The sequence below is a fragment of the Pararhizobium qamdonense genome, assembly GCF_029277445.1.
Lineage (GTDB): Bacteria > Pseudomonadota > Alphaproteobacteria > Rhizobiales > Rhizobiaceae > Pararhizobium > Pararhizobium qamdonense.
This window is the reverse complement of the sequence record NZ_CP119566.1, coordinates 2,908,979-2,966,363: the sequence shown is the minus strand read 5'-3', so window position 1 is coordinate 2,966,363 and position 57,385 is coordinate 2,908,979. Positions and strand designations below refer to the sequence as shown.

Genomic DNA, 57,385 nt, shown 5'->3' with positions numbered 1-57,385 from the left:
GAGCGCCAGCATGTCGATCATCTCTGCGATGCGCTCGATGACCTTTTGGGCCGCGGCATCATCCGCATCGTCAAGGATTTCGTCGGCAGCCAGATCGGCTGATTGCCACTGGAAAATCCGGCAGAATGAAAAGAGGGCACGGCGCCGCATGCGCCGTGTCCTTGTTGATTCCACGAGGTCCGTACCGATCTGAGCGGGGAAGCTGCCTCCCGAAGAACCCCGCATGACAAGCGGGCAATCCGCGCGTCCTCTTCGTCACCGTGCTTTTCTTTGCCCGGCTTATTTGCTAGGGCCTTTGCCGGGAAAAGGACTTAGCCTTGAAGGAGACGATATGACGCCCGACGTGAAACCGCTGGTTGCCGGAAACTGGAAGATGAATGGTCTGCGCGCGTCGCTCGATCAGATCAAGGCGATGGCGGAAGGCGTCAAGGGAGACTTGTCCGATAAGGTCGAAACCCTCATATGCCCGCCCGCAACCTTGCTTTATGTGGCAACCGCACTCTGCGACGACAGCCCGCTTCTGATCGGCGCACAGGATTGCCATGAAAAGGTCTCCGGCGCCCATACCGGCGATGTCTCCGCCGAAATGATCGCCGATTGCTTCGGCACCCACGTGATCGTCGGTCATTCCGAGCGCCGCACCGATCACAAGGAAACCGACGCCGTGGTCCGCGCGAAGGCTGAGGCTGCCTATGCCGCCGAGCTCATTGCCATCATCTGTATCGGCGAGACCGGCGACGAGCGCAAGGCCGGCCAGACGCTGGATGTGCTCAAGCGCCAGCTTGCAGGCTCCATCCCGGAGACCGCAACCGCTGAAAATACTGTCATCGCCTATGAACCCGTCTGGGCGATCGGCACAGGCCTGACGCCGACCGCTGCCGATGTCGAGGAAGCCCACGCTTTCCAGCGCTCAGAGCTCGTCGCACGCTTCGGCCCGGCCGGCGCGAAGATGCGCATTCTCTATGGCGGTTCGGTCAAGCCGGGCAATGCGAAGGAATTGATGGGTGTTGCCAATGTCGATGGCGCCCTGATTGGCGGCGCAAGCTTGAAAGCCGACGACTTCCTCGCCATCTACCGGGCGTATGAAGAACTGACGGCCTGATTGCTGGCGGACCGGCACCATGCCGTCCTCTACGCTTCTGTCCGCCGATCCTTGGTATTAAGACGGGCAGGGGCTTTTAATGCGCGGTGGCTTGGTATATGCAGCCGCCAACACTAATCTTTGCCGCTTGGAGCGGACGTCGAAACTTGCCTTGGCAAATTCGCTGCGTCTCCCACGCCGGACGATCACCCGATCGCGTCTCCATCCCTTGGCTGCCATCAGCCGGACGGACCGTGATCTAAGGCAGGACTGGACAAAATGCAGACCGTATTGCTTGTCATCTATCTCATGGTTGTGCTGGCGCTGATCGGCGTCGTGCTCATTCAGCGCTCCGAAGGCGGCGGCCTGGGCATCGGCGGCGGCTCGGGCTTCATGTCCGCACGCGGCACGGCCAATGCGCTGACCCGCACCACTGCGATCCTTGCCGCCCTGTTCTTCGTGCTGGCACTCGGCATGGGCATCCTCGCCCGTTACCAGCCGAACGCCACCGACGTCCTCGATCGCATCCCGGGCACGACCAACAACGGCAATGGCGTGCTTGATTCGCTCGGCGGCGGCACGACGCCGCCGGCTGGCGGGACGCCTGCGCAGAACCAGACGCAGACACCAGCACAGTCTGGCGCGAACACTCAGACGCCTGCGACCACCACGCAGACGCCTGCAACGGCTGACACACCCGCGACCACCCAGACGCCTGCAACGCAGACGCCTGCAGCGACCGAGACAAAGCCGGCCACATCCGGTTCGGACGTCCCAAGCGGCCAGTAAGGCTCAAAACAGATATAATCGCCGGCGGAAGCCAGTCTTCCGCCGGTTTTCTTTTGTGTGAATTTTGCCATCCGAACCTTTTGAACGAAAAAATTCTGGAAGATGAATTTTTCGGTGGCGGAATCATTTTTGAAACGGTATCCGGTGAAGCCCATGGCGCGATATGTATTCATCACTGGCGGCGTGGTTTCTTCCCTTGGCAAAGGGATAGCCGCAGCTGCTCTCGGAGCGTTGCTGCAGGCCCGGGGCTACCGGGTGCGGCTTCGCAAACTTGACCCCTATCTCAATGTCGATCCGGGCACCATGAGCCCGACGCAGCACGGCGAAGTATTCGTGACCGACGATGGTGCGGAAACCGACCTTGATCTCGGCCACTACGAGCGCTTTACCGGCCGCTCGGCGACCAAGACCGACAACATCACCACCGGCCGCATCTACAAGAACATCATCGACAAGGAACGCCGCGGCGATTATCTCGGCGCCACCGTTCAGGTCATTCCGCACGTCACCAACGAGATCAAGAATTTCGTCACCGAAGGCAATGACGATTTCGATTTCGTCATCTGCGAAATCGGCGGCACCGTCGGCGATATCGAGGCAATGCCGTTCATGGAGGCGATCCGCCAGCTGAAGAACGATCTTCCGCGTGGCACCGCGATCTATCTTCACCTGACGCTGATGCCCTATATCGCAGCTGCAGGTGAGCTGAAGACCAAGCCGACCCAGCATTCCGTCAAGGAACTGCAGGCACTCGGCATTCATCCCGATATCCTGCTGGTGCGCGCCGACCGTGAAATCCCGGAGGCCGAACGCCGCAAGCTGTCGCTATTTTGCAATGTGCGCCCGTCTGCCGTTATCCAGGCGCTGGATGTCGCGTCGATCTATGACGTTCCGATCGCCTATCACCGCGAAGGCCTCGACAACGAGGTGCTCGCAGCCTTCGGCATCGAGCCGGCACCGGCACCGCGCATTGAAAACTGGCTTGAAGTCGCCAATCGCATCCGCACCCCGGAAGGCGAGGTCACCATCGCCATCGTCGGCAAGTATACGGGCCTGAAAGATGCCTACAAGTCGCTGATCGAGGCGCTCTACCACGGTGGCATCGCCAACCGCATCAAGGTCAAGCTCGAGTGGATCGAATCGGAGGTCTTCGAGAAGGAAGACCCGTCGCCCTATCTCGAAAAGGTCAACGGCATTCTCGTTCCCGGCGGTTTTGGCGAACGCGGCTCCGAAGGCAAGATCCAGGCGGTGCGCTTTGCCCGTGAACGCAAGGTGCCCTATTTCGGCATCTGCTTCGGCATGCAGATGGCGGTGGTCGAAGCGGCCCGCAATCTCGCCGGCATCGAAAAGGCCTCCTCGACCGAATTCGGCAAGACCGAGGAGCCTGTCGTCGGCCTGATGACGGAATGGGTGAAGGGCAATGCGCTGGAGAAGCGCGCAGCGTCGGGCGATCTCGGCGGCACCATGCGTCTCGGCGCCTATAAGGCGAGCCTGAAGAAGGGCACCAAGATTGCCGATATCTACGGCTCGACCGATATTTCCGAGCGTCACCGCCACCGCTACGAGGTCAATGTCGACTACAAGGACCGGCTGGAAGCCTGCGGCCTTGATTTCTCCGGCATGTCCCCGGACGGCGTGCTGCCTGAAACGGTCGAATACCCCGATCACCCGTGGTTCATTGGCGTCCAGTACCACCCGGAACTGAAAAGCCGCCCGCTCGACCCGCACCCGCTGTTCGCCAGCTTCATCGAAGCGGCCGTCGAACAAAGCCGGCTGGTTTAATCGCGGAGGCCGGTCATCGCACGGGCCGCTGATTGATATTGACGCATTTTAGGACCGCTTGCAGCAGATTGTTGCTGGCGGGTTTTTTGTGGTCTGTTTCCGGTCTCTTGCGTGCTGATTCGATCTTATCCGCACGCGCTGAACTGGAGGATGTGGGACTTGCAGCAGCTCACCTTTCGCAAGGCAGCCGAGGCCGATCTGCCAGCGATCGTCGGCCTGCTTGCCGATGACGTTTTGGGCGCGTCGCGGGAAACGATCCGGCCAGAGGATGCGGACCGGTATCGCGAAGCTTTTTCGCAGGTAGACGCGGATCCCAATCAATTCCTTTGCATCGTGGAGGACGGACGTGAGGCCGTTGGCACGTTTCAGCTGACCTTCATCCCCGGATTGTCTCGCGGCGGAAGCAAGCGGGCTCAAATCGAAGCTGTTCGCGTTTCCCGGTCGAGACGCAGCGAAAAGATCGGTGAGGCGATGTTCAAATGGGCGATCGATTATAGCCGTTCGCACGGATGCGCCCTGATGCAGTTGACGACTGATAAGCTGCGGCCCGATGCACATCGTTTCTATGACCGTCTGGGTTTCGAACCCAGCCATATCGGCTACAAGCTGCGTTTATCATGACAGCTGGCAATGGTGGACGCGACCTGACTTCTGGGCCACCCCCGCCACAAGCGTGGCGAGGATAGAAGGGCGAACGGCTTCCCGCTCTTTTCGCGTAGGAAAGAGTTTCGCCGACGTGAAATTCACGCGCCGGCAGGGATGCGCGCGATAACCTTGATCTCGAAGTCGAAGCCCGAGAGCCAGGTGACGCCGATGGCCGTCCAGTTCGGGTAAGGTTGTTTGCTGAAAACCTCTTGCTTGACGGCCATGATGGTTGGGAACTGGTTTTCGGGGTCCGTGTGGAACGACGTCACATCGACGAGATCGTCGAATGTGCAGCCGGCAGCACTGAGAGTGGCCTCAAGATTTTTAAAGGCCAGCCGGACCTGTTGTTCAAAGTCAGGCTCAGGCGTGCCGTCCGTGCGGCTGCCGACCTGGCCGGACACAAACAGCAGGTCGCCGGATCGAATGGCCGCCGAATAGCCATGCGCCTCATAGAGTGCATGTTTGTCCGGCGGGAAGATTGCTTGGCGTTCAGTCATTTTCATCTCTCATAATGGGTGTGGGGCCGTATTTCATGAGCAGAGTTTTCTGCTTCACAGCTCAGGCTATTTCGTATACGGTGCGTATATGAAGTAGCAGCATGCATGGCGCATGTCAATTTAATATACGAACCGTATACGAATTCGGGGATGAGATGGCCAACCGGCGCCTTGAGATGATGGAAGAAAATCGCGTCAAGCTGATTGCAGCCGCGCGCAAGGCGTTTGCGGACAAGGGGTATTCAGCCGCTTCGATGGACGATTTGACCGCAGACGTCGGCCTGACGCGGGGCGCTCTCTATCATAATTTCGGGGATAAACGCGGGCTTCTGGCGGCGGTTGTCGATCAGATCGATTCGGAAATGGCGTTGCGCGCGCAAGAGATCGGGGCGGGAGCAGGGGACGATTGGCAGTGCTTGATGGCCGAAGGTGTGGCCTATATCGAGATGGCGCTGGACCCTGAGGTGCAACGTATCGTCTTGCGCGACGGACCGGCGGTCCTGGGCGATCCATCGCAATGGCCAAGTCAAAGCAGTTGTCTTCAGGCGACCCTGCGAACGGTCGAGCGTTTGATTTCACAAGAAGTTCTGAAACCGGTCGATGCCGAAGCCGCCGCCCGCCTTCTCAGTGGCGCAGCCCTCAATGCAGCCCTCTGGATCGCCGCCAGTGACGATCCGCAGGATGTTCTGCCCAAGGCTGTCGAAGCATTCCAGTCGCTGGCCACGGGGCTTCTGGTGCGGCCGGCATAGACGGCTCCGCTTCAGATATTCTTCTTTACATCCGGCACTTCGGCACTAGGTCGCAGACATGGCTTTGAGAAAGGCGTGCCCCGGCTCTTCGATCGGAAGGCTGCTGCGCGCTGAAGGAAGGAAAATCGGACATGGCGGATGCAATCACCACGGAAACCCTGAAGGTCCTGCAGGCCGACGTCCCGCTCAGCGCGACGCTGCATGTCTGGCTCAAAGCCGTGACGCCGGACGCGCCGGGCACAATGGCCTTCATGCTCGGTGGCGACAAGATCGGCGAGGTATCCGTCAGCAATGCCGAGGAATATGTCTTCCGTACCTTCGTTGCCAGCAGCGGCGGCGCGCTCTCCTGCGTCTACGACACAAAGACGACAGCCGTCTCCGTTGCCTATTTCTTCAATGCGGCGGAAGTGGTGGAAAAGGGCATTACCGTGATGCACACCAGCGCCGCCAACGCGCCGGCCCCCGTGCCGCACGGCTATCATTTCCGCCCGCCCTTCGGCTGGATGAATGACCCCAATGGCTTTGGCCGTTTTGCCGGCCGTCCGCATCTCTTCTACCAGCATTATTCCCACGGCCTTCGTTGGAACACCATGCATTGGGGACATGCGGTGTCGGAGGATTATATTCACTGGCATCACATGCCGATCTTCCTGTTTCCCTCCGAAGACCTGACGGCCCGTCCGGACCGGCGGGGCGGAGCCTTTTCCGGGTCGGCCATCCCGATGGGTGATGAAGGCGGCATCCGCGTCTTCTTCACCGAACAGGTGATCGACCGGACGCCGGAGACTCAAGTGCAGTTGACCGCCACCTCGCACAATATCATCACCGCCAGCCAGGCCGAGGTCATCCTTGCAAACCGCCCGGTGGGTCTCGGCCTGACGCTCGATTTTCGCGATCCCTACGTGGTCAAGGGGCCGGACGGCCTGTGGAAAATGGTGCTCGGCAGCCTCAGCCAGCAGGGCGGCGTCATCCTTCTCTACGAGACCGACGATCCAACAGCCGCCGCCGGCTGGCGCTTTGCCGGCACGCTGCTATTGGAGGAACGGTTCGGCACCGCCGTCATCGAATGCCCGTGCCTGCTGCCGCTCGATGGCCCCGCCGACGATCCAGATACCCATTGGGCGCTGGTCTACGGCCTGATGAACAGCACCCATGCCGATACCGGGCGCAAGAACCTGACGCTGATTGCGGTCGGGCATTTTGACGGCGTCCGCTTCATGACGGATTTCGAGCAGGAACTCGATTTCGGCACGGACAATTATGCTTTCCAGGCCTTTGTCGATGCAGGCGTGCCCGTCGGCATAGGCTGGCTTGCCAACTGGGCGGATGTGTCCCACACGATCGATTTTCCGACCGCCATGACCCTGCCGCGAAACCTTCGGCTTGAGGACGGCGCCATCCTGACGCCACCGGTCGAAGCCGTCGAGAGCCTGCGCAGCGGCATCATCGACGATACCGGGCTTGCCGCCGGAAAAACCGTGCAGCTCGAAACCGGGGCGGTGGAGATCCTGTTGGATCTCTCCTGGCCCGGCGCCTCCTTCGTCCTGCATTTCGATCATCCGGATGCCGATCTGGCGCTGCAACTCGATGCGGAGGGATTGTCCATTCTCTACGCGTTGCCGGGCCAGCATGCGCAGCCGGACGGGGTGACCGAACCGCGCTATATCGCACGCGGCGCCCGTCCCGTGCATTTGCGGATTTTCCTCGATGCAGGTTCGATCGAGGTCTTTGCCGATCACGGCCGCTGGGCGGGGACCAAGCGGATCGAAGGCTTTGAGCCGGTGCGCTCCGTGCGGCTGGAAGCGGCCGAGGGTTACGTAACGTCAGGCCGCATCTTTGCCCTGAAACTCTAGAGTTAATTGCAGAGTTTTTCGCGCGGCATCGTCCGGAAATGGAGGTGAATGGTTGGTTCCCATTTGCCTAAAAACGTCTCTTTAACGTTTACCGGTTAGTAATCTCTCTGAAAGTGAGAGATCTGAAGCGATGCGTATTGCGTTTATCGTCGCCCTTCTGCTGCTGGCCGGCTGTGCGAGTGCACCCCGGGATACCCGCAATGCCTGCGCGATTTTTGATCAGCGCGATGGCTGGCTGGACAACTGGCAGCGCGCCGCAAACCACGCCGAGCGCCAATATGGCGTGCCCGTGCCGATCCTGATGGCGACGATCTACACTGAATCCGGCTTCCGCCCGAATGCCCGTCCGCCCCGCACAAAGCTGCTGGGTTTCATTCCCTGGAAACGGCAATCCACCGCCTATGGCTTCTCACAGGCCCTAAACGGCACCTGGTCGGAATACAAGAGCTCGACCGGCAATGTGATGGCAAGGCGCACGAAATTCTCCGACGCCATCCATTTCGTCGCCTGGTACCACAACAAGAACAGCAGGAAGAACGGCATCGCCCGCAACGATGCCTACAATCTCTATCTGGCCTATTATCTCGGCGATGCTGGCTATCGAAAAGGCGCCTGGCGCGGCAATGCGCAATTGCAGAAGGCCGCCCAGCGTTCGGCCAATATCGCCAATGCCTATGCCAAGCAGCTGCGCTCCTGCGACTGATCTTAAGTCCTCACTGTGTAAATGCCGGATCCCAATAGGGTGGGCTGCCAAATGCCGCCCGCAGGTGATCGGCCAGCGCCCGCAGCTTGACGGACGGACGGCGTCCGTCCGGATGGGCGATGTGGATATATTCGAGCTCCGGCTGAACGCCGATATCGATCGTCTCAAGCTCACCCGCTGCAACCTGCGCACCGACCGCGAACATCGGAATGAGTGCGATGCCAAGGCCGGCAATGGCCGCGTCGCGCAGCATGTCGCCATTGTTGAGGCCAAGCCCCATCTTGCCGCGCACGATGACCGTGCCGCCGATGCTGGGAAAGCGCCAGTCGGCAACGCCGCGATTGGTATAAAAGATGCCGCGATGCTGTTCGAGGTCCTCGATCGATGCCGGCTTGCCATGGTCTTTGAGATAGGCGGGCGAGGCGACCAGCACGCGCCGGCTCGGCGCCAGCCGCCAGGCCATCAGCCTTGAATCGGCGATCGGGCCGTTGCGCAGCACCGCATCATACCCGTCGGCGGCCGCATCGACGCGCCGGTCGTCGAGATCGAGCGTCAGTTGCAGATCGGGATGGTCAGCCAGAAAAGGATAGAGCGCTGGGCCCAGATGCATCCGGCCGAATGTGACGGGGGCTGAGATGCGCAAGGGGCCGGAAATGGTGCCGCGCCGTTCCGCCATGTCCGACGTCGCCGCTTCGATCTCCTGGACGATGCGGTTGGCGCGTTCGAGAAAGGCGGTTCCGTCCTCTGTCAGCGTCAGCTTGCGGGTGGTCCGGTGCAACAGCCCGGCACCCAAGCTGCGCTCCAGTTCGGCAAGCCGCTCGCTGACCACGGACTTCGACAATCTCAGCCGTCGCGCCGCCTCGCTGATCGAGCCGCTTTCGGCAACGGCGACAAAACTGGCAATCCCGTCGAGCTTCATCATTGTTCGGTTTTTCCGGATACGAGTTCCTTGATTTGCAGACTAATCCGAACGTTAGAATAAAGCCATATTCCCCTCAAGCAAACGGCATGAAGAGACGGCCATCCGGCGTCTCACCCGCTCTGCCACACGAGGAAAAGATCATGGAACGCCTGTCCAACAAAGTCGCAATCATCACCGGTGCCAGCGCCGGCATTGGCCGCGCCACGGCAAAGCTGTTTGCCGCCGAAGGCGCAAAACTCGTCGTCGGCGCCCGCCGCCAGAGCGAGCTTGACGCGCTTGTGGCCGAGATCAAGGCTGCGGGCGGCGATGCTGTCGCCCTTGCCGGTGACGTCCGCTCGGAAGATTATGCCAAGGCGATCGTCGCCCTTGCCGTCGAAACATACGGCCGCCTCGACGTCGCCTTCAACAATGCCGGAACGCTCGGCGAAGCCGGTCCTTCCACCGGCGTGTCCGAGCAGGGCTGGAACGATGCGCTCGCCATCAACCTCACCGGGTCGTTTCTCGGTGCCAAACATCAGATCGCAGAGATGGTCAAGCATGGCGCGGGCTCGGTGATCTTCACCTCGACTTTCGTCGGCTACAGTTTCGCCTTTCCGGGCGTTGCCGCCTATGCTGCCTCGAAGGCCGGCCTGATTGGCCTGACGCAGGCTTTGGCCGCCGAGTTCGGTCCGCAGGGCGTGCGCGTCAATGCGATCCTGCCCGGTGCCGTCGATACCGACATGTATCGCGAGATGAACAACACGCCGGAATCGCAGTCGTTCATCACCAATCTGCATGCGCTGAAGCGCGTTGCCTCGCCGGAAGAATTGGCCCGGTCCGTGCTTTATCTCGCCTCGGACGATTCCGCCTTCGTCACCGGCACGGCCTCGCTTGTCGATGGCGGCGCCTCGATCACCCGCTCCTGAACCCTGTCTCGATAAGGACTTTCACCATGTCACGCTTGCTCAACAAGACAGCCCTGATCACCGGCGGCACCAGCGGTATCGGCCTTGAAACGGCCCGCCAGTTCATCGCCGAGGGCGCCCGCGTCGCGGTCACCGGCACCAATCCGGCGACCATAGAGACGGCCCGTGCCGTGCTCGGCGACACGGCGCTGTTCATACAGGCCAATGCCGGCGATGTTGCCGGGCAAAAAGCCGTCGTCGAGGCCGTCAAATCCGCCTTCGGCCATCTCGACATCCTGTTCGTCAATGCCGGTGCTGCCGATTTCCGGCCGATCGAAGCGTTCGACGAGGAGGCTTTCGACCGCTCTGTCGCGATCAACGTCAAAGGCCCGTTCTTCCTGATCCAGGCGCTGTTGCCGGTTCTTTCCAATCCGGCCTCGATCGTGCTCAACACATCGATCAATGCCCATATCGGCATGCCCAATACCAGCGTCTATGCGCTCACCAAGGCCGCCTTGCTGTCCTTTGCCAAGACGCTGTCGGGGGAATTGATCGGCCGTGGCATCCGCGTCAATGCCGTCAGCCCCGGTCCGGTCGCCACCCCGCTCTACGGCAAGCTCGGCATGTCGGCCGCCGATACCGACGCCATGGCTGCGGCCAAAATCCCGGCCGGCCGATTTGGTACGCCGGGCGAGATTGCCAGGGCCGTGGTTTTCCTCGCCTCCGACGAATCGGCCTATACCGTCGGCAGCGAATTGATCATCGACGGTGGCATGAGCAATCTTTGATATGCGCCACCCATGGCCCGATGATTTGCATCGGGCCATGGGTTTGCGTTCAACACAAGGTTGACGATTCAACATTTCCTTGAAATTGGCGGTCAAAACGGGCAAAGCACCAGCCAACGACCAGTTTCAGGGACATTCATGAGCGCTGCCTCCCGTACACCCCGTCTGCTCGACCATCTGGTCCTGCCGGTCATCGATCTGGCAACGGCGAGGAATCGCTATGAGCAACTGGGCTTTACCGTGGCTGCCGATGCGCTTCATCCCTTCGGCACCGAGAATGCCTGCGTCTTCTTCGCCGACAAGACCTATCTCGAGCCGCTCGGCATCGCCCAGCGCGAAGAATGCGAGGCAGCAGCGCTTGCCGGCAATATCTTCATCGCCCGGGATCAGGCCTACCGGTTTCGCCGTGGCCAGGATGGGTTCTCCGCAATCGTGGTCTCCACCGGCGACGCGATCGCCGACCAGGCCCGTTTCCAGGAAAACGGCATTTCTGCCGGCGGCATGCTGGAATTTTCCCGGCCGATGACGCTTCCGGACGGCTCTGAGGCCGTCGGCAGTTTTCGCCTCGCCTTTGCCGCTGACCTGCGCGCACCGGATTTCTTCTTTTTCAGCTGTCAGCGCGTTCAACCGCTGCCGTCTGACCGTTCCGCTCTGGAAACCCATGGAAATGGTGTAACCGGCATGGCGGAGGTCGTCCTGTCGGAACCAAACCCGACCGATTTCCAGTATATCCTGCAGGAAGTGAGCGATGAGCGCGAAGTCGCGGCGCATTCCTTCGGCATGGATATCGAAACGCGCAACGGCATCAAGATTTCCGTCCTCAACCCGGCGGGCATGACGGGCTTTTTCGACAAGAAGACGACTGGCCATTCGCGCGGCCTGCGCGGCCGCGCCATCGTCTTCAAGGTTGCCGATCTGGCGGTAACCGAGCGGCTTTTCGCAGCCAACGCCGTCACCTTCATCAAAAAAGATAATCGCCTGATCGTCCCGGAAGCGCCGGGGCAGGGTGTCATTTTCGCATTCGGAGAATAATCATGCAGACCAATGCAAATGTCGTTGCCGGTAGCGGCGCCAATCAGGTGGTGTTTTCCAACACGCAAAAACTGTCGCTGATCGCTGGTCCCTGCCAGATGGAGAGCCGCGACCACGCCTTCATGATTGCCGGTACGATGGTTGAACTCTGCAAGTCGCTCGGCCTTGGCTATGTCTACAAATCATCCTTCGACAAGGCCAACCGCACATCGATCTCCGGCAAGCGCGGCATTGGCCTGGAAAAGGCGATGGAAATCTTTGCCGACCTGAAAAAGGAATATGGCTTTCCGGTTATCACCGACATCCATACGGAAGAGCAGTGCGCGCTGGTCGCCCCGACTGTCGATATCCTGCAGATCCCGGCCTTCCTGTCGCGCCAGACCGATCTTCTGGTCGCAGCCGCCAAGACCGGCCGCGTGATCAACGTCAAGAAGGGCCAGTTCCTCGCCCCCTGGGACATGAAGAACGTGCTCGCCAAATTCACCGAAAGCGGCAATCCGAACGTGCTGTTGTGCGAGCGCGGCGCCTCCTTCGGCTACAATACGCTGGTTTCCGATATGCGGTCGTTGCCGATCATGGCGAGCCTTGGTGCGCCGGTGATCTTTGACGCGACCCATTCCGTGCAGCAGCCGGGCGGGCAGGGCGGATCGTCGGGAGGACAGCGCGAATTCGTTGAGACGCTCGCGCGGGCAGCGGTTGCTGTCGGCGTTGCCGGCGTCTTCATCGAGACCCATGAGGATCCCGACAACTCGCCGTCCGACGGTCCGAACATGGTCTATCTGAAGGACATGCCGCGCTTGCTGGAGACGCTGCTGGCCTTCGACGCGGTCACCAAACGCTCAGCGCCAGCTGTGTGAATTTTTCTTGACGGCGGGGTGCCAGGCCGCAATTGCGCTGGCCCCGCCATTGTAATTTCCGGTCCATGAATTATGACAGGGCCATCCTCCACCACCATGTTTGAAGCAGGGAAGAGATCATGACTGCAATCATCGACATCATCGGCCGCGAAATTCTCGACAGCCGGGGCAACCCGACAGTCGAAGTCGACGTCCATCTCGAAGACGGCAGCTTTGGCCGCGCTGCAGTTCCCTCGGGCGCTTCGACCGGCGCGCATGAAGCCGTTGAACTGCGTGATGGCGGCAAGCGCTATCTTGGCAAGGGTGTCGAAAAGGCAGTCGAAGCCGTCAACGGCGAAATTTTTGAAGCGATCGGCGGCATGGATGCCGAAGACCAGCTCCATATCGACGCTACGATGATCGAACTGGACGGCACCGCCAACAAGTCGCGCCTTGGCGCCAACGCCATCCTCGGCGTGTCGCTGGCTGTGGCCAAGGCCGCCGCTGAAGCCTCCAACCTGCCGCTGTTCCGCTATGTCGGCGGCCCGAACGCCCGCCTGCTGCCGGTTCCGATGATGAACATCATCAATGGCGGCGCCCATGCCGACAACCCGATCGACTTCCAGGAATTCATGATCCTGCCGGTTGGCGCCGAAAGCCTGCGCGACGCCGTGCGCATGGGCGCGGAAGTCTTCCACGTTCTCAAGAAGGAACTGTCGGCCAAGGGCCACAACACCAATGTCGGCGACGAAGGCGGCTTTGCACCGGGCCTGAACAGCGCCTCCGAAGCGCTCGACTTCATCATGAAGTCGATCGAAAAGGCTGGCTACAAGCCGGGCGAAGACATGTTCCTCGGTCTCGATTGCGCCTCGACCGAATTCTTCAAGGATGGCAAATACGTCATGGAAGGCGAGGGCCGCACGCTCGAGCCGGGCGCGATGGCCGAATACCTGGCCGAACTGGCTGCCAAATACCCGATCGCCTCGATCGAGGACGGTATGGCTGAAGACGATTGGGAAGGCTGGAAGACGCTGACCGATCTCGCCGGCAAGAAGGTTCAGCTGGTCGGCGACGATCTGTTCGTCACCAATTCCTCGCGCCTGCGCGACGGTATCAAGATGGGCGTTGCCAACTCGATCCTCGTCAAGGTCAACCAGATCGGTTCGCTGTCGGAAACGCTGGATGCGGTTGAAACCGCACACAAGGCCGGCTACACCGCCGTCATGTCGCACCGTTCGGGCGAAACCGAGGATTCGACAATCGCCGATCTCGCCGTCGCTACCAATTGCGGACAGATCAAGACCGGCTCGCTGTCGCGCTCCGACCGGCTCGCCAAGTACAACCAGCTGATCCGTATCGAAGAACAGCTCGGCCCGCAGGCAAAATATGCCGGCCGCTCGATCCTGCGCGGCTGATCAGCGCAAGCTTTGAAATGATGAGACCCGCGTCTGGAAACGGACGCGGGTTTTTCATTGGCTGCGTTATGGTCAACGGTCGGTTAATCAATGGCTGCTAGCCTGCACTGGTATTGCGTATCAGGGAATGATCTATGTGGACCAAACACCATAAAAAACGGCAGCTCGGGCGGTTTGTGATGCCGCTCATCACGGTCGCCTTTCTTTCCTATTTCGGCTATCATTCCATACACGGGGATTTTGGTCTGAAGGCGACCGAGACATTCGACCGGCAGCGGCTGGAGCGTCAGGCGCGGCTGGACGAGCTGACTGCCAAGCGCCAGGTGCTGGAAAAGGAAGTCGCACTTCTCAGCGACGGTTCGCTCGAACGCGACATGCTGGACGAAAAGGCCCGTTTCGGCCTGAACATGTCCCGCAGCGACGAAATCGTTATCTTTCACTGATTTGTCACATTAACTGAAAACAGGTTAATTTGAAATAGTGTATTCATATCAATAACTTGATAGGAATATAAGCCATGCAAATATGGCATTGCTGTGATGGCATTCTTTCCCTATGGTACTGCAAAAGCCAACCATAGGGAGGATTGAATGGCACCGCGAAAATCCGCGTCCGTTTCCAGTCGCAAGGCAGCTGCAAAGCCAGCAAAAAAGGACTTCACAAACGGGACGATCGCCGAGTTCGATCGCGATACCGACCTGAAGGCCTACCGCGAAATGCTCCTCATCCGCCGTTTTGAGGAAAAGGCCGGCCAGCTCTATGGCATGGGCTTTATCGGCGGTTTCTGTCATCTTTATATCGGCCAGGAAGCAGTCGTTGTCGGCATGCAGATGGCGCTGAAGGATGGCGATCAGGTCATCACCGCCTACCGTGACCACGGCCATATGCTGGCCTGCGGCATGAGTGCGCGCGGCGTCATGGCCGAGCTTACAGGCCGCCGCAGCGGGCTTTCCCGCGGCAAGGGTGGCTCGATGCACATGTTCTCCAAGGAAAAGAATTTTTACGGCGGCCACGGCATTGTCGGCGCGCAGGTCTCGCTCGGCACCGGTCTGGCATTCGCCAACCGCTACCGCGGCAATGACAATGTCTCGCTCGCCTATTTCGGCGACGGCGCTGCCAACCAGGGCCAGGTCTACGAGAGCTTCAACATGGCGGCTCTGTGGAACCTGCCGGTGATCTACATCGTCGAGAACAACCGCTACGCCATGGGCACCTCGGTGTCGCGTGCCTCTGCCGGTCACGATTTCTCGCAGCGCGGCATTGCGCTAGGTATTCCCGGCTTCCAGGTTGACGGCATGGACGTGCGTGCGGTGAAGGCTGCGGGCGACGAAGCTGTCGAATATTGCCGGGCGGGCAAGGGCCCGATGATCCTCGAGATGCAGACCTATCGCTATCGCGGTCATTCGATGTCCGACCCGGCCAAGTACCGTTCCAAGGACGAAGTGCAGAAAATGCGCTCCGAGAACGACCCGATCGAAAAAGTCAGGGTGCGCCTGCTGGACAACGGCTGGGCGAGCGAGGACGAGCTGAAGGCGATCGACAAGGATGTTCGCGACGTCGTCGCCGACAGCGCCGATTTTGCCCAGGCCGATCCGGAGCCGGATGTATCCGAGCTCTACACCGATATTCTGCTTTAAGACCGGGACGAGGAAAACATCATGCCTATCGAAATTCTGATGCCCGCTCTGTCCCCGACGATGGAAGAAGGCACGCTCAGCAAATGGCTGAAAAACGAGGGTGACAAGGTCACCTCCGGTGACGTGATCGCCGAAATCGAGACCGACAAGGCGACCATGGAAGTGGAAGCCGTCGATGAAGGCGTTATCGGCAAGATCCTGATCGCCGCCGGCACCGAAGGCGTCAAGGTCAACACGGCGATTGCCGTTCTGCTGCAGGACGGCGAAAGCGCCAGCGATGTCGCAGCCCCCAAGGCCGCAGCTGCAGAGCCTGCCAAGACCGAGGCTCCGGCACAGTCCGAAGCGCCGGCAAAGTCCGACGCTTCTGCCCCTGTTCCGGCGCAGCCGAAGGCGGACATTCCCGCCGATCCGGATATCCCGGCCGGTACCGAAATGGTCTCCACCACGGTGCGCGAAGCGCTTCGCGATGCGATGGCCGAAGAAATGCGCCGCAGCGAAGATGTCTTCGTCATGGGCGAGGAAGTCGCCGAATATCAGGGCGCCTACAAGATCACGCAGGGGCTTCTGCAGGAATTCGGTCCGCGCCGCGTTGTCGATACACCGATCACCGAGCATGGTTTTGCCGGTATCGGCGTCGGTGCTGCGATGACGGGCCTGCGTCCGATCGTCGAATTCATGACCTTCAACTTCGCCATGCAGGCGATCGACCATATCATCAACTCGGCGGCAAAGACCCTTTACATGTCCGGTGGGCAGATGGGTGCCCCGATGGTGTTCCGTGGCCCGTCCGGTGCCGCCGCCCGCGTCGGCGCCCAGCATTCGCAATGCTATGCCGCCTGGTACAGCCACATTCCGGGCCTTAAGGTCATCATGCCCTATACGGCAGCCGATGCCAAAGGCCTGTTGAAGGCGGCAATCCGCGATCCGAACCCGGTGATCTTCCTCGAAAACGAAATCCTCTACGGTCATTCGTTCGACGTGCCGAAGATCGACGATTTCGTGCTGCCGATCGGCAAGGCACGGATTCATCGCGTGGGCAAGGACGCGACCATCGTGTCCTTCGGCATCGGCATGACCTATGCGGTCAAGGCTGCGGCGGAACTGGAAAAGGAAGGCATCGACGTCGAAATCATCGACCTGCGCACGATCCGTCCGATGGATCTGCCGGCCGTGATCGAATCGGTGAAGAAGACTGGCCGGCTGGTCACCGTCGAGGAAGGCTTCCCGCAGTCCTCCGTCGGTACCGAAATTGCTACCCGCGTCATGCAGCAGGCCTTCGATTATCTCGACGCGCCGATCCTGACGATCGCCGGCAAGGACGTGCCCATGCCTTACGCCGCCAACCTTGAAAAGCTGGCCCTGCCGAATGTCGGCGAAGTCGTCCAGGCGGTAAAGACCGTCTGCTACAAATAAGGGAGGGTGAAGAGATGCCTATCAACATCACCATGCCAGCCCTTTCGCCAACCATGGAAGAGGGCAACCTCGCCAAGTGGCTGGTCAAAGAAGGCGACAAGGTTTCGTCCGGCGACGTTCTCTGCGAGATCGAGACCGACAAGGCGACGATGGAAGTGGAATCGGTCGATGAAGGCACGGTTGCCAAGCTCGTCGTTGCCGCCGGCACCGAAGGCGTCAAGGTCAATGCCTTGATCGCGATCCTCGCGGCCGACGGTGAAGACGTCGCAGCCGCTGCGTCCGGTGGCGGTGCGGCTCCGGCTGCAAAGCCCGAAGCCGGGAAGGCCGAGGCGGCCAAGACGGAAGCCGCACCCGCAAAGTCGGAGGCCGCACCGGCTGCCGCTGCTCCGGCTCCGGCCGCCGCACAGGCATCTGCGCCTGCAGCGCCGGGCACGCGCACATTTTCTTCGCCGCTTGCCCGCCGTCTGGCCAAGGATGCCGGGATCGATATTTCCGCTGTCGCCGGCACCGGCCCGCATGGCCGCGTGATCAAGAAGGACGTGGAAACCGCCGTTCCCGGTGGTGGCGCAAAGGCTGCTCCGGCCGCCGCTGCAGCACCCACAACCGCTGCGGCTCCGGCGCCGCTGGCCAAGGGCGCATCCGACGAAGCTGTGTTGAAGAACTTCGCTGAAGGCTCCTACGAGCTCGTGCCGCATGACGGCATGCGCAAGGTCATTGCCAAGCGCCTGCAGGAATCCAAGCAGACCATTCCGCATTTCTACGTGTCCGTCGATTGCGAACTGGATGCGCTGCTTGCGCTGCGCGCCCAGCTCAATTCGGCAGCCCCGGAACGGGACGGCAAGCCTGCCTATAAGCTCTCGGTCAACGACATGGTCATCAAGGCGCTGGCCTTGGCCCTGCGCGATGTTCCGGATGCCAACGTGTCCTGGACCGAGACCAACATGGTCAAGCACAAGCACGCCGATGTCGGCGTTGCCGTGTCGATCCCCGGCGGCCTGATCACGCCGATCGTGCGCAGCGCCGAGTTGAAGAGCCTGTCGGCCATCTCCAACGAGATGAAGGATCTCGGCGCCCGCGCCAAGAGCCGCAAGCTGAAGCCCGAGGAGTTCCAGGGCGGCACCACGGCCGTATCGAACATGGGCATGATGGGCGTCAAGAACTTCGCCGCCGTCGTCAATCCCCCGCATGCGACGATCCTTGCGATCGGTGCCGGCGAGGAACGCGTCGTCGTCAAGAAGGGCCAGATGGTCATTGCCAATGTCATGACCGTGACGCTCTCGACCGACCACCGCGCCGTCGATGGCGCGCTCGGAGCCGAACTGCTCGGCGCCTTCAAGCGCTACATCGAAAGCCCGATGGGCATGCTGGTTTAAAAAAACTTATCCCTCCCCCTTGCGGGGAGGGTGTCCGCGTTAGCGGACGGGTGGGGGTTGGTCGGATAGGTGAAAGGTCTGAAATGGCATGGAACCGTGAAAATCCGGCACCACCCAGCCCGGCCGCAGCACTTCATGCGCCCCGGCTGCGCAAGGCAATGACGCAAGCAGAGCGCCGCCTTTGGCAGGCTCTGCGCAGGGAATTGCCGGAAACGCAGGGAACGCATTTTCGCAGGCAAATGGCGATAGGCCGCTACGTTGTGGATTTTGTCTGTCTGGGAGCGCGCCTGATCATCGAAGTGGACGGAGCCGTTCATGACGATTTGGATCAACGGCAACGTGATGCGGAGCGCGACGCTGATCTCCGTGGCGAGAATTCTCGGGTTCTGCGGGTTACGAACAAGGATGTAATGCTCGATATGCCATCTGTGTTGCGACGAATTGCCATGGCCCTTGCCACCCCCACCCCTAACCCCTCCCCACAAGGGGGAGGGGAACTTTGAGTGCGCATATGAAAACAGTCCTCTGCTACGGTGACAGTCTGACCTGGGGATATGACGCGGAAACAGGCGGCCGGCATGCGTTGGACGACCGGTGGCCAAGTGTGCTGCAGAAGGCGCTGGGCAATGGCGTTCAGGTGATCGCCGAAGGTCTGAACGGCCGCACCACCGCCTATGACGATCATCTGGCCGACTGCGACCGCAATGGCGTGCGCATCCTGCCAACCGTCCTGCAGACACATGCGCCGGTCGATCTGGTGATCTTCCTGCTCGGCTCCAACGATATGAAGCCGGTGGTGCACGGAACCGCCTTTGGCGCCACGAAGGGCATCGAGAGGCTGGTCAAGCTCGTCTGGCATCACAGCTGGCCGGGCGTGCAGGCCGAAGCGCCGGAAATCCTGATCGTGGCACCGCCGGCCATCAGCGAAACCGCGAATGCGAATTTTGCGGCCATGTTTGCCGGCGCTGTCGAGCAGTCGTCGATGATGGCATCGCTTTATGCCGATCTTGCCGATGAACTCGGCTGCGGTTTCTTCGATGCGGGTTCGGTGGCACGCACGACGCCGCTCGACGGCGTGCATCTGGATACGGACAATACGCGCGCCATCGGACGCGGCCTCGAGCCGATGGTCCGGATGATGCTCGGGCTCTGAATGACGGCGTCTGTCTATCTGCGGGCAGCGGAGCGGCGGGATGCAGCGGATCTGGCCATTCTGGTCGATATCGCCTCCCATGGTTTTGCCACCTGGCTCTGGCATGGGGCGGTCATGCGGGGATTGAAGGATACCGCCATGGAGCAGGGGCGGTCGCGGATGCGGATGGACGGCGAGCCCGGCGCCTGGAAAGATGCGACGCTGGCAGAATGGGACGGCGAGATTGCCGGTGTGTCGATCGGCTACGAACTGGACAGAAGCGTGCGCGATATCGCAGCACCTCATCCGGCGATCAGGCCGCTGCTCGACCTGCAGGTCGAGGTGATCGGCAGCCGGTTCATCGACAGTCTCGGTGTCTACCGGCACCATCGTGGCAAGGGTATCGGGCGGGCATTGCTTGCCCATGAAATCGACAGGGCTCAAGGGCGGCAGGTCAGCCTGATCACCGAAAGCCACAATGATACGGCGCTGGCGCTCTATGCGGCCAACGGATTTGCGGAGAAGGCGCGGCTTGAGGCCGTGCCGCTCTTTGAAGATAGCAAAAGGCATGAATGGGTCCTCTTGGCCCGGAACATGACCTAAGGAAGAGGCAGGAAACAGAATGGCAAATTCCTACGACGTCATCGTGATCGGTTCCGGCCCCGGCGGCTATATCGCGGCCATCCGCGCGGCACAGCTGGGGCTGAAGGTTGCTGTGGTCGAGCGCGAGCATCTGGCCGGCATCTGCTCCAACTGGGGCTGCATCCCGACCAAGGCGCTGCTGCGCTCCGCCGAAGTGCTGCATCTCGCCGAGCATGCGAAGAATTACGGACTGACGCTCGAAGGCAAGATTTCGCCGGACTTGGCAGCGATCGTCAAGCGGTCGCGTGGCATCGCCGAGCGCATGAATGGCGGCGTCGCCTTCCTGATGAAGAAGAACAAGGTCGATATCATCTGGGGCGAGGCCAAGCTGACCAAGCCCAACGAGATCGTCGTTGCCAAGACCACCAAGGCGATCGTCCAGCCGCAGGGGCCGATCCCGAAGAACACGCTGGGCGAGGGCACCTATACCGCCAAGCACATCATCGTCGCCACCGGCGCCCGTCCGCGCGCGCTGCCGGGCATCGAGCCGGATGGCAAGCTGATCTGGACCTATTTCGAGGCGATGAAGCCGGAAGAAATGCCGAAATCGCTGCTGGTCATGGGCTCCGGCGCCATCGGCATCGAGTTCGCCTCGTTCTACCGCACCATGGGCGTCGATGTGACCGTCGTCGAGCTGATGAGCCAGGTCATGCCGGTCGAAGACGCGGAGATCTCCGCCTTCGCCAAGAAGCAGTTCGACAAACAGGGCATGAAGATCATCCTCGACGCCAAGGTGACGAAGGTTGAAAAGGCTGCCAACTCCGTGACCGCCCATGTCGAGAAGAAGGACGGCTCGGTCGAGAAGATCACCGCCGACCGGATGATTTCGGCTGTCGGCGTTCAGGGCAATATCGAAAATCTCGGCCTGGAGGCGCTCGGCGTCAAGACCGACCGCGGCTGCATCGTCATCGATGGCTACGGCAAGACCAACGTGCCGGGCGTCTACGCGATCGGCGACGTTGCCGGCCCGCCCATGCTGGCCCACAAGGCCGAGCATGAGGCTGTCATCTGCGTCGAAAAGATCGCCGGCCTGCCCAATGTGCATCCGATGGACAAGCTGAAGATCCCGGGCTGCACCTATTGCAACCCGCAGGTTGCCTCCGTCGGCTTGACGGAAGCCAAGGCCAAGGCCGAAGGCCGCGATATCCGCGTCGGCCGCTTTCCCTTCGTGGCCAACGGCAAGGCGATTGCGCTCGGCGAAGACCAGGGCCTGGTCAAGACCATCTTCGACAAGAAGACCGGCGAACTGCTCGGCGCGCATCTGGTCGGCGCCGAAGTCACCGAACTGATTCAGGGTTTCGTTGTCGCCATGAACCTCGAAACCACCGAGGAAGACCTGATGCACACGATCTTCCCGCATCCGACGATTTCCGAAACGCTGAAGGAAAGCGTACTCGATGCCTATGGGCGTGCGCTGAACGCTTGATTGTGTTAGGGCTCGCCTCCATCTGAAGAGGCGGGCCGATCTATCCGGCCCCGACGGGCGCGCGTCGCGCTTGAAGCAAAATTGGAAGCATGATGGTCACGATCCTCGACCGCACCACTCTTGATCCCGATGCCCGGCGCATCCGCCACCCGGAAAAGGCCCACAAGCCCGACACCGAGATGCTGCGCAAGCCGGAATGGATCAGGGTTCGCGCACCGACGTCGAAGGGCTATGCCGAAACCAAGTCGATCGTGAAGGAGCACAAGCTCGTCACGGTCTGCGAAGAGGCGGGCTGCCCGAATATCGGCGAATGCTGGGACAAGAAGCACGCGACCTTCATGATCATGGGCGAGATCTGTACCCGCGCCTGTGCCTTCTGCAATGTCTCGACAGGCAAGCCGAACGCGCTGGATATGGCCGAACCGGAAAACGTCGCCAAGGCCGTCAAGCAGATGGGCCTCAGCCACGTCGTCATCACCTCGGTTGACCGCGACGATCTGGCCGATGGCGGCGCCGAACATTTCGAAAAGGTGATCTGGGCCATCCGCGCCGCATCGCCACTGACGACCATCGAAATCCTGACGCCGGACTTCCTGAAGAAGCCCGGCGCGCTGGAACGCGTCGTTGCCGCCAAGCCCGACGTCTTCAATCACAATATGGAAACGGTTCCGGGCAATTATCTGACCGTGCGCCCCGGTGCGCGCTACTTCCACTCGATCCGGCTTTTACAGCGCGTCAAGGAACTCGATCCGACGATGTTCACCAAGTCCGGTATCATGGTCGGCCTGGGCGAAGAGCGAAACGAAGTGCTGCAGCTGATGGACGATCTGCGCACCGCCGATGTCGATTTCCTCACCATCGGCCAGTACCTGCAGCCGACCCGCAAGCATCATCAGGTGATGAGCTTCGTGACGCCGGAGGAGTTCAAGTCCTACGAGACCGTGGCCTATACCAAGGGCTTCCTGATGGTCGCCTCCAGCCCGCTCACCCGCTCGTCGCACCATGCCGGCGACGATTTCGCGCGGCTGAAAGCCAACCGCGAAAAGAAGCTGGCGGCAGTGGCCGGATAATCATCCGGCGGTTGCCAATCTGCATTTGACCTCTATGGTGCGCGGCTCACACGTCTGGAGCCGTCATGCCGCCCCGTTACGATCGACCGGCCTGCCATGCCGGTCCTGACGCTGAAGCGCTGCTGCGAGATCGGCGCGTTGATCGAATGCGTGCAGGAAACCATCCATGTCGAACAGGCTGTTGAATATCGAGGAGACGGCGCAGGTGCTGAAACGTGCCGATCGTATTCTCGTGATCGGCTGCTCCGGCAGCGGCAAGAGCACGTTGGCGCAAACCCTTTCGGCCATGTTTGGGTTGCCTTATGTGTCGATGGACCGCGACGTGTTCTGGATGCCGGGCTGGACGCAGCGGCCAAGGGCAGAAGCGCTGGCCATCGTCGAGCAGAGGGTTGCCCAGCCGCGATGGATCATGGACGGGACGAGCCCCGGAACCTTGCCGCTGCGCCTGCCGCGCACCGATCTTGTCCTGTGGATGCGGCCGCGCCGCCATGTTTCACTTTATGGCGTCATCAGCCGCTGGCTACGGTTTCGAGGCCGGACGCGTCCGGAGATGGCGAGGGATTGCCCCGAGCGGCTGACATTCGAATTCCTGTCCTATGTCTGGGGTTTCGAAAAAACCGAAAGCCCGGAGATCGAGCAGAAACTGGCGGATTACGGTCCCGGCGTGCCGGTGCACATCCTCCGCTCGCACAGCCATACGCGCGACCTGCTGTCCCACCTTCGCCGCCCCTGACGCCGCAGCCGCCTCGATCCGTTCTCGGATGGGGGCAGTCGAGGCGAACATCGCCGCACGGGGCGTCATACGCACCTGTCGTAACGTCAGTCACACCATCGGCTTTGCCTGACGTCACGTTATGCTTCTGGCTGCGGCGGCGAGACATCTTGTTTTTCCCGGCATCATTGAATATCTGAACGCCATGCCACAATTTGAGACCCGCCGGCCCGTCAAGCATTCCCCCGACCAGATGTTCGACCTGATCGCCGATGTTGAAAAATATCCGCAATTCCTGCCGCTGTGCGAGGCGCTGACCGTGCGTTCGCGCAAGGAGCGTGATGGCAAGGAACTGCTCGTCGCCGATATGACCGTGGGTTACAAGGCGATCCGCGAGACGTTTACGACGCAGGTCCTGCTCAACAAGGCGGACCGGGTGATCGACGTCAAATATATCGACGGACCGTTCAAATATCTCGACAATCGCTGGAGTTTCGAAGCGTTGGGCGAGGGCGGCTGCTCCGTCAATTTCTTCATCGACTACGAATTCAAGAGCCGCATTCTCGGAGCCGTCATGGGCTCGATGTTCGACCGGGCATTCCGGATGTTTTCAGAAGCCTTCGAAAAGCGCGCCGACGCGATCTACGCGGCGGCTTAGGCAGAGATCAGCGCTCAGCCGCCTCGTCGAGCATGTCGAGCGCGGTGCGCACGGTTGCCATCCTGACCGCATCGCGGCCGATATCGCCATAGCGCATTTCGCGGTGAAGAATGTTGCCCCCCCGGCTGGCTGCGGCCAGATGCACCAGCCCGACCGGCTTTTCGGCTGAGCCACCGCCCGGACCGGCAACGCCGGTCACCGCAACCGCCAGATCCGCTTTCGAATGACTGAGCGCGCCGCGCACCATTTCAATCGCCGTCTGGCGCGAGACGGCGCCATGCGTTTCAAGCGTTGCATTCGCGACGCCAAGCATCTGGATCTTGGCGTCGTTGGAATAGGTGACGAAGCCGCGATCGACCACGGACGAGGATCCCGGAATTTCCGTGAGCACGCCGGCGATTAGACCGCCGGTGCAGGATTCGGCGGTGGCGACCATCAGGCCGCGTTTAGAAAAGGCTGAAATCAACAGGCCTGCCCTGGCTTCGATGCCGTCTGGCCATGCGCTCATTTGATCTCTCCTGAATAGACGACCGTAGCCGTGGCGATGGCGGCAATGCCCTCCCGGCGGCCGATGAAGCCGATCTTTTCATTGGTCGTTGCCTTGACCGAGCAGCGATCCAGCGAAATGCCGAGCATATTGGCAAGATTTTCGCGCATGGCCTGCCGGTGCGGGCCGATCTTCGGGGCTTCGGCAATCAGCGACACATCGGCATTCATGATGGTGCCGCCGTTATCGCGGACGATCTTCGCTGCATGCTCGAGAAAGATGCGCGAGGCTGCACCCTTCCACTGCGGATCGGATGGCGAAAAATGATCGCCGATATCGCCGGCGCCGCAGGTGGCAAGCAGGGCGTCGGTCAGGGCATGCAGGGCGACGTCGGCGTCGGAATGTCCAAGCAGCGTCTGGTCGTGCGGCATGAAAATGCCGCAGAGCGTTACGCCGTCGCCATCGATCAGCTGATGCACGTCGTAGCCATTGCCGGTGCGCACATCCGGAAGCGCGTTCCGGGTCAGTTTTTCGTCGGCCATGGCAATATCCCGTTTGATCGTCAGTTTCACATTATCAACCAAACCTTCGATCAGCGTCACGGGCATTCCGGCCCATTCGGCGATCGAGGCATCGTCGGTAAAATCGGCGCGGCCGGAGGCTGCGGCATTCGCGTGGGCGTCAAGGATCGGTGCGAAGCGAAAGCATTGCGGCGTCTGGGCGCCGTAGAGACCTGCCCGTGGGACCGTCTCCAGCACCTTGCCATCAGCAGATCCACGCTTCAACGTGTCGGCGACGGCAATGGCGGGCAGCAGCGCATCGGCGCCGTCTTTCAACGCTGCGGCGCAACGGTCAAGCAGGGCGTGGTCGATAAACGGCCGCACGGCATCATGGATCATCACATTGGTGATGCCCGACCCTTCCAGGGCTTTCAGCCCGGCCAGCACCGAAAGCTGCCGTGTCGGTCCGCCATGCACGAACGTGATATCAGGCCCATCGCTGGAAATCAGACCTTTGGCATGCGCAAACAGAGCTTCGTCATCGGGATGGATGACCACGACGATGGTCTTTTCCATCGGCCATGTCGCAAAGACGTCAAGCGTATGGGTGATAACCGGCCGTCCGCCGATGGCGCGATATTGCTTGGGGCCATCCTGCAGTGCGCCTGCGCGCTCACCCCGCCCGGCAGCGACAATGACGACACCACAGGAAAACTGTTCTTTTGCGCGCATCTTCTATATGGGTTCCTGCAAATAGGTCGTCGCTCCGGCCCGCTAACGCTATACGGACAGGTCTCCCGTTCCAGTTTTCGTCAAACACCAGGCGCATGCCGGTCCGGCATGCGGTGTTTCAAATCATCGCCGTGATTTACCGCGAAGGGGTCGGCTTTACCAGTTGTCCCGGGAATTTTGTCGGCGCGCTCTGAAATCGCTTGGCAAGCCCGTCAAGTATGTCTAAAAATAGTGCAGAATACATATGTGCCCGAAAGATAATCACTTGCAGATACCGGATTTGTCATCCCCGTTCCGGGTTGGCCGGCTCTCCTTTAGGAACCGCGTCGTGCTCGCGCCGATGTCGGGCGTGACGGATTTGCCCTTCCGGCAATTGGCCTGGCGGTTTGGCGCCGGCCTCGTCGTGACCGAAATGGTAGCAAGCCGCGAACTGGTCGGCAATGCCTCCGAGAGCTGGTCGCGGCTGAAGAGTTCCGGCATCGATCCGCATATGGTCCAGCTGGCCGGACGCGAAGCCTATTGGATGGGTGAGGCGGCAAGGATTGCTGCAGATAACGGTGCCGATATCATCGATATCAATATGGGCTGCCCGGCCAAGAAGGTGACGGGCGGCTATTCCGGCTCGGCGCTGATGCGCGATCCCGATCACGCCCTGTCGCTGATCGAGGCGACCGTGAAGGCGGTTGACGTGCCGGTAACGCTGAAAATGCGGCTTGGCTGGGACGAAAACTCCATCAATGCGCCCCTGATCGCCAGGCGGGCACAGGAGGCCGGCGTGCAGATGATCACCATCCACGGCCGCACCCGCATGCAGTTCTACAACGGCACCGCCGATTGGGATGCGATCCGCGCCGTTCGTGACGTGATCTCCGTGCCGCTGGTTGCCAATGGCGATGTCGCAACGCGCGAAGATGCCAACGAAATCCTGCGTCGCTCTGGCGCGGACGCGGTCATGATCGGGCGCTCGAGCCAGGGGCGGCCCTGGCATGCCGGCGTGCTGGCAGGTAGGGCTGACCATCCCGATGCGGCGGGGATCGCCGATATCGTCGCCGAGCACTACGGCATGATGCTTGAATTCTACGGAGCCGATATCGGCCTGCGCCATGCGCGAAAACATCTCGGCTGGTATCTCAGCCGGTTTGCGCCGCAACTTGCAGCGCAGGACAAAGCGGCGATCATGACCTCCACGGAGCCCGCCACCGCCCTGTCGGGTGCTGTGGCCGCCATTGCGGCCGGGACTGGCCTTGGCGAACAGAAGGATGCGGCATGACCGAGAAAATAGGCGACGAGGAACGCAGGGCGGTCAATTCGCTGCCGATGGCCGTTCTCAACGCCATCCAGAACCCGGTGATTCTCGTTGATGAAAAGGGTCTGGTTGCCTTTGCCAACTGGGAAGCGGAGGCGTTTTTCGGGGCCAGCGCCAATTATCTCGCCCGCCACGACATCAGCGCCTTCATTCCGTTCGGCAGTCCGCTCCTGACGCTGATCGAGCAGGTCCGCGAACGGCGTGCGGCCGTCAACGAATACCGGGTCGATCTGAGCTCGCCGCGGCTCGGCGCCGACAAGCTTGTCGATCTCTATGTGGCGCCCGTCCTGTCGGAGCCGGGCTCGGTCGTGATCGTCTTCCAGGAACGGTCGATGGCCGACAAGATCGACCGGCAGCTGACCCACCGGGCTGCGGCCCGCTCGGTGACGGGACTGGCGTCGATGCTCGCGCATGAGATCAAGAACCCGCTATCGGGTATCCGTGGTGCAGCCCAGCTGCTCGAAACCTCCGTCAACGACGAAGACCGGGCGCTGACAAGGCTGATCTGCGACGAGACAGACCGGATCGTATCGCTGGTCGATCGCATGGAAGTGTTCTCCGACGAGCGGCCTGTCGACCGTCATCCGGTCAACATCCATTCGGTGCTCGATCATGTGAAGGCCATCGCCAAGGCCGGCTTTGCCCGCAAGATCCGCATCACCGAGAATTACGATCCGTCGCTGCCGCCCGTCTATGCCAACCGCGACCAGTTGATCCAGGTCTTCCTCAACCTGATCAAGAACGCGGCGGAAGCGGTTGCCGACAAGCCGGACGGCGAGATCATGTTGACGACGGCCTACCGGCCGGGTATCCGCCTGTCTGTTGCCGGAACGCGGGAAAAGATTTCGCTGCCGCTGGAATTCTGCGTCCATGACAACGGTCCGGGCGTACCTTCCGATCTGGTGCCGCATCTGTTCGATCCGTTCATCACCACCAAGACCAACGGCTCCGGCCTCGGCCTTGCCCTTGTCGCCAAGATCATTGGCGGCCATGGGGGCATCGTCGAGTGCGACAGCCAGTCGAGCCGCACGACATTTCGCGTTCTAATGCCCGCTTCAAAGGGCCCGACGGCCGAAGACAGCGAGCCTCTGACCATCATAAAAGGACAATCCCGATGACTGGCGCCACCATCCTCGTTGCTGACGACGACGCAGCCATCCGTACCGTTCTCAACCAGGCGCTCAGCCGCGCCGGTTACGACGTTCGCATCACTTCGAACGCAGCGACGCTGTGGCGGTGGATTTCGGCAGGCGATGGCGATCTCGTCGTCACCGACGTCGTCATGCCCGACGAAAACGCCTTCGATCTTCTGCCGCGCATCAAGAAGGCACGGCCGGACCTGCCGGTTCTGGTGATGAGCGCCCAGAACACCTTCATGACGGCGATCAAGGCCTCGGAAAAGGGCGCTTACGACTATCTGCCGAAACCCTTCGATCTGACGGAACTGATTGCCATCATCGGCCGCGCCCTGGCGGAGCCCAAGCGCAAGCCCCAAAAACTGGAGGACGATCCGCAGGACGGCATGCCGCTGGTCGGCCGCTCGGCCGCCATGCAGGAAATCTACCGGGTGTTGGCGCGCCTGATGCAGACCGACCTGACGCTGATGATCACCGGCGAATCCGGCACCGGCAAGGAACTGGTCGCCAAGGCGCTGCACGATTACGGCAAGCGCCGCAACGGCCCCTTCGTCGCGATCAACATGGCGGCGATCCCGCGCGACCTGATCGAATCCGAGCTGTTCGGCCACGAGAAGGGCGCCTTTACCGGTGCACAGAACCGCTCGACCGGCCGCTTCGAGCAGGCCGAGGGGGGCACGCTGTTTCTCGATGAGATCGGCGATATGCCGATGGATGCGCAGACGCGCCTGCTGCGCGTTCTGCAGCAGGGCGAATATACCACCGTCGGCGGCCGCACGCCGATCCGCTCGGACGTCCGCATCGTTGCCGCGACCAACAAGGACCTCAAGCAGTCGATCAACCAGGGCCTGTTCCGCGAGGATCTCTATTACCGCCTGAACGTCGTGCCGCTGCGGTTGCCGCCGCTGCGCGACCGCGCCGAGGATATTCCCGATCTCGTGCGCCATTTCGTCCAGCAGGCCGAAAAGGAAGGGCTCGACGTCAAGCGCTTTGACCAGGAGGCGCTGGAACTGATGAAGGCGCATCCGTGGCCCGGCAATGTCCGCGAACTCGAAAATGTCGTGCGCCGCCTGACAGCTCTCTACCCGCAGGACGTCATCACCCGCGAGATCATTGAAACCGAGCTGCGCTCCGACATTCCCGACAGCCCGATCGAAAAGACGTCGAGCCGTTCGGGCTCGATGTCGATTTCGCAGGCCGTGGAAGAGAACATGCGGCAATATTTCGCCGGTTTCGGCGAGGGTCTGCCGCCCGCCGGCCTTTACGACCGGGTTCTGGCCGAAATGGAATATCCACTCATCCTGGCTGCCCTGACGGCAACACGGGGCAACCAGATCAAGGCGGCCGACCTGCTTGGCCTGAACCGCAACACTCTGCGCAAGAAGATCCGCGAACTGGGTGTTTCCGTTTACCGTAGCTCGCGCAGCGCCTGATCCGACAGAAATAACCGTTGCATTTTCGCCACAATATGTTGCTTAGAAAGCACACGGGTGGGGATCGATTCTCTGGAGCACTCATCCGTTGGATCGGACTGCGGTTCGGCACAGTGCCGGTCGATCCGATCCTGTGCGGTCATCGTCTTGGCCACCGACCATGTCAATGCCCGCCGCCGTGCACTTTGCCCGGTGACGCCGGGCCGGGGATGCATTGCTGATGGCCGAAGGGCTTGTTCTGCCACTGGCGAAAGACGACGTTGCCGTAATCGGTCATGACCGGCGCGCTTCCTTCGCGCTGCCGGGCCTGTTGCTGGCGACCGGTGCGCTGATCTGCGCGATCGTATCACTGCTTGTTCTGCTTGGTCTTACGCCGATCAAGCCTGAGACGAACATCATCATCGGTTCCGCCTCGATCAACGCGCTGTTCGTGCTCGGCCTGTTGTTTCTGATCGGCCGCGAGATCCTGCGCCTGTTAAAGGCGCGAAGCCGCGGCAGGGCGGCTGCCCGGCTGCATGTGCGCATCGTGGCGCTGTTTTCGATCGTTGCGATCACGCCTGCCATCCTGGTGGCGATTTTTGCTAGCATCACGCTGGATGTTGGCCTCGATCGCTGGTTTTCGCTGCGCACGCAATCGATCGTCAGCTCATCGCTCGAAGTGGCACAGGCCTATGTGCTGGAAAACGCGAGCTATCTGCAGGGCCAGACGGTCTCGATGGCCAATGACCTCGAGCGCAACCGCCAGCTCTACAGCCTCGACCGGACCGGCTTCGTAGAGTTGATGACACGCCAAGCGCGGGGACGCGGCATGCTCGGCGCGTTTATGGTGCGCGCGGACGGAACGCCGATCCTGCAGGCGAATATCCCGACCGAGCGGCCGCTGCCGGCCATTCCGAGAGACGCGTTGCTCAGCACCGTCTCCGGCCAGCCCACACTCATTCCCCCTGGCGTGACCAATCTCGTCGGCGTAATCATCCCGATCGACAATATCGAGGGTGCCTATCTCTACACGGTGCGCAGCGTTGATCCGAAGGTCATGCGCTCAATGCGGCTGATGGAGGAAAATACCGCCGAATACAAGAACCTGGAGGCGGGCCGTACATCGTTGCAGGTCGCGTTCGGGGTGCTTTATCTCGGTTTCGCGCTGATCGTGCTCCTGGCGGCGATCTGGACTGCGATCGCGGTCGCCGACCGGATCGTGCGGCCGATCCGCCTGTTGATCGGCGCGGCCGACAGCGTGGCGAGCGGCAATCTGAATGTCATCGTGCCCGTGCATGCGGTGGATGGCGATGTCGGCAGCCTGTCGCGTACCTTCAACAAGATGATTGCCGAAATCCGCACGCAGCGCGACCAGATCATCGAGGCGAAGGATGAGATGGACGACCGGCGCCGGTTCATCGAGGCGGTGCTCTCGGGTGTGACGGCGGCCGTGATCGGCGTCGAGGACGACCGGCGCATCACCATCGCCAATCCCTCGTCCGAGCATTTCCTGTCGCGCACTACGCTGGAACTGGTCGGCGAAAAGCTGGAAGACGTGGCGCCGGAAATCGAACAGGTGCTCAATGAGGCCGCCAGCCGCCATCGCAACGACTACCGCAAGCAGATCAACATCATGCGCGGCGGCACCGAGCGGACGCTGAATGTTCAGGTGACGCGCGAGGAATCGCACGACGCCAAGGATTCCTACGTCATCACCGTCGATGACATTACCGACCTCGTCATCGCGCAACGCTCGACGGCCTGGGCCGATGTGGCGCGCCGCATCGCTCATGAAATCAAGAACCCGCTGACGCCGATCCAGCTGTCGGCCGAGCGGCTGAAGCGGCGCTATGGCAAGCAGATCAATCAGGACGACCGCGCGGTGTTCGACCAGTGCACCGATACGATCGTGCGTCAGGTCGAAGATATCGGCCGCATGGTCGATGAATTCTCCGGCTTTGCCCGCATGCCCAAGCCGACCAAGGAAAAGGCCGATCTGCGCAATATCCTCAAGGATGCGATCTTCCTGCGCGAAATGGGCAATACCCATGTGACCTTCATCCGCGATCTCGGCGAGGAGCCGCTCGACGGCACCTTCGACAGCCGCATGCTGGGCCAAGCCTTCGGCAATATCATCAAGAATGCCGTCGAGGCGATCGAAGCGCTGCCGGCGGACGCCGTGCGCGGGGACCGCAAGGTCATGGTGCGGTCGCGGTTGAATGAAACCAGTGGCCAGTTTGTCATCGATATCATCGACAACGGCCGCGGACTTCCGACCGAAAATCGCCATCGCATTCTCGAGCCCTATATGACAATGCGCGAAAAAGGCACCGGCCTTGGCCTCGCGATCGTCAAGAAGATCATCGAGGACCATGGCGGACAATTGGAACTGCATGATGCTCCCGCCGATTTCGACCGGGGTCACGGGGCCATGATTCGCATTATCTTGCCGCCCGCCGGACACGGCAGCGGCACTGAAGACAGACAAGACAAGGATACTTCCTATGGCGGCTGACATTCTGGTTGTGGACGACGAAGAAGACATTCGCGAAATCGTCTCCGGCATCCTGTCCGACGAGGGGCACGAGACCCGCACCGCGTTCGACAGCGACAGCGCGCTTGCCGCCATCAGCGACCGCGTTCCGCGTCTGGTCTTTCTGGACATCTGGATGCAGGGCAGTAGGCTCGATGGCCTGGCATTGCTCGACGAGATCAAGAGCCGCTTTCCGGACCTGCCTGTCGTGATGATTTCGGGCCATGGCAATATCGAGACCGCCGTTTCGGCGATTCGCCGCGGCGCCTACGACTTTATCGAAAAGCCGTTCAAGGCAGACCGTTTGATCCTGATTGCGGAACGGGCGCTGGAAAACTCCAAGCTGAAGAAGGAAGTCTCCGAGCTGAAGAAGCGCTCCGGCGATCCCGTCGAGCTGATCGGAACCTCGGTTGCCGTGTCGCAATTGCGCCAGACCATCGAAAAAGTCGCACCGACCAACAGCCGCATCATGATCCATGGCCCGTCCGGCTCCGGCAAGGAACTGGTTGCCCGGATGATCCACCGGAAGTCCTCGCGGGCAGGCGGTCCCTTCGTGGCGCTGAATGCGGCGGCGATCACGCCCGACCGCATGGAGATGGCGCTGTTCGGCACGGAAGGCACGCCCGGCCAGCCGCGCAAGACCGGCGCGCTTGAGGAAGCCCATGGCGGCATTCTCTATCTGGATGAGGTCGGCGAAATGCCGCGCGAAACGCAGAACAAGATCCTGCGCGTGCTGGTCGATCAGCAGTTCGAGCGGGTCGGCGGCTCCAAGCGCGTCAAGGTCGATGTCCGTATCATCTCCTCGACCGCCTATAATCTCGAAAGCCAGATCGCCGAAGGCGCGTTTCGCGAGGACCTCTATCACCGGCTGGCCGTCATCCCCGTGCGTGTCCCGCCCTTGGCGGAACGGCGCGAGGACATTCCGTTTCTGGTCGATATGTTCATGCGCCAGATCAGCGAGCAGGCAGGTATCCGCACCCGCAAGATCGGTGATGACGCGCTCGCCGTGCTGCAATCGCATGACTGGCCGGGCAATATCCGGCAGTTGCGCAACAATATCGAACGCTTGATGATCCTGGCCCGCAGCGATGGTCCAGATACCGCGATATCAGCCGATATGCTGCCAAGCGAAGTGGGCGACAGCCTTCCGAAGATTTCCGCCCAGGGCGATCACCACATCATGACGCTGCCGCTGCGCGAAGCGCGCGAAATGTTCGAGCGAGATTATCTGATTGCGCAGATCAACCGTTTCGGCGGCAATATTTCGCGCACGGCAGAGTTTGTCGGCATGGAGCGCTCGGCGCTGCACCGAAAGCTGAAGTCGCTCGGCGTCTGAAATTCAGGGTTCCATCGTTCCAGGACAGGTCATCCATGTCGCGCATTGCCTATGTCAACGGCGCCTATCAGCGCCACTCCGAAGCCGCCGTTCATATCGAGGATCGCGGCTTCCAGTTCGCCGACGGCGTCTATGAGGTCTGCGAGATCCGCCATGGCTTCATTATCGACCTGACACGGCATCTCGACCGGCTGGACCGCTCGCTGAGCGAGTTGCGCATGGCCTGGCCGATGACGCGGGCAGCGCTCATTCACGTCATTCGCGAGGTGGCCCGACGCAACCGGGTGAAGAACGGCCTGTTCTATCTGCAGGTGACGCGCGGTGCCGCGCGCCGCGATCATGTCTTTCCCGCTGCCGATACGCCATCGACCATTGTGGTGACGGCCAAGCGGACTGATGCTTCGGTAATTGCCAAGAAGAACGCGGCCGGAATCAGCACGATTACGGTTCTTGAAAACCGCTGGGACCGCGTCGATATCAAGTCGGTGGGATTGCTGCCGAATGTGCTGGCAAGGCAGGCCGCCAAGGAGGAGGGCGCCCAGGAGGCTATTTTTGTCGATGCCGACGGCACGGTGAAAGAGGGCGCGGCAACCAATGTCTGGATCGTTGATAAGGCCGGCCGGCTGCGGACCCGCCACGCCGATCACGGCATCCTGCGCGGTATCACCCGCACGACCCTGAAGGACGTTACCGGGGCGCTTGGCCTTGAGATCGTCGAGCAGGCTTTTTCGCTGGAGGAGATGCTGGAAGCACGCGAGGTTTTCATCACTGCCGCCACAAGTATCTGTTTTCCGGTCGTTGCGGTTAACGGTAAAACCATCGCCAACGGGCATCCCGGCAGCGTGTCACAGAAAATTCGTGAAGCCTTTTTCGACATTGCGGAAAAGACCGCGATTTGATACCAAATCCGGGGGGACGCTTTAAAGACAGGTTTTTTCCAGCGTTCGGGGCTATTCAGATTGTATAATCAACCGGTTAAATCGAACCGGAAAATAAGAAAGAAGCGGCGCTATGGCGGAACGTTCTCAGAACTTGCAGGATCTGTTTCTCAACACAGTCCGCAAGCAGAAGATATCTCTGACAATTTTTCTTATCAATGGTGTGAAACTGACGGGCGTTGTTACGTCTTTTGACAATTTTTGTGTGCTTTTGCGGCGTGACGGGCATTCCCAGCTCGTATACAAGCACGCCATCTCGACAATCATGCCGGGCCAGCCGATGCAGATGTTCGAGAGCGAAGAATCCGCATCCTGACGGGATATAAAACACATTACCAAACGTGATACCAAATCGGCGTCGATCATCCCGGAGCTTGAAAAGCTTCGTGATGACATGCGCGCCGTTGTCATCGTCCCAGTCCTGAAAAAGACGGGCAGACAGAACGCTGAGATCATTGCCGCGACCTCGACACGCAGCGACGAAAGCCGGCTTGAGGAAACGATCGGTCTGGCGCTTGCCATCGATCTGGAGGTCGTGCACGGCGCCATCGTGCCCGTTGCCCAGCCCAAGCCCGGAACGTTGCTCGGCAGCGGCAAGATCGAGGAAATCGGCCATCTCTTGAGCGAGCACAATGCCGGTCTCGTCATCATCGATCATCCGTTGACGCCGGTTCAGCAGCGCAATCTCGAAAAAGAATGGAACTGCAAGGTCATCGACCGGACCGGTCTCATCCTGGAAATCTTCGGCCGCCGCGCGTCCACCAAGGAAGGCACGCTGCAGGTCGAGCTTGCGCATCTGAACTACCAGAAGGGCCGCCTGGTTCGCAGCTGGACCCACTTGGAGCGCCAGCGCGGTGGCGCGGGCTTCATGGGTGGTCCGGGTGAAACCCAGATCGAGGCCGACCGCCGGCTTTTGCAGGAAAAGATCGTCAAGCTCGAGAAGGAGCTGGAGCAGGTGCGCCGCACCCGCCAGCTTCATCGCGCCAAGCGCAAGAAGGTGCCGCATCCGATCGTCGCCCTCGTCGGCTATACCAATGCCGGCAAATCGACCTTGTTCAACCGCATCACCGGCGCGGGCGTTCTCGCCGAAGACATGCTGTTTGCAACGCTTGACCCGACGCTGCGCCGGATGAAGCTGCCGCATGGCCGCATGGTCATGCTGTCCGATACCGTCGGTTTCATCTCTGACCTGCCGACCCATCTGGTCGCCGCCTTCCGCGCGACGCTGGAAGAGGTGCTGGAAGCCGACCTGATCCTGCACGTGCGCGATCTCGCCGACCCCGACAACCAGGTTCAATCGCAGGACGTGCTGCGCATCCTCACCGATCTCGGCATTGACGAGAAGGCGCGCTCCGAGCGCATCATCGAAGTCTGGAACAAGGTCGATCTGCTGGATGCCGACGCGCATGAAAGCCTCGTCCAGAAAGCCGAACACAGCGAAAACACCGTCGCTGTTTCGGCCGTGACGGGCGAAGGTGTCGATCACCTGCTGGACGAGATCAACAAGCGCCTGTCCGGCGTGCTGATGGAATGCAACGTCGTGCTGCCGGCCAGCAAGCTGCAGCTGCTCTCCTGGGTCTACGAACACACGATGGTCGATGGCCGCGAGGACATGGAAGACGGCTCCGTCAGCCTCGATCTGCGCATGACGCCGAGCGAAGCGGAAGAGCTTGACCGGCGGCTCGGCAATGGCCCGAAGGCTGCGGCGCAGGACTGGTAGCGTATTACCGGACTGGTGGCTATTACCGGAATCGGGGCTAACACCCCCCTCTGTCGGCGACGCCGACATCTCCCCCTCAAGGGAGGAGATTGGCCGCATCGACTGTGCCTCTCCAATATCAAGGCAGCGAGGGAAAAGACTGATCTCCCCCCTTGAGGGGGAGATGTCACGCAGTGACAGAGGGGGGTGAAGCCTCCCCGGTCTCAGAACTCGACGGCTGGCTCATGCAGGCCAGTTACCTCAACTGCCGCTCTATCGCCTTGGCTGCCTGCCACAGTTCCTCCATCCGCTCCAGCGTTGCCGCCTCCAGCGTTTCCCCATGAGCTTCCAGTTCCGTCTCGATATGCGCGAAACGGCGGCGGAACTTTGTGTTGGTGCCGCGCAGCGCCATTTCAGGGTCAGCGCCGACATGGCGGCCGATGTTGACGACGGCGAAGATCAGATCGCCGAGTTCGTCTGCCACCTTTGCCTTGTCGTTCAAAGCGAGCGCCTCGCGCAGTTCGGCAATCTCCTCCTCGATCTTGTCGAGGATCGGCTCAGGTGAGGACCAGTCGAAACCGACCTTGGCCGCCCGTTCCTGCAGTTTCAAAGCCTCGACCAGCGCCGGGAAACTGCGCTGGACGGAGCCAAGATGACCGGTGTTGACATCCTCAGGCAGGCCGCGCTTTGCCCGCCGCTTGCGGCGTTCGGCCTTTTCCGCCTGCTTGATCTCGTCCCATTGCAGTTTCACGGCCTGCGGCGTATCCGCGTCAGACCGCGCAAACACATGTGGGTGGCGCCGGATCATTTTTCGGGTGATCGCTTCGACCACATCGCCAAAGGCGAAATCACCTGCTTCCTCAGCCATGCGCGCATGAAAAACCACCTGCAGCAGCAGGTCGCCGAGCTCGTCGCAAAGATCGTCCATATCGGCGCGCTCGATCGCGTCGGCAACCTCGTAGGCTTCTTCCAGCGTGTACGGCTTGATGGTCTCGAAGGTCTGGACGATATCCCATGGGCAGCCGGTTTCGGGCTGGCGCAGGGCTTCCATGATTTCCAGCAGGCGGGCGATATCCTTGGAGGGGTGCATGGGGCTCAATTCAATGGAATGGCGTTGGCGTCCTTGCCGGACTGATAAGAATCCGACAGCGACTGGTACTTGGCGCGAATGCGCCGGTCCTGCTCCCGTAGCGCGGCCTTGCCGGCCTCGTCCGATGTCGCCACGAGATCGGCGATCGAGGAGGAGCGCCAGAAGGCGTTGGTCTTGGCGTAGCCGCCGGGATCGAGCCGGAAAACCTCTTTCAGGATTTTCAGGTCGTGCGGGATCGAAAACGCGTCGCGCGAATCCTCGTGGCTGAACAGGTAGTAGAAATTGTCAAAGCCCGCCCAGGTGATCGCCGAGAGGCACATCGAGCAGGGTTCGTGGGTGGAGAGGAAGATGAGGTCCTTGGTGTCAGGCTTTTCGGCGCGCTCGTAAAAGCGCTTCAGCGTATGCACTTCGCCATGCCAGAGCGGGTTTTCCGTCTCGTTGTTGGTTTCCGCGATGACGAGGGACAGGTCCGATTTGCGCAGGATCGCCGCACCGAAAACCTTGTTGCCGGCAGCGACACCCTTTTCCGTGAGGGGCAGGACGTCTGTCTCGATGACGCTCAGCAGGCGTTCTGCAAGTTTGGAATTGTTCGTCAAACCATTGGCTCCATACAATAGGATTACTGGCATTTAGCGGATTTGAAGTGGTATAGGCAATGCTCGGAAACACGATCCTGCCGTTGCCGAAGGCCTTGTCCTCGGAGAGATTTGCTCAAATTATGCTGGAGTCGAGCAAAAGAATATCCGCCTGCAAAGGCATCGGAATTTCTGTTTCTTCAATTTTCAAGGTATAAAGGGGATATTCCCCATAACCTGTAACAGGATCAGATTCCCACACGATGACCGAACAACTGACCGTCTTTCCGGCCTTCTTCCGCGTTGCGCAGAAATGCGTGGCGGTTTTTGGCAATGGTGACGAGGCATTTGCCAAGGTTCGGCTGTTGCTCAACACGCAGGCCCGGATCATCGCCTATGCGGACGAGCCGGAAGACGATTTCGCCGCGTTCCTGTACACCAATGCGATCGACCATGTCGCAACGCCTTTCGAGGCAGGCCAGGTCGACGGCGCAACGCTGGTCTTTGCCGCAACCGGCGATGCGGCTCAAGACCGCCTGATCGTCGCTGCGGCGCGGGCGCAGAAAATTCCGGCCAATGCGGTGGATCAGCCGGAATTCTGCGATTTCCTGACGCCGGCATTGGTCAATCGCGCGCCCGTCGCCGTTGCCATCGGCACCGAGGGCGCAGGGCCGGTGCTCGCCCAGATGATCCGCGCGCAGATCGATCAGCTGCTTTCCCCATCCCTTGGCGCGCTCGCTTCGCTGGCGCAGGCCTATCGCGATGCCGCCGACCGTGTTCTGCCGCGCGGCGTTTCCCGCCGGGTGTTCTGGCGCCGGTTCTTTTCCGGCCCGGTCGCAGATCAGGTGTCGCTAGGAAATATCGCCGAAGCGCGCCGGGAAGCATCCCGGCTGCTGCAGTCGGTCGATCGGGTTCCGGGCCATGTCTGGCTGGTGGGTGCGGGTCCGGGAGCGGAGGACCTTTTGACCTTGCGGGCCCAGCGCGTAATGATGGAAGCCGATGTGATCGTTTACGATGCGCTGGTGCCGCAGGCGATCGTCGATATGGGCCGCCGCGACGCCGAGCGCCTGCCGGTTGGCAAGCGCAAGGGCTGCCATTCGAAATCGCAGGATGAGATCAATCAGCTGCTGGTGCGCCTCGGTCAGGACGGCCAGCGTGTCGTGCGGCTGAAGTCAGGCGATCCTCTGGTCTATGGCCGCGCTGGCGAAGAGATGGCGGCTTTGCGCGAAGCCGGGATCACCTACGAGATCGTTCCCGGCATTACCTCGGCTTTTGCGGCCGCTGCCGATTTCGAATTGCCGCTGACGCTGCGCGGTGTCGCCTCGTCGCTGATCTTTACCACCGGCCATGATCTGACCGGTGACGTCCTGCCGGACTGGGCCCGTCTTGCCATTTCCGGTGCGACCATTGCCGTCTATATGGGCCGCACGGTTGCAGCTTCCGTTGCGGCGCGGCTGATCGAAGCCGGTTTGCCGGCGGAAACCACGGTCGCCGTGATCGAAAACGCCAGCCGCGCCGGGCGCAAGCTCCTGCACGGCACGCTGAAGGATCTGCCGGACCTGCAATATCGCGACGAGCTGGATGGCCCGGTCATGGTGATCATCGGCGATGCGGTGGCCGGCGCGAATTTCGAACGGTCGCAGCCGCTGGTCACGGGCAAGACGAACGGTTCGGCCTCAGACGTGCAGCACAAACAGACTGATGAAGTGAGGAACTGACATGGCCGACAAGGTATTGACCGCAAACCGCCTGTCCGACGGCATTTCCGTCTGGCTCGATGCCTCCGGCAACTGGGTGGAATCGCTGCAGGATGCGTTTATCGCCCGCCATGCTGAGGCGGTCACCGCTCTGGAAGCGACTGGAAAGGCTGCCTTTGCCGATAACAAGGTGGTTGACGTGAATGTCATTGATATTGAAGAAGTAGCAGGCGTGCTCAGGCCTTTGCGGATGCGCGAGCGCGTTCGCGCCGAAGGCCCGACGATCGACTATGCGCCGGGATACAAGGGCCTGACCGGCCCCGTTCAGGTGGCTTAAGGAAAAGAAGACCGATGTACCGTTACGACGAATTCGACCATGCCTTTGTTGCTGACCGTGTTGCCCAGTTTCGCGATCAGGTCACGCGCCGTCTTTCCGGTGCGCTTGCCGAGGATGCCTTCAAGCCTCTCCGGCTGATGAACGGCGTCTACCTGCAGCTGCACGCCTATATGCTGCGGGTCGCCATTCCCTATGGCACGCTGAACAGCAACCAGATGCGCATGCTGGCCCATATCGCCCGCAAATATGATCGCGGTTACGGCCATTTCACCACGCGCCAGAACATCCAGTACAATTGGCCGAAACTCTCGGACACGCCGGACATCCTGGCAGAGCTTGCCTCGGTCGAGATGCACGCGATCCAGACATCGGGCAACTGTATCCGCAACGTCACCGCCGATCATTTTGCCGGTGCCGCTGCCGATGAAGTCGCGGACCCGCGCCCTTACGCCGAAATCCTGCGCCAGTGGTCGTCGGTTCATCCGGAGTTTTCCTTCCTGCCGCGCAAGTTCAAGATCGCCGTTACCGGGGCCGAGCGCGACCGCGCCGCCATTCAGGTGCACGATATCGGCCTGCACCTGAAGAAGAACGACAAGGGCGAGATCGGCTTTGCCGTCTATGTCGGCGGCGGGCAGGGCCGCACGCCGATGATCGCCAAGAAAATCCGCGATTTCCTGCCGGAAGAGGATCTGTTGTCCTACACGACAGCGATCATGCGGGTGTACAATCTGCACGGCCGCCGCGACAACAAGTACAAGGCGCGCATCAAGATCCTCGTGCACGAAACCGGCGTGGAAAACCTGACAGGCCAGGTCGAGCAGGAATTCCTGCAACTGAAGAACACGGAGCTGAAATTGCCGGATGCCGATATCCAGGCAATCACCAGCTATTTCGCACCTCCGCCGCTGACCGACCGTCCCGAAGGCTGGGCCAATCTGGCCGGCTGGAAGAAGGCCGATCCGGACTTTGCCCGCTGGGTGCAGCAGAATGTGCAGCCGCACAAGCACCCCGACTATGGCATGGTGACGGTGTCGCTGAAGCCGATCGGCGGCATTCCAGGCGATGCCAGCGATAGCCAGATGGATGCGATTGCCGATCTGGCGCAGGAATACGCCTTTGATGAAATCCGCATCAGTCATGAGCAGAATATCATCCTGCCGCATGTGGCGCTGGCCGATCTGGAGGCGCTCTATCGTGGTCTCGTTTCGATTAGTCTGGCGACGGCCAATGCCGGTCTGATCACGGATATCATTGCCTGTCCCGGCTTGGACTATTGCGCGCTTGCCAATGCGCGCTCGATCCCGCTGTCGCAGGAAATCTCCACCCGCTTCGGTGACCCGGACCGGCAGGCCGAGATCGGCGAGCTGAAGATCAAGATCTCCGGCTGCATCAATGCCTGCGGCCATCACCATGTCGGCCATATCGGCCTGCTGGGCGTGGAAAAGAAGGGTGCCGAACTCTACCAGATCACGCTTGGCGGTTCAGGCGACGAGAATACCTCGATCGGCGAGATCATCGGCCGCGGCTTTGAGCCTGAAAAGGTCACCGACGCGATCGAGACGATCGTCAACACTTATCTGTCCTTGCGAACGGATCCGTCGGAAATCTTCCTTGCGGCCTATCGCCGGGTCGGGCCGCAGCCGTTCAAGGATGCGCTCTATGGCGGCAATGCGCAGGAAGCGGCCTGAGGACAAGCATATGACACAGATCTGGAAAGAAACCGGTTTCGTCACGGATGACCCCTGGGTCGTCGAAACCGAGGAAACCAAGGCAGGCTCCAATGAGAAAGCTATTCTCGGGATCGATGCCTTCGTGGAAAAGGCACAGGCCGGCGAAAGCGGGCTTGGCGTGTTGGTCAACCCCGCCGACGATGTGACGCGGCTGCAGCCGTTTCTGGAGCAGGTGTCGTTGATTGCGGTGGCTTTTCCCGCGTTCAACGATGGCCGCGCCTTCAGTCACGCGTCGCTGCTGCGCGTGCGTCTCGGTTACGGCAAGGAAATCCGCGCCGTCGGCGACGTGCTGATCGACCAGGTGCCGCTGATGCTGCGCTGTGGCATCGATAGCTTTGCCGTCAGCAACGAAACGGCCCTCAAGCGTCTGTCGGAGGGGCGTTTGCCGGGGATCGACAATCACTACCAGCCGACGGCCAGACCTTCGGCCGATGCGAAATCCTACAGCTGGCGGCGGGTTTCCTGACGGCTGCGACACACTGAAACACGCATCAATCTGAAAAAGGCGCTATAATTGGAACGGATTTGCTTCCAAATCGGCGCCTTTTGGAATATCCGCTGATACCTGAAAGCGTTACTCATCATTACAGGACCTGACCCCGAAATGAATGCTCCTGCCAAGATCGAAGAATTTGCTGCAACCGTGCCCGCCGGCGTGTTCGCTGAAACGGTGACGAAGGTCATGCATTATACGGACCGGCTGTTCAGCTTCCGCATGACGCGTCCGACGGAATTCCGGTTCCGCTCGGGTGAATTCGCCATGATTGGCCTGATGGTCAAGGGCAAGCCGGTCTACCGCGCCTATTCGATCGCGAGCCCCGCCTGGGACGAGGAACTGGAATTCTTCTCGATCAAGGTGCCGGACGGTCCGCTGACCTCGCATCTGCAGAGCATCAAGCCCGGTGATCAGGTGCTGATGCGCAAGAAGCCGACAGGCACCCTGGTACTCGACGCGCTGACGCCTGGCAAGCGCCTCTACATGTTTTCGACCGGAACCGGCATCGCGCCGTTTGCGAGCCTGATCCGTGATCCCGAAACGTTTGAGAAGTTCGAGGAAGTCATCCTTACCCACACGACCCGCGATGTGGCCGAACTGAAATACGGCTTCGACCTGCTCGAAGAAATCCGCAACCACGAATTCCTGGCCGAACTGGTCGGCGACAAGCTGCGCCATTATGCGACGGTGACCCGTGAGGATTACCCGTTCAAGGGCCGCATCACCAACCTGATGCGTGACGGCAAGATGTTCTCGGACCTTGGCCTGCCGGCCTTCGACCCCTTGGTCGATCGCGGCATGATCTGCGGCTCGACGGAGATGCTGAAGGAAACCAAGGAAATTCTGGAGGCCGCCGGTTTGAACGAAGGCTCCAACAACAAGCCGGGCGAATTCGTGATCGAACGCGCATTCGTCGGCTAAGGCCGAATTTCAGGAATGAGTACGAGGAAGGTGGCCTGCGGGCCGCCTTTTTTGTTTGGCTGCATGCGGCCGGGGAAGGGCGGTATGGCGCCTTGCCCAGATAATTCGTGAAGGTCTGCCTTTGGGATCGGCGTTCAAAAGACAAGGCAGGATACTTTGATCCCGCCCAGAGTGCTGACAAACCTGGAATAAGATTGTCTGGTAAGAGCCATACCCCACTCTCCGTCATTCTCGCCCTTGTGGCGGGAATCCAGCGACCCGACGTCCGTCGGGTCACAGAACTCTTTTAGATCATGGGCTTGAGCAGGTTAAATCGCTGACGAGCACAGGGATGACGGAGCGTTTGGCAATCGCAGAATTCCTCAAATGGCCTGCCTAATACCGAGAATATGACTTATCCGGCCCTCTCCATACAGATTCGCGTCTGTCAGAGGAAAAAATAGCCCTTCTGCAGGGTGACGGCGTCTTCGAGATGGATGGAAAAGTCGGCTTTTCGATCGCCGTCTACATCGCCATAGATATAGGTGCCGGACGCATTCTTGACATAGCGCAACTCGCCTTCATCGCCGCCGAAGCCCTTGGTGCCGATGAACTTGAAACCTTGGTTGCCCTCTTTCGTGATGTCGGCATCTATGCCTGCAAGGTTGATCCGGTCGCCTTCAGAGCCCCGAAAGTCCAAGATCGTGTCGCGGCCGGATGCGGCCGGGGTGCTGTCGGACAGCTCGGAGAAAATGAACATGTCTGCACCGCCGCCGCCGGTGAGCATGTCGCGTCCTTTGCCGCCGTTCAGTTTGTCGCCTCCGGCGCCGCCAAACAAAGAATCGTTGCCGTCTTTCCCGAACAGCGAATCATTTCCGCCATTGCCGAAGAGCGCGTTGGCGGCCTGGTTGCCAACGACCCTGTCGTTTCCGGACCCGGCCTTGACGTCCTCGATCAGCGAGGCAAGGTTGCCCTTGTGCAGCAGCGCATTGAAAATATTGCCGCGCGCATAGCCATCGTTCGGCCCACCGCCCAGTCCCGCCAGCTGGTCTTCGCTGAACATCGAGAAGCCACCGGCGCGAAGGTCGATATTGAGGTTGCTCTTGTAGGCGGTGAGATCGAACGTGTCCTTGCCGCCGCCATCCCAGATCGTGGCGAAGATGCGGTTGCCGCCGGGGTCGATCGCCACCTTGCCATCCACATAGGTCTTGCCGCTGTCCGGTGTCCACTTGTAGACCGTGTTGCCGCTGTTGGTGGTGTAATTGGCGCCATACATGTGCTGCAGGGCAGCGATATCGGCCATCATGAAGGTCTGCGGCGCGCCGAACTGTTCATAGGCGTAGCCATTGGCATTGTCGCCGACAAAGCCATTATAGGTCATCACCGTATATTCGACCGAGTTGAAGGCATCGGGTGTCGCGCCGAAGACGCCGGTATCATGACCATGCTTCAAGCCCAGCGCATGACCCAGTTCGTGCACCAGCGTGTGCCAGGCATAATTGCCGGCAACCGGGGCGCGATAATCGTTGATCGTGCCCTCATAGTCCGTGCTGAACCAGGTATCGCCGGCGGAATAGTGTGTGTCGGGAAAATAGGCATAGGCCGTCGGGCTTGCCTCGTCGGATTGCGCAAAGCGCAGCGTCGCGGTGGTTGCGCTGCCGGCGGAGAAGGCCAGCTTGGTAAACCCTTCGACGGAAAAGCCGTCATTGGCGGCAGTTCCGGAAGACTGTTCCATGATGAACAGCGCCGCGTTCTTTTGCGCAGCCGAAACCGCACCGAAATTGTTGTTCAACTCTGCCGGGTTGCCGTAATGATACTGGCTGGCAAGCGTTGGGAAAGCGTAGGTAACGCTATCGCCGCCCCAGGCGGTGCCGGAAATGATGCCATCGACCAGCTGGTTGCCTGTAGCAGCAATGGTCTTTACCGTTTTATTCGTGCCCGTCATTGTTTCACCTTCTCGGTGGAGAATGTACACCGGAAATCATCAAATTGTCTGTAAGCTGCTACTTTCGGAAAGCGGCTGAAACTGCTCCGTAAGTCTCATCGCACCCGTAACTTTCCCAAACCTGAAGAGGCGTTGATATGCTGGTCGAATTTCGGAGGCAATGGCCGATCCTCGCCCTTTTGGGGGCAATAGCCGGGTTTTTCAGCGGTGTGGTTTTGGCGGCACAAGTGCCAAAGGGAACCGGTGGGATCATGACGCCGGCGCCGGATGCGGAAGCTGCCGTGCAGTCCGAATATGACGGCGCCACCCGCAAAGGGACGCGCGAAGCCTATGAGCGCTTCATCCGCCGCCATCCGGACCATCCGCTGGCGCAAAAAGCACGCGAGGTACTTGCCGCCGGCACGTTGAAATGAGGGCAGGCGAATAAAGCCCGGCGTAAAATCGTCTCTGCTACAATAGCAGTTGACGAAGCTTGAGGGCCTTGCCAGTCTCACTTCGGGCTCCGCAACCGCGGAATTATGGGGGATATGGCGTGAGCGCGGGTGCTGTTCTTGTCTGGTCGCTGATCGGATTTGCGGGGTTGCTGGTTGTCCCTGCGGTCAGCCATACCAATGCGGGCACCACGTTTTCGCTGATGGCATCCTCGATGGCCTTTACCGGCATGGCGCTGGCACTGTTCATGGCCACGCGCCCATCTTTCATCGAGCGCCTTTTCGGCGGGCTCGACCGGATCTACCAGACGCATCGCCGGGTAGGGATCACGGTCCTCGCGCTGATCCTCGTACACTATTTCATCACGCCGGATTTCAAGGGCCTGTCGCTGACCGGCGGGCTGAACAGGCTGGCGGCTGATGCCGGCGAGTACGCGTTTTACGCACTCGTCGTCCTTTTGCTGCTCAGCATCGTCAAGATCGTGCCAAAGACGAAGGTGGAAATCCCTTACCATTTCTGGCGCCTGACACACCGTTTCATCGGCCTGCTGTTCATCATGGCCGCCTTCCACCAGACGTTCATCAAGCGGCCCTATGACGGTACGGCGATGCTGGCGACCTATCTCAATATTTTCGCGATGATCGGCACGCTGAGCTATATCTACACACAGCTCTTTCCCTGGCTGCGGACCCGCACCTACGAGGTCTTCGATGTGGCGCGTCATGAGGGCGCAACGATCATTTCCGCCCGGCCGGTGCGGCGTCCGCTGCGTGCCAAGCCCGGCCAGTTCGGATTTTTCCGGGTCAACAAACCGGGTTTGCGCGAGCCGCATCCGTTCACGATCGCCGGCATGGAGGACGACGGCACCGTCCGGTTCGCCATCAAGCCGCTGGGTGATTATACCAAAGCGCTGCGCGACGGCATCGCCATCGGCGACCGCCTGAAACTGGAGGGGGGCTATGGGCATTTCAATCACCGCCGTGGCAGCAAGAAACAGATATGGCTCGCTGGCGGTATTGGTGTTACGCCGTTCCTGGCGATGGCGGGGCGCTTGAAGGGGGACGAAGGCCAGGATATCCACATGGTCTATTGCGTGCGCGACCGGAGCGAGGCCATCGGCCTTGATACGTTTCAAACGCAGGCGGACAAGCTTTCGAATTTCAGTTTCACTTTGCATGATTCCAAAACGGACGGCAGGCTCGACGCGGCAAAGCTTACCGCATCGAGCGCCGTCGATCCGGCGGGAGCGGACCTCTGGTTCTGCGGGCCGCCATTGCTGCGAAAATCCATTGAAAAGGGCCTGAAGGACCTCGGCAAGACACCCAAACGGGTCGAGTTCGAGCAGTTCGAGTTCCGGTAGCTATAGCGTATTTGTTGTTTGAGAAAGCAAGGAGAACAGGCCATGCGCATGTTCGATCAAGTGTCCGGGACCCTGATCCGTAGGCTCGGCCTGCCGCGCACGATGGCGGCGATGGCGGCACTGGTTCTGGCGCTAACCCAGTGTCCGGGCGCTGCATCGGCGCGTGATGCTTTCGCTGACGATGCCTATGCGACCTATAAGGCCGATACCGGCAATGGCAAATATCTGTTCAATGCGTCCGGTTGCGGTGCCTGCCATGGATCGGCCAGGAGCAGCGACGTCCTGTCCGGCGGACTGGAAATGGATACGGCGATCGGCAAATTCTATGCCCCGAACATTTCGCCCCATGCCAACGGCATCGCCGGCTGGACCAATGCGCAGTTTCTCAATGCGGTGATGCAGGGCATCGATCGCGAAGGCAACAATCTCTATCCCGTCATGCCCTATACCGCCTATGGCGGCATGAAGCCGGAGGATGTGCTGGATATCAAGGCTTACATCGACACGCTGATTGCGTCCGATGCCGTATCGAAGGAACACGAGATCGCGTTTCCCTATAGCCGCCAGACGACGATTACGCTGTGGAAGCGCAGCCACTTCAATGTGGCGGACTATCAGCCGCGCGAGGAAACGCAGATGGAGCGCGGCCGCTATCTCGTCGAAAATGTCGGCGGCTGCGGCGAGTGTCATACGCCGCGAACCACCACTTACGGTCTCGACATGGAAAACGCCTATACCGGGGAAAAGGGCCTGACCGGCGCGGTGGCGCCCGATATTTCCAAGGCCCGGATGGCAGGCCTTGCCACACCCGACGTGTTCACCACCGGCCTGATCGACGACGGCAAGAAGCTCTCGGGCGCTCCCCTGACCGATCCCGTCATGCGCGAGATAGCCCATGGACTGTCCGTTCTCAACGAGAAGGACCGCACCGCGATCTATGCCTTCCTGTCCGACCGCGAGGTCAAGCCGCCGCAGCCGGTGGCGCAATCGGCAACGGCGGTCTGCACGGAAAGTACGCCGGCCTCCGCGCTTGGCGGCGGCAATGCCGGCCTTGCCACCCAGGCCGATGCCTTTATCGGCAAATATTGCCGCAATTGCCATGGGCCCGGCGAAAGCTCGCAAGGATCCTATCCGGCCGGTGACCTCAGCACGATCGCAGCCGACGCCGCTTTCGTGGTTCCCGGCGATGCCGCCAAATCCCGTCTGTTCACTTCGGTGACCAGCGGCCGCATGCCGCTTGGCAAGCGCCCGAGCGCGGAGGAGGTAAAAAGCCTGGAGGACTGGATCAATTCGCTGAAGCAATCGGATCTGCCGCAGACTGCGGCGAGCAGACCGGCGCGCACGCGGCCGATGCTGGCCTATCGGGATTTCGTCGAGGCCGGGCTGAAGGATATTTCCAAGGTCAACGATCTCGACCGGCAATATATGCGCTACTTCTCCTATCGCAACCAGTATAATGGCATGATGAGCTGCGAGGACGACAAGACCTTCATGAAGCGCATGGACGTTCTGGCCGGCGGCTTCAAGAAACTGTTGAATTCGCTGTCCTACGGCCCGAAGCTTGTGTTGCCGCAGGAGGTCGAGGGCACCAACGGCCTGATGGTGAGGGTTGACCTGCGCGACCTGCAATGGTCGGCCGACGACTATAATTTCCTGATTTCGCAATATTTCTACGGTGTCGATCCCGCCAGCGATGCCTCGCTTCTGGCGCTCACCAAGGAAACCGGCACCGTCCTGCCGATCATGCGCATCGACTGGTTCATGGCCAATGCCGCCAAACCAAAGATCTACAACCGGCTGATGAAGCTGCCGACCCATATCCGCGAACTCGAACAGCGGTTCCAGATCAATGTCGATGACAATATCCGCCGCCGCCAGGTGCTGCGCGCGGGTTTTGCCGATGGATCGTCAGGGGTTTCAGATCATAACCGCATGCTGGAACGCCACGATATGCCGTTCGGCGGCTACTACTGGAAGTCCTATGATTTCGGCGGCGATGTCGGCCGCCAGGTGCTGAAGCGTTTTCCGCAAGGGCCGAAGGAACTGGAACCGTTCGATGGCGGTCTGACGCCGTTTGAGCACGATGGCGGCGAGATGATCTTCTCGCTGCCGAACGGGCTGCAGGGCTATTACCTGTCGACAGCGGCGGGAAAGCAGCTGGATATCGGGCCAACCTCGATCGTGTCCTTCCGCAAGCGGCCGATCGGCAAGGGGGTCGAGATCATCAATGCCCGCTCCTGTTTCGATTGCCATGCCAACGGCATCCTGTCGAAACGCGACCAGCTGCGCGAGCATATCCAGACATCGACGCTGTTCACCCGGGATCAGCAGGCCATTCTCTTGGATATGTACGTGCCGCAGGAAGAGCTTGATGCCGCCTATAACAAGGACCGGCAGCGTTTCGTCGAGGCGCTGGTCAAGCTCGGTGTGACCGAGCCGACGCCAGATGGCAGCGCTCAGAGCATGCAGGCGCCCGGCAATGCCGAACTCGTCACCTATTTTGGCGACAAATATGAGGATGAACTCGATTTCGATGCGCTCGCGGCTGAGTTCGACATGACGCCGACAGAGTTGTCCTCGGCGATCAAGCGGGTGGAGGATGTCGATACGCTGCGGCTTGGCATCGACTGGGTGACGACGCTTGAGGCGGGCGCGACGGTCCCCCGCGCCGAGGTCGAGCAGCAATTTCCGCTGCTTCTGCATCCCCTGATGCAGCTGAAGCCGCTCGACACGGCAACCGTCCACGTGGCCACGGCCGGTGGAGGTGAGGACGTGGCCGGTCAAACGGCGCAGCAGGATTATGTCAAGCCGCAGACAATCGCGGCCGCGACGCCCGCCTATCGCCAGGAGCAGCCTGCCGATCGCGGCAAGCTTGAACTGGCGCTGCATGTGGCCACGACCACCGCGAAGGTCGGCGACCAGCTGTCCTTCGAGCTGAGTGCCAACAGGGCCTGCGAATTGCAGATCCTGTATGTGGAAGAGACCGGCAACGTGGAAGTCATTCCCGATGCGATGATCGGCAATACCACGCTGCAACCGGGCGAGAAACGCCTGATCCCGCAGCCCGGAACCGGCGATCTGACCTTCGACACGCCGGCACCGGCCGAAACCATGATCGCCTACTGCCGCGAGGGTGGGCTGGGCGATCAAAAGCTGACCGTGGAGCGGGCGCGCCAGCTGGTGGCGCAGTCGCATCTACCGCCGACGCGCGGACTGGCGATCAACCTTGCCAAGAAAGCCGAGGACGACAAGGGCGCCAGCGGCCTGCAAGTGGTGACCTTCGAGATCATAAAATAGGCGGGCGTCGGCCGCGCAGTGCCGGTTGGCCTGTTCGGTCAGGCTGGACATGGCGGTTTGACTGGAAATGAAATGGAAAGGCGCATGATGCGATTGAGGGTTCTTGCCGGGGCATCGCTGCTGATATTTTTCTGTGCCGGGACGGCAACGGCCGCCTGCGATGCCCTGGCGCAGATTGCCAAGGCCACCAATGCGGGCAACGAGGCATTGGCCAAGCAGATTGCCGGCATGCCGAAGCCCGGTTGTACCGCCGACGACAAGGCGATGATTAACCGCGTGGCGGCGCTGGCGTCCTTCAACCGGATTGTCGGCGCTGTCGGGCAGGGTGCAAATCTCGCAGATTTCGAACGCGAGCTTGAGGCGATCCGCACAAGCAATTCGGCACCCTGGCAGGTTTTCGACGCGCTGGGGGACATCAACCGTGACCGGCGGACTTATGAGGCGGCGGCCCGCTACTATCAGCTGGCGCTGGAGGATGCCGGCAACGAGGTGCTGACGCCGCAATGGATGGCGCCGGATCAGGCCTATATCGTCAGGCTCGATCATATGGCAACGGAGATGCGGCTTGCCTCCCCAAACCCCGTAAAACTCACTGTGCGCGGCGCCTGCAAGATCAGCTATCGCGGCGTCTCCCTGAAGAAGAAATCGACGCCGGTGCGCTATGTCTTCGGCACGGCGGAATTTACCCCGGAAGGGCTGGCTTCCGCCAGGGACCTGTCGGAATGCCTGAAATCGGTCAAGCCCAAGGCGATCACGCTCACCGGACACACCGACCCCGTCGGCACGCAGGAAGCCAATCGTGTTTTGTCGCTGGCACGCGCTGATGCGCTGGCGGGATACCTCGTTGCCGAGGGGTATGCAGGCGTTTGGAAAACCTTAGGCAAAGGTGAGGACGAACCGTTCAAGGCGGATGATGCCAGCGCTTATGATGAGGAGACGCTGAACCAGATGAACCGGCGCGTCGAAGTCGATGTGGAGAATTGAATGATGCTGCGCCGCCTGGCCCTTGCTCTCCTCCTGGCTGCAGTGCCGCTCGGTGCCGCATCCTCAGCGACTTTCGCTCTTGTTGTCGGCGTCGATGCCTACCCCTATGAGGTCAGCCTGGACGGTGCCGTCAAGGATGCCAAGGATGTCGAAGCGTCGTTGCGGCGGGCAAGCGTTGATCAGATCGCGGCGTTTTTCGATGCCGCCGCCCGCAAGGACGATATCCGTGCGGCCTGGAGCGGGTTTGTTGCCCGTGCGGCCAAGGGCGACACGATCATCTTCACCTATGCCGGGCACGGTGCGCAGATGCCGGAACTTGTGGCCGGGGACGAGGCCGACGGTCTCGACGAGTTCCTGCAATTGCCAGGCTTCGACCGCAGCCGCGCCGCCGAAACCGACCATGAGATCATCGTCGATAACGAGCTGAATGCTTGGTTTTCCGAAGCGGAAGCCAAAGGCGTGCAGGTCCTGTTCGTCTCCGACAGCTGCCATTCCGGCGGCATGAGCCGGTCCTTTTCCGGCAAGACCCGCCTTGCCCATGCCGTCACGGTGAAGCTGCCGCCGCCGTCTGAGGAGGCGGTGTCGGGTGCTGCGGTGAAAGAAACTCAATTTCGCACTGTCACGGTGCTTGCCGCATCGCTGGAGAGCCAGCCGTCGCCTGAGGTCATTATCAGCGGCGAGCCGCGCGGTGCCTTGAGCTGGAGTTTTGCCCGCGCTGTCGAGGGGGCGGCAGATCGCAATGGTGACGGCCGCCTGTCGCGGGTGGAGCTCGAGGATTATGTCTTTGCCACTGTGAAGACCCAGTCGGAGGCCCTGCAGGTTCCCAATTTCACACCGCAACTGCCACGCTCCGACGATGAGGTGGTCATGCCGTTGACGCGCAGCGCCACTGTGGCAATCGCACCGGAAGCGGAGAAGATGCATAAATCCGTCCGCGAATCCGGCTGGAATGGCAAGCTGGCCCTATCTGTCGAGGGCTCCGATGCCGTGCCGGACAATGTGGGTGGCACAGGCGTGCCCTATCGCTGGGATGCCGCGAGCGGCATTGTCTACACGCCAAACGGCGACGTTGCCGGCGAGCATATCGATGGCCGCTCGATACAGCCGGTTGTCGATAAGTTCATCCTGCTCGATTTCCTGAAGATCATGGCGAGCCAGAATCCGGGCACAGTGTCCCTGACGCCGCAGAAGGACATCTACGCCGCCGGCGACAAGATTGCCTTCAATGCACCGGCCTCCGGCTATAGAAACATGGTTGTGTTCAATCTGGCCAACACCGGGCAGATACAGTTGCTGGATGTGCAGTCGGAGGGAACGGCGAGTGCCGGGTTCAAGCTCAGCAATCTGCAGGTGGTCGAACCCTTCGGCGCCGATCATCTGATCGTGATCTCGACCAATGAACCTATCGATGCGATCGGCGCGGCTTTGGCCAGCAAGAGCGTGGATGCCGCCACTGTACTGAAGCTTCTGGTCACGCGGCTCGACGGCACCGATACGAGCGTGGCAATCCAGCCGCTCTACACACGGGAACACTTGTGATGACGGTTTTGCGCAACACTGCCACAGCCGCGCTCTGGTGCCTGGCATCGCTGGGGGCGCAACCGGCAGGGGCGTGGGCGCAGGACCGGGCGCTGGTCATCGGCATCGGCACCTATGAAAACCTGCCGGAAGACATGTTTCTGCATGGACCGAAGAACGATGTGAAGGCAATCCAGTCTCTGTTGACCGGCACGCTGCAGTTCAAGCCTGAGGAAATCCGGGTCCTCACCGATGACAAGGCCACCCGTCAGGCGATTTTGTCGTCGATGGACGAATGGCTGATTGCCGGAACGTCGCCGGGCGACCGGGTCTATCTGTATTTTTCCGGGCATGGCCTGCAGGTCAAGGATATGAGTGGCGACGAAGAGGATGGGATGGACGAGGCCATTTCAACCTATGATCTCAAAGCCGGTGACGAGGACTGGACCAATGTCATCCTCGATGACGAACTGGAGGCCGTGCTGGAGAAACTGAAGGGCAGGGCAGTGACGCTGGTGATCGATGCCTGCCATTCCGGGACGATTTCCCGTTCCTTGTCGCGAGAGGCCGTATCAGGCTTGCAAGGCGCCCGTTATCTGCCGCGCCCGTTTGCGCAAAGCACCAAACAGCCGGCAACACGGGGCCTGCGCATCGATCTCGGTGTTGTCGATAAACCCGCGCAATTGACGGCCGGTGGGCTGACCGCCTGGAGTGCTGCGGCTGCCTATCAGGTGGCGTGGGACGATGTTCGCCTGCCGGTCGAAGATCGGCATGGCGTTTTCACATCCGCTTACATAGCCGGCTACAAACCTGAAGAATCCGACGCGAATGGCAACGGTCTCGTCAGCAATGCCGAGCTTTTCGAATATGTGACCCGCAAATCGAAGGACTATTGCGCGACGCTGGACGGCTGCGACAATCTCGATCCGCAGCTGGAAAGCGTGCCGGATATGCTCGGCACCAGCATCGCCAAACCGGAACCGGACACGGCGGAACAGGCAATTGCACAGCAACCGGCGGCCAAGCCGGAGCCTGCTTACCAAGAGGTCGTGGTCGAGGCTGCCGTGGCACCCGCCTATGTCGATGCCAATCCTGTCGAAGCGATCGGCGACATCGTCGGGAAGGCGGATACGGGCGATGTCACGGTATTGCTGGATAAAGGCCCGGCTTTGAACAAAGGCCAGGCCTTCGAGATTTCCGTCACCAGCCGAAATGCGGGACATCTCATCCTTCTCGATGTGAACGGCGAGGGTACCGCCACGCAGATATTCCCCAACGACTTGGCACAGAAAATCACGCCGCTTTCGGCCGGTTCGACGCTGACGATCCCGGACGGCTATTATGGCTTCGATTTTGAGGCTGAGGGCAGCGGCGAGAATATGCTGGTCGCCATCGTCGTCAGCGATGCCGTGGACTTGCAGGACGTAGCGCCATCGTCGCAGGGCCTGAATGGAGAGCTCGATGCCCGCCAGTCTCTGAGCGAAATCGTCGCCCGGCTGCAGAAAACCTGGACCGGCGATGCGGAAAACCGTGGCGTGCGCTGGTCGCTGGGAACGCTGAAATACACGGTAGAATAGGCACTGCTGACCAATCTGAAATATGATTGTCTGGTGGGAGCCACACCCCAACCTCCCTCATTCTCGCCCTTGTGGCGGGAATCCAGCGACCCGACGTCCGTCGGGTCAAAGAGTCTTTCAGCTCAAGGACTTGAGCTGGCTGGATTCCCGCCACAAGGGCGAGAATGAGGGAGAATGGGGCGTCGCTATCGTCAAACAAGCCAATTCAGAGTTCGTCAGCGGCCTGAAGGCCCGTGCCAATGTCACGGGCCTTCCAGTTCGATGGCCAGACGATCCTATCGTTAATGCAGGATCTGGCTGAGGAACAGTTTGGTGCGCTCGTGCTGCGGGTTGTCGAAGAACGCGGCCGGCTCGTTCTGTTCGACGATCTGGCCCTGGTCCATGAAGATCACGCGGTTGGCGACCTGGCGGGCAAAGCCCATTTCATGGGTGACGCAGATCATCGTCATGCCTTCTTCGGCAAGGCCGACCATCGTGTCGAGCACTTCCTTGATCATTTCCGGGTCAAGCGCCGAGGTCGGCTCATCGAACAGCATGACGCGCGGGTTCATGCAGAGCGAACGGGCAATCGCCACGCGCTGCTGCTGACCGCCGGAAAGCTGGCCCGGATATTTGTTGGCCTGTTCGGGGATCTTGACGCGCTTGAGGAAGTGCATGGCGATTTCTTCCGCCTGCTTCTTCGGCATCTTGCGCACCCAGATCGGCGCCAGCGTGCAGTTTTCCAGGATGGTCAGGTGCGGGAAGAGATTGAAATGCTGGAACACCATGCCGACTTCGCGGCGCACTTCATCGATCTTCTTCAGGTCGTTGGTGAGCTCGATACCATCGACGATGATCGTGCCCTTCTGGTGTTCTTCCAGACGGTTGATGCAGCGGATCATCGTGGATTTGCCGGAACCGGACGGGCCGGCAACGACGATGCGTTCACCGCGCATGACCTTCAGGTTGATGTCGCGCAGAACGTGGAAATCTCCATACCACTTGTTCATGCCGACGATTTCGACCGCGACGTCCGTGGAAGACACTTCGATCTTCAGCGGTTTGGCTTCAGCTGCCATTGTATTTCCCCTTATTCGTTATCGTTTGTGGCCCTTGTCGAGCTTTCGTTCCATGAACCCTGAATAGCGCGACATACCGAAGCAGAAAAGCCAGAAAGTAAATCCGGCAAAGACGAGACCGGAGAGTGGCGTGACCGGCGATGCCCAGTTGGCGTCCGAGAAATTCTGCCGGACGATGCCGAGCAGATCGAACATGCCGATGATCGACACCAGCGACGTATCCTTGAACAGGCCGATAAAGGTGTTGACGATGCCGGGAATGACCAGCTTCAGTGCCTGCGGCAGGATGATCAGCCGCATCTTCTGCCAGTAGCTCAAGCCCAGCGAATCGGCGCCTTCCGCCTGTCCCTTCGGGATGGCCTGCAGGCCGCCGCGCACCACTTCGGCCATATAGGCGGAGGCAAAGAGCGACACCCCGATCACGGCTCTGAGGAACTTGTCGACGGTCATGCCCTGGGGCAGGAACAAGGGCAGCATGACGCTGGCCATGAACAGCACCGTGATCAGCGGAATACCGCGGACAATCTCGATGAAGACCGTGCAGAGCAGGCGGATCACCGGCATGGTGGACCGGCGCCCGAGCGCCAACACGATGCCAAGCGGCAAGGATACGGCGATGCCCACAAAGGACAGGATCAGCGTCACCATCAGGCCGCCCCAGAGCGGCGTTTCCACATAGGAAAGGCCAAGCACGCCACCGATCAGCACGAAAAAGGACAGGATCGGCAGCACGCCAAACAAAAGGATGGCGTTCAGGCTCTTATAGGGCACTTTCGGGATCAGGATCGGGACGAGGAGCGCCACAAACAGGAAGCCGACCAGCATGGGACGCCAGCGTTCATCGACCGGATACCGGCCGAACATGAACACGTCGAATTTGGCGCCGACAAACGCCCAGCAGGCGCCGCTCCAGCCTTCCGGCTGCGAGCCCCCTTGAGCGGCCGTTGCGCAAACGCCGCGTCCGCCGCCTGTCCAGGAGGCGTCGATGAACAGCCATTTGATGGCCGGCGGCAGGAACCAGGCGAGCGCCAGGATGGCGATAATCGTCAGCACCGCATCCAGCGGCGTGGCGAGAAGGTTCTTCCTTATCCAGGCGATATAACCCTTATCGAGCACCGGCGGTGTCGATTGGTCGATCATGCTGGTGCGGACGAAGTTGGTCTGATGCGTGTTCATGATCTTATCTCTCCACCAGTGCCATCTTGGCGTTGAACCAGTTCATGATCGCCGATGTCGAGAGGCTCAGCGTCAGATAGACGACAATCCAGATGCTGACGATTTCAATGGCTTGGCCGGTCTGGTTCAGGATGGTGCCGCCGGTGGAAACGAGGTCCGAATAGCCGATGGCGATGGCGAGAGACGAGTTTTTCGTCAAGTTGAGATATTGGCTGGTCAAGGGCGGGATGATGATCCGCATGGCCTGCGGCACGACGACGAGGCGCGTGGTGAGACCGGGCCGCACCCCCAGCGCATGGGCCGCTTCCGACTGGCCATGGCTGACACCGCGAATACCGGCGCGGACGATTTCGGCGATGAAGGATGCCGTATAGAAGGAGAGCGCCAGAAACAGCGACAGGAATTCCGGGCCAACCACCGAGCCGCCGGTCAGGTTGAACTTGCCGGCAACCGGAACGTCGAAGGAGATCGGACCGCCGGTGACGAAATAGGTGAGGAGCGGCAGGCCGATCAACAGGCCAAGGACGGTCCAGAGCACCGGCAGGCGCTTGCCTGTCTCCATCTGCTTCTTGTTTGCATAGCGGGCAAACAGGAAGCTGCCGATCGCTGCGATGATGAGGGCAAGCAGGATGAATTGCGAGCCGCTTTCAAACACCGGGCGCGGGAAGGCGAGGCCGCGATTGTTGATATACATATCCAGCGGCAGCGCCACGGAATCCCTTGGTTGCGGCAGGACGGCCAGAACGCCGGAATACCAGAAGAAGATGACCAGCAGCGGCGGAATGTTGCGGAAGACCTCGACATAGACCATCGACAGCTTGGCGATCAGCCAGTTCTTCGACAGCCGGCCGATGCCGACCAGAAACCCGATGATCGTTGCCGTGACGATGCCGGCGACGGCCACCAGGATCGTATTGAAGAAACCCACCACCAGGGCGCGGCCGTAGGTCGAATCGCTGGAATAGGCGATCAGCGATTGACCGACATCAAAGCCGGCGCGTCCGTTGAGAAAGCCATAACCGGAAGCGATATTGGCGCGCTTCAGGTTTTCGCTGGTGTTCATCGCGATCCAGTAGATGAAAACAATCAGCAGTA

Annotated in this window: 53 protein-coding genes (2 of these 53 cut by a window edge); 43 read left to right on the top strand and 10 right to left on the bottom strand. The window is 60.6% G+C overall.

Annotated elements, in window-relative coordinates; genetic code table 11:
- The 5 genes from PYR65_RS14360 to PYR65_RS14340 all read left to right on the top strand — a co-directional run.
- Window positions 1–102 carry the 3' portion of an aspartate aminotransferase family protein gene (locus PYR65_RS14360; protein ID WP_156383156.1) on the top strand. The gene continues 1,350 nt to the left of window position 1, outside the view, so the window shows 102 of its 1,452 coding nt (coding positions 1,351–1,452); the start codon falls outside the window, past its left edge; the stop codon is at window positions 100–102.
- 229 nt (window positions 103–331) lie between these two features.
- Complete coding sequence (tpiA, locus tag PYR65_RS14355; RefSeq protein ID WP_276118484.1) at window positions 332–1,102, top strand: triose-phosphate isomerase; 771 nt, start codon at window positions 332–334, stop codon at window positions 1,100–1,102.
- A gap of 258 nt (window positions 1,103–1,360) precedes the next feature.
- Entirely contained in the window at window positions 1,361–1,870 is a 510-nt protein-coding gene (secG, locus tag PYR65_RS14350; RefSeq protein WP_276118483.1) for a preprotein translocase subunit SecG, read from the top strand.
- A gap of 144 nt (window positions 1,871–2,014) precedes the next feature.
- On the top strand, window positions 2,015–3,652 hold the full coding sequence (locus PYR65_RS14345; RefSeq protein ID WP_060638409.1) for a CTP synthase: 1,638 nt from the start codon (window positions 2,015–2,017) through the stop codon (window positions 3,650–3,652).
- 150 nt (window positions 3,653–3,802) lie between these two features.
- Window positions 3,803–4,273: a GNAT family N-acetyltransferase gene (locus PYR65_RS14340; protein WP_276121063.1), complete on the top strand. Its 471-nt coding sequence runs from the start codon at window positions 3,803–3,805 to the stop codon at window positions 4,271–4,273.
- Between the two features lie 122 nt (window positions 4,274–4,395).
- Here the strand turns inward: PYR65_RS14340 and PYR65_RS14335 are convergent, their stop codons facing one another.
- Window positions 4,396–4,794: a RidA family protein gene (locus PYR65_RS14335; RefSeq protein WP_060638408.1), complete on the bottom strand. Its 399-nt coding sequence runs from the start codon at window positions 4,792–4,794 to the stop codon at window positions 4,396–4,398.
- Window positions 4,795–4,949: 155 nt separating this feature from the next.
- On the opposite strand from PYR65_RS14335, the gene PYR65_RS14330 reads away from it, so the two are divergent.
- From PYR65_RS14330 to PYR65_RS14320, 3 genes are all read left to right on the top strand, one after another.
- Window positions 4,950–5,543, top strand: coding sequence for a TetR/AcrR family transcriptional regulator (locus PYR65_RS14330; RefSeq protein WP_276118482.1), 594 nt, complete (start codon window positions 4,950–4,952; stop codon window positions 5,541–5,543).
- Between the two features lie 131 nt (window positions 5,544–5,674).
- Entirely contained in the window at window positions 5,675–7,396 is a 1,722-nt protein-coding gene (locus PYR65_RS14325; RefSeq protein ID WP_276118481.1) for a GH32 C-terminal domain-containing protein, read from the top strand.
- Between the two features lie 130 nt (window positions 7,397–7,526).
- Window positions 7,527–8,099 carry a transglycosylase SLT domain-containing protein gene (locus PYR65_RS14320; protein WP_276118480.1) on the top strand — a complete coding sequence of 191 codons (573 nt, stop codon included), beginning with the start codon at window positions 7,527–7,529 and terminating at the stop codon, window positions 8,097–8,099.
- A gap of 10 nt (window positions 8,100–8,109) precedes the next feature.
- On the opposite strand, the gene PYR65_RS14315 is transcribed toward PYR65_RS14320, so the two are convergent.
- Complete coding sequence (locus PYR65_RS14315) at window positions 8,110–9,021, bottom strand: LysR family transcriptional regulator (protein ID WP_060638326.1); 912 nt, start codon at window positions 9,019–9,021, stop codon at window positions 8,110–8,112.
- A gap of 140 nt (window positions 9,022–9,161) precedes the next feature.
- On the opposite strand from PYR65_RS14315, the gene PYR65_RS14310 reads away from it, so the two are divergent.
- The 16 genes from PYR65_RS14310 (at window position 9,162) to PYR65_RS14235 (ending at window position 24,039) form a co-directional block, all read left to right on the top strand.
- Window positions 9,162–9,926, top strand: coding sequence for an SDR family oxidoreductase (locus tag PYR65_RS14310; RefSeq protein WP_276118479.1), 765 nt, complete (start codon window positions 9,162–9,164; stop codon window positions 9,924–9,926).
- 26 nt (window positions 9,927–9,952) lie between these two features.
- Window positions 9,953–10,693 (top strand): SDR family oxidoreductase, encoded by a 741-nt coding sequence (locus PYR65_RS14305; protein WP_276118478.1) that lies wholly within the window; start codon window positions 9,953–9,955, stop codon window positions 10,691–10,693.
- A gap of 138 nt (window positions 10,694–10,831) precedes the next feature.
- Complete coding sequence (locus PYR65_RS14300) at window positions 10,832–11,725, top strand: VOC family protein (RefSeq protein ID WP_276118477.1); 894 nt, start codon at window positions 10,832–10,834, stop codon at window positions 11,723–11,725.
- Window positions 11,726–11,727: 2 nt separating this feature from the next.
- Window positions 11,728–12,582 carry a 3-deoxy-8-phosphooctulonate synthase gene (gene kdsA / locus PYR65_RS14295; protein ID WP_276118476.1) on the top strand — a complete coding sequence of 285 codons (855 nt, stop codon included), beginning with the start codon at window positions 11,728–11,730 and terminating at the stop codon, window positions 12,580–12,582.
- Between the two features lie 119 nt (window positions 12,583–12,701).
- A complete protein-coding gene (eno, locus tag PYR65_RS14290; RefSeq protein WP_276118475.1) occupies window positions 12,702–13,976 on the top strand; it encodes a phosphopyruvate hydratase in 1,275 nt (424 codons plus the stop codon).
- Window positions 13,977–14,110: 134 nt separating this feature from the next.
- On the top strand, window positions 14,111–14,419 hold the full coding sequence (locus tag PYR65_RS14285; protein ID WP_060638320.1) for an FtsB family cell division protein: 309 nt from the start codon (window positions 14,111–14,113) through the stop codon (window positions 14,417–14,419).
- Window positions 14,420–14,566: 147 nt separating this feature from the next.
- Entirely contained in the window at window positions 14,567–15,613 is a 1,047-nt protein-coding gene (pdhA, locus tag PYR65_RS14280) for a pyruvate dehydrogenase (acetyl-transferring) E1 component subunit alpha (protein ID WP_060638319.1), read from the top strand.
- A 21-nt stretch (window positions 15,614–15,634) separates the two neighbouring features.
- Complete coding sequence (locus PYR65_RS14275) at window positions 15,635–17,026, top strand: pyruvate dehydrogenase complex E1 component subunit beta (protein ID WP_276118474.1); 1,392 nt, start codon at window positions 15,635–15,637, stop codon at window positions 17,024–17,026.
- Between the two features lie 14 nt (window positions 17,027–17,040).
- Window positions 17,041–18,399: a pyruvate dehydrogenase complex dihydrolipoamide acetyltransferase gene (locus tag PYR65_RS14270; RefSeq protein WP_276118473.1), complete on the top strand. Its 1,359-nt coding sequence runs from the start codon at window positions 17,041–17,043 to the stop codon at window positions 18,397–18,399.
- 83 nt (window positions 18,400–18,482) lie between these two features.
- The gene (locus PYR65_RS14265; protein ID WP_276118472.1) at window positions 18,483–18,902 is read left to right on the top strand and encodes an endonuclease domain-containing protein; all 420 of its coding nucleotides are present in this window, start codon (window positions 18,483–18,485) and stop codon (window positions 18,900–18,902) included.
- A gap of 8 nt (window positions 18,903–18,910) precedes the next feature.
- A complete protein-coding gene (locus PYR65_RS14260) occupies window positions 18,911–19,552 on the top strand; it encodes an SGNH/GDSL hydrolase family protein (RefSeq protein WP_060638316.1) in 642 nt (213 codons plus the stop codon).
- Window positions 19,553–20,134: a GNAT family N-acetyltransferase gene (locus PYR65_RS14255; protein ID WP_276118471.1), complete on the top strand. Its 582-nt coding sequence runs from the start codon at window positions 19,553–19,555 to the stop codon at window positions 20,132–20,134.
- Window positions 20,135–20,153: 19 nt separating this feature from the next.
- Window positions 20,154–21,599, top strand: coding sequence for a dihydrolipoyl dehydrogenase (gene lpdA / locus PYR65_RS14250; RefSeq protein ID WP_060638314.1), 1,446 nt, complete (start codon window positions 20,154–20,156; stop codon window positions 21,597–21,599).
- A 92-nt stretch (window positions 21,600–21,691) separates the two neighbouring features.
- Window positions 21,692–22,669, top strand: a complete 978-nt coding sequence (gene lipA, locus PYR65_RS14245; RefSeq protein ID WP_060638406.1) for a lipoyl synthase — start codon at window positions 21,692–21,694, stop codon at window positions 22,667–22,669.
- Window positions 22,670–22,835: 166 nt separating this feature from the next.
- Window positions 22,836–23,402, top strand: coding sequence for a P-loop NTPase family protein (locus PYR65_RS14240; protein WP_276118470.1), 567 nt, complete (start codon window positions 22,836–22,838; stop codon window positions 23,400–23,402).
- A 184-nt stretch (window positions 23,403–23,586) separates the two neighbouring features.
- The gene (locus PYR65_RS14235) at window positions 23,587–24,039 is read left to right on the top strand and encodes a type II toxin-antitoxin system RatA family toxin (RefSeq protein WP_060638405.1); all 453 of its coding nucleotides are present in this window, start codon (window positions 23,587–23,589) and stop codon (window positions 24,037–24,039) included.
- A 7-nt stretch (window positions 24,040–24,046) separates the two neighbouring features.
- On the opposite strand, the gene PYR65_RS14230 is transcribed toward PYR65_RS14235, so the two are convergent.
- Together PYR65_RS14230 and PYR65_RS14225 are read right to left on the bottom strand one after the other, a co-directional pair.
- Entirely contained in the window at window positions 24,047–24,547 is a 501-nt protein-coding gene (locus tag PYR65_RS14230) for a CinA family protein (protein WP_276118469.1), read from the bottom strand.
- Window positions 24,544–25,758, bottom strand: coding sequence for a bifunctional 2-C-methyl-D-erythritol 4-phosphate cytidylyltransferase/2-C-methyl-D-erythritol 2,4-cyclodiphosphate synthase (locus PYR65_RS14225; protein ID WP_276118468.1), 1,215 nt, complete (start codon window positions 25,756–25,758; stop codon window positions 24,544–24,546). Before PYR65_RS14225 ends, PYR65_RS14230 begins: the two co-directional genes overlap by 4 nt.
- 244 nt (window positions 25,759–26,002) lie before the next feature.
- On the opposite strand from PYR65_RS14225, the gene dusB reads away from it, so the two are divergent.
- From dusB to hflX, 8 genes are all read left to right on the top strand, one after another.
- Window positions 26,003–27,028, top strand: a complete 1,026-nt coding sequence (dusB, locus tag PYR65_RS14220) for a tRNA dihydrouridine synthase DusB (RefSeq protein WP_276118467.1) — start codon at window positions 26,003–26,005, stop codon at window positions 27,026–27,028.
- The gene (locus PYR65_RS14215) at window positions 27,025–28,182 is read left to right on the top strand and encodes a two-component system sensor histidine kinase NtrB (RefSeq protein WP_276118466.1); all 1,158 of its coding nucleotides are present in this window, start codon (window positions 27,025–27,027) and stop codon (window positions 28,180–28,182) included. The genes dusB and PYR65_RS14215 overlap by 4 nt, the downstream gene beginning before the upstream one ends.
- Window positions 28,179–29,633, top strand: a complete 1,455-nt coding sequence (gene ntrC, locus PYR65_RS14210; RefSeq protein WP_060638308.1) for a nitrogen regulation protein NR(I) — start codon at window positions 28,179–28,181, stop codon at window positions 29,631–29,633. Before PYR65_RS14215 ends, ntrC begins: the two co-directional genes overlap by 4 nt.
- A 220-nt stretch (window positions 29,634–29,853) precedes the next feature.
- Window positions 29,854–32,127 (top strand): sensor histidine kinase NtrY-like, encoded by a 2,274-nt coding sequence (locus tag PYR65_RS14205; RefSeq protein WP_276118465.1) that lies wholly within the window; start codon window positions 29,854–29,856, stop codon window positions 32,125–32,127.
- Window positions 32,117–33,481 (top strand): nitrogen assimilation response regulator NtrX, encoded by a 1,365-nt coding sequence (gene ntrX, locus PYR65_RS14200; RefSeq protein WP_276118464.1) that lies wholly within the window; start codon window positions 32,117–32,119, stop codon window positions 33,479–33,481. The genes PYR65_RS14205 and ntrX overlap by 11 nt, the downstream gene beginning before the upstream one ends.
- 35 nt (window positions 33,482–33,516) lie before the next feature.
- Complete coding sequence (locus PYR65_RS14195) at window positions 33,517–34,380, top strand: D-amino-acid transaminase (RefSeq protein WP_276118463.1); 864 nt, start codon at window positions 33,517–33,519, stop codon at window positions 34,378–34,380.
- Between the two features lie 112 nt (window positions 34,381–34,492).
- Window positions 34,493–34,735, top strand: coding sequence for an RNA chaperone Hfq (gene hfq, locus PYR65_RS14190; RefSeq protein ID WP_018325164.1), 243 nt, complete (start codon window positions 34,493–34,495; stop codon window positions 34,733–34,735).
- Between the two features lie 6 nt (window positions 34,736–34,741).
- A complete protein-coding gene (gene hflX / locus PYR65_RS14185) occupies window positions 34,742–36,139 on the top strand; it encodes a GTPase HflX (RefSeq protein ID WP_276121062.1) in 1,398 nt (465 codons plus the stop codon).
- Between the two features lie 235 nt (window positions 36,140–36,374).
- On the opposite strand, the gene mazG is transcribed toward hflX, so the two are convergent.
- Window positions 36,375–37,208, bottom strand: coding sequence for a nucleoside triphosphate pyrophosphohydrolase (gene mazG / locus PYR65_RS14180; RefSeq protein WP_276118462.1), 834 nt, complete (start codon window positions 37,206–37,208; stop codon window positions 36,375–36,377).
- Window positions 37,209–37,213: 5 nt separating this feature from the next.
- Window positions 37,214–37,804 carry a nucleoside deaminase gene (locus PYR65_RS14175; RefSeq protein WP_276118461.1) on the bottom strand — a complete coding sequence of 197 codons (591 nt, stop codon included), beginning with the start codon at window positions 37,802–37,804 and terminating at the stop codon, window positions 37,214–37,216.
- A 242-nt stretch (window positions 37,805–38,046) separates the two neighbouring features.
- Here PYR65_RS14175 and cysG point away from each other — a divergent pair, with 242 nt between their 5' ends.
- From cysG to PYR65_RS14150, 5 genes are all read left to right on the top strand, one after another.
- Window positions 38,047–39,501 (top strand): siroheme synthase CysG, encoded by a 1,455-nt coding sequence (cysG, locus tag PYR65_RS14170; RefSeq protein ID WP_276118460.1) that lies wholly within the window; start codon window positions 38,047–38,049, stop codon window positions 39,499–39,501.
- A 1-nt stretch (window position 39,502) separates the two neighbouring features.
- On the top strand, window positions 39,503–39,817 hold the full coding sequence (locus PYR65_RS14165) for a DUF2849 domain-containing protein (RefSeq protein WP_060638300.1): 315 nt from the start codon (window positions 39,503–39,505) through the stop codon (window positions 39,815–39,817).
- Window positions 39,818–39,831: 14 nt separating this feature from the next.
- Window positions 39,832–41,505, top strand: coding sequence for a nitrite/sulfite reductase (locus tag PYR65_RS14160; protein ID WP_276118459.1), 1,674 nt, complete (start codon window positions 39,832–39,834; stop codon window positions 41,503–41,505).
- 10 nt (window positions 41,506–41,515) lie between these two features.
- Window positions 41,516–42,013: a DUF934 domain-containing protein gene (locus PYR65_RS14155; RefSeq protein ID WP_060638404.1), complete on the top strand. Its 498-nt coding sequence runs from the start codon at window positions 41,516–41,518 to the stop codon at window positions 42,011–42,013.
- Between the two features lie 138 nt (window positions 42,014–42,151).
- A complete protein-coding gene (locus PYR65_RS14150) occupies window positions 42,152–42,964 on the top strand; it encodes a ferredoxin--NADP reductase (RefSeq protein ID WP_276118458.1) in 813 nt (270 codons plus the stop codon).
- A 427-nt stretch (window positions 42,965–43,391) separates the two neighbouring features.
- Here PYR65_RS14150 and PYR65_RS14145 read toward each other — a convergent pair whose 3' ends face one another.
- Entirely contained in the window at window positions 43,392–44,888 is a 1,497-nt protein-coding gene (locus tag PYR65_RS14145; RefSeq protein ID WP_276118457.1) for a M10 family metallopeptidase, read from the bottom strand.
- A gap of 137 nt (window positions 44,889–45,025) precedes the next feature.
- Between PYR65_RS14145 and PYR65_RS14140 the strand changes: the two genes are divergently transcribed.
- The 6 genes from PYR65_RS14140 (at window position 45,026) to PYR65_RS14115 (ending at window position 54,056) form a co-directional block, all read left to right on the top strand.
- On the top strand, window positions 45,026–45,301 hold the full coding sequence (locus tag PYR65_RS14140) for a hypothetical protein (RefSeq protein WP_276118456.1): 276 nt from the start codon (window positions 45,026–45,028) through the stop codon (window positions 45,299–45,301).
- A 119-nt stretch (window positions 45,302–45,420) separates the two neighbouring features.
- On the top strand, window positions 45,421–46,680 hold the full coding sequence (locus PYR65_RS14135) for a ferredoxin reductase family protein (RefSeq protein ID WP_276118455.1): 1,260 nt from the start codon (window positions 45,421–45,423) through the stop codon (window positions 46,678–46,680).
- Window positions 46,681–46,722: 42 nt separating this feature from the next.
- Window positions 46,723–49,977 carry a c-type cytochrome gene (locus PYR65_RS14130; RefSeq protein WP_276118454.1) on the top strand — a complete coding sequence of 1,085 codons (3,255 nt, stop codon included), beginning with the start codon at window positions 46,723–46,725 and terminating at the stop codon, window positions 49,975–49,977.
- A gap of 84 nt (window positions 49,978–50,061) precedes the next feature.
- Window positions 50,062–50,961: an OmpA family protein gene (locus PYR65_RS14125; RefSeq protein ID WP_276118453.1), complete on the top strand. Its 900-nt coding sequence runs from the start codon at window positions 50,062–50,064 to the stop codon at window positions 50,959–50,961.
- Complete coding sequence (locus tag PYR65_RS14120) at window positions 50,962–52,500, top strand: caspase family protein (protein WP_276118452.1); 1,539 nt, start codon at window positions 50,962–50,964, stop codon at window positions 52,498–52,500.
- Window positions 52,500–54,056 (top strand): caspase family protein, encoded by a 1,557-nt coding sequence (locus PYR65_RS14115; RefSeq protein ID WP_276118451.1) that lies wholly within the window; start codon window positions 52,500–52,502, stop codon window positions 54,054–54,056. The genes PYR65_RS14120 and PYR65_RS14115 overlap by 1 nt, the downstream gene beginning before the upstream one ends.
- Window positions 54,057–54,337: 281 nt before the next feature.
- Here the strand turns inward: PYR65_RS14115 and PYR65_RS14110 are convergent, their stop codons facing one another.
- The 3 genes in view from PYR65_RS14110 to PYR65_RS14100 are tightly spaced (at most 18 nt apart) and all read right to left on the bottom strand, a layout consistent with a single transcriptional unit that may run on beyond the window.
- Window positions 54,338–55,114 (bottom strand): amino acid ABC transporter ATP-binding protein, encoded by a 777-nt coding sequence (locus PYR65_RS14110; RefSeq protein WP_060638290.1) that lies wholly within the window; start codon window positions 55,112–55,114, stop codon window positions 54,338–54,340.
- An 18-nt stretch (window positions 55,115–55,132) separates the two neighbouring features.
- A complete protein-coding gene (locus tag PYR65_RS14105; RefSeq protein ID WP_276118450.1) occupies window positions 55,133–56,290 on the bottom strand; it encodes an amino acid ABC transporter permease in 1,158 nt (385 codons plus the stop codon).
- A gap of 4 nt (window positions 56,291–56,294) precedes the next feature.
- Window positions 56,295–57,385, bottom strand: the 3' portion of a protein-coding gene (locus PYR65_RS14100; protein ID WP_276118449.1) for an amino acid ABC transporter permease. The gene runs 103 nt beyond the window's last position; only the last 1,091 of its 1,194 coding nucleotides appear in the window; its start codon lies beyond the right edge, outside the window — the gene reads right to left on this strand; the stop codon is at window positions 56,295–56,297.

What these genes read in the sequence shown, in the direction of transcription:
- PYR65_RS14275 (WP_276118474.1), top strand. Translation starts at nt 15,635, where the DNA reads ATGCCTATCGAAATTCTGATGCCCGCTCTGTCCCCGACGATGGAAGAA.
- PYR65_RS14260 (WP_060638316.1), top strand. Translation starts at nt 18,911, where the DNA reads ATGAAAACAGTCCTCTGCTACGGTGACAGTCTGACCTGGGGATATGAC.
- PYR65_RS14140 (WP_276118456.1), top strand. Translation starts at nt 45,026, where the DNA reads ATGCTGGTCGAATTTCGGAGGCAATGGCCGATCCTCGCCCTTTTGGGG.
- PYR65_RS14165 (WP_060638300.1), top strand. Translation starts at nt 39,503, where the DNA reads ATGGCCGACAAGGTATTGACCGCAAACCGCCTGTCCGACGGCATTTCC.
- eno (WP_276118475.1), top strand. Translation starts at nt 12,702, where the DNA reads ATGACTGCAATCATCGACATCATCGGCCGCGAAATTCTCGACAGCCGG.
- PYR65_RS14300 (WP_276118477.1), top strand. Translation starts at nt 10,832, where the DNA reads ATGAGCGCTGCCTCCCGTACACCCCGTCTGCTCGACCATCTGGTCCTG.
- PYR65_RS14195 (WP_276118463.1), top strand. Translation starts at nt 33,517, where the DNA reads ATGTCGCGCATTGCCTATGTCAACGGCGCCTATCAGCGCCACTCCGAA.
- PYR65_RS14150 (WP_276118458.1), top strand. Translation starts at nt 42,152, where the DNA reads ATGAATGCTCCTGCCAAGATCGAAGAATTTGCTGCAACCGTGCCCGCC.
- PYR65_RS14125 (WP_276118453.1), top strand. Translation starts at nt 50,062, where the DNA reads ATGATGCGATTGAGGGTTCTTGCCGGGGCATCGCTGCTGATATTTTTC.
- PYR65_RS14325 (WP_276118481.1), top strand. Translation starts at nt 5,675, where the DNA reads ATGGCGGATGCAATCACCACGGAAACCCTGAAGGTCCTGCAGGCCGAC.
- PYR65_RS14105 (WP_276118450.1), bottom strand. Translation starts at nt 56,290, where the DNA reads ATGAACACGCATCAGACCAACTTCGTCCGCACCAGCATGATCGACCAA.
- PYR65_RS14255 (WP_276118471.1), top strand. Translation starts at nt 19,553, where the DNA reads ATGACGGCGTCTGTCTATCTGCGGGCAGCGGAGCGGCGGGATGCAGCG.
- PYR65_RS14335 (WP_060638408.1), bottom strand. Translation starts at nt 4,794, where the DNA reads ATGACTGAACGCCAAGCAATCTTCCCGCCGGACAAACATGCACTCTAT.
- hfq (WP_018325164.1), top strand. Translation starts at nt 34,493, where the DNA reads ATGGCGGAACGTTCTCAGAACTTGCAGGATCTGTTTCTCAACACAGTC.
- PYR65_RS14320 (WP_276118480.1), top strand. Translation starts at nt 7,527, where the DNA reads ATGCGTATTGCGTTTATCGTCGCCCTTCTGCTGCTGGCCGGCTGTGCG.
- PYR65_RS14155 (WP_060638404.1), top strand. Translation starts at nt 41,516, where the DNA reads ATGACACAGATCTGGAAAGAAACCGGTTTCGTCACGGATGACCCCTGG.
- PYR65_RS14330 (WP_276118482.1), top strand. Translation starts at nt 4,950, where the DNA reads ATGGCCAACCGGCGCCTTGAGATGATGGAAGAAAATCGCGTCAAGCTG.
- PYR65_RS14205 (WP_276118465.1), top strand. Translation starts at nt 29,854, where the DNA reads ATGGCCGAAGGGCTTGTTCTGCCACTGGCGAAAGACGACGTTGCCGTA.
- PYR65_RS14215 (WP_276118466.1), top strand. Translation starts at nt 27,025, where the DNA reads ATGACCGAGAAAATAGGCGACGAGGAACGCAGGGCGGTCAATTCGCTG.
- PYR65_RS14315 (WP_060638326.1), bottom strand. Translation starts at nt 9,021, where the DNA reads ATGATGAAGCTCGACGGGATTGCCAGTTTTGTCGCCGTTGCCGAAAGC.
- PYR65_RS14265 (WP_276118472.1), top strand. Translation starts at nt 18,483, where the DNA reads ATGGCATGGAACCGTGAAAATCCGGCACCACCCAGCCCGGCCGCAGCA.
- tpiA (WP_276118484.1), top strand. Translation starts at nt 332, where the DNA reads ATGACGCCCGACGTGAAACCGCTGGTTGCCGGAAACTGGAAGATGAAT.
- lipA (WP_060638406.1), top strand. Translation starts at nt 21,692, where the DNA reads ATGGTCACGATCCTCGACCGCACCACTCTTGATCCCGATGCCCGGCGC.
- PYR65_RS14270 (WP_276118473.1), top strand. Translation starts at nt 17,041, where the DNA reads ATGCCTATCAACATCACCATGCCAGCCCTTTCGCCAACCATGGAAGAG.
- PYR65_RS14340 (WP_276121063.1), top strand. Translation starts at nt 3,803, where the DNA reads ATGTGGGACTTGCAGCAGCTCACCTTTCGCAAGGCAGCCGAGGCCGAT.
- PYR65_RS14120 (WP_276118452.1), top strand. Translation starts at nt 50,962, where the DNA reads ATGATGCTGCGCCGCCTGGCCCTTGCTCTCCTCCTGGCTGCAGTGCCG.
- kdsA (WP_276118476.1), top strand. Translation starts at nt 11,728, where the DNA reads ATGCAGACCAATGCAAATGTCGTTGCCGGTAGCGGCGCCAATCAGGTG.
- PYR65_RS14285 (WP_060638320.1), top strand. Translation starts at nt 14,111, where the DNA reads ATGTGGACCAAACACCATAAAAAACGGCAGCTCGGGCGGTTTGTGATG.
- secG (WP_276118483.1), top strand. Translation starts at nt 1,361, where the DNA reads ATGCAGACCGTATTGCTTGTCATCTATCTCATGGTTGTGCTGGCGCTG.
- cysG (WP_276118460.1), top strand. Translation starts at nt 38,047, where the DNA reads ATGACCGAACAACTGACCGTCTTTCCGGCCTTCTTCCGCGTTGCGCAG.
- PYR65_RS14160 (WP_276118459.1), top strand. Translation starts at nt 39,832, where the DNA reads ATGTACCGTTACGACGAATTCGACCATGCCTTTGTTGCTGACCGTGTT.
- PYR65_RS14225 (WP_276118468.1), bottom strand. Translation starts at nt 25,758, where the DNA reads ATGCGCGCAAAAGAACAGTTTTCCTGTGGTGTCGTCATTGTCGCTGCC.
- PYR65_RS14145 (WP_276118457.1), bottom strand. Translation starts at nt 44,888, where the DNA reads ATGACGGGCACGAATAAAACGGTAAAGACCATTGCTGCTACAGGCAAC.
- ntrX (WP_276118464.1), top strand. Translation starts at nt 32,117, where the DNA reads ATGGCGGCTGACATTCTGGTTGTGGACGACGAAGAAGACATTCGCGAA.
- PYR65_RS14305 (WP_276118478.1), top strand. Translation starts at nt 9,953, where the DNA reads ATGTCACGCTTGCTCAACAAGACAGCCCTGATCACCGGCGGCACCAGC.
- pdhA (WP_060638319.1), top strand. Translation starts at nt 14,567, where the DNA reads ATGGCACCGCGAAAATCCGCGTCCGTTTCCAGTCGCAAGGCAGCTGCA.
- PYR65_RS14110 (WP_060638290.1), bottom strand. Translation starts at nt 55,114, where the DNA reads ATGGCAGCTGAAGCCAAACCGCTGAAGATCGAAGTGTCTTCCACGGAC.
- PYR65_RS14240 (WP_276118470.1), top strand. Translation starts at nt 22,836, where the DNA reads ATGTCGAACAGGCTGTTGAATATCGAGGAGACGGCGCAGGTGCTGAAA.
- PYR65_RS14230 (WP_276118469.1), bottom strand. Translation starts at nt 24,547, where the DNA reads ATGAGCGCATGGCCAGACGGCATCGAAGCCAGGGCAGGCCTGTTGATT.
- lpdA (WP_060638314.1), top strand. Translation starts at nt 20,154, where the DNA reads ATGGCAAATTCCTACGACGTCATCGTGATCGGTTCCGGCCCCGGCGGC.
- PYR65_RS14115 (WP_276118451.1), top strand. Translation starts at nt 52,500, where the DNA reads ATGACGGTTTTGCGCAACACTGCCACAGCCGCGCTCTGGTGCCTGGCA.
- ntrC (WP_060638308.1), top strand. Translation starts at nt 28,179, where the DNA reads ATGACTGGCGCCACCATCCTCGTTGCTGACGACGACGCAGCCATCCGT.
- mazG (WP_276118462.1), bottom strand. Translation starts at nt 37,208, where the DNA reads ATGCACCCCTCCAAGGATATCGCCCGCCTGCTGGAAATCATGGAAGCC.
- dusB (WP_276118467.1), top strand. Translation starts at nt 26,003, where the DNA reads ATGTGCCCGAAAGATAATCACTTGCAGATACCGGATTTGTCATCCCCG.
- PYR65_RS14235 (WP_060638405.1), top strand. Translation starts at nt 23,587, where the DNA reads ATGCCACAATTTGAGACCCGCCGGCCCGTCAAGCATTCCCCCGACCAG.
- PYR65_RS14310 (WP_276118479.1), top strand. Translation starts at nt 9,162, where the DNA reads ATGGAACGCCTGTCCAACAAAGTCGCAATCATCACCGGTGCCAGCGCC.
- PYR65_RS14130 (WP_276118454.1), top strand. Translation starts at nt 46,723, where the DNA reads ATGCGCATGTTCGATCAAGTGTCCGGGACCCTGATCCGTAGGCTCGGC.